This window comes from Micromonospora sp. NPDC047644, from assembly GCF_040704315.1.
Taxonomy (GTDB): domain Bacteria; phylum Actinomycetota; class Actinomycetes; order Mycobacteriales; family Micromonosporaceae; genus Micromonospora.
The window spans coordinates 223,948-270,704 of the sequence record NZ_JBEYSY010000013.1; the positions used below are offsets into that span (position 1 = coordinate 223,948).

Below are 46,757 nucleotides of genomic sequence, written 5' to 3' on the forward strand. Positions count from 1 at the left end.
CATCGCGGCGATCGGCGGGATCCGCGACGCCCGCAGCGCCGGCAGCAGCGCCGCCACCACCGTGATGACCAGCCCGACAGCGAACGACCCGATCACCGCCGCCGCCGGCACGCCGATCCCGGCGAGGGTGAGCCCACCGGCCAGATTGCCGAACAGGTACGCCAGCAACGCGCCCACGCCGATGCCGGCCGCCAGGCCGAGCACCGAGGCGATCAACCCGACCGCGATGGCCTCCAGCACCACCGACCCGATGATCTGCCGGCCGCTGGCCCCGATGGCGCGCATCAATGCCAACTCACGGGTGCGCTGGGCCACGATGATCGAGAAGGTGTTGAGGATCAGGAAGGTGCCGACCAGCAGGGCAACCGCGGCGAATCCGAGCAGGATCTTGTTGAAGAACGACAGGCCCTCCTTGAGGCTGGCCGCCGCGTCCGCGGCGACCTGCTCGCCCGTCTTCACCTCGAAGTCCGCGCCGAGGGTGCGGGCCACGTCGTCGCGAAGCTTCTCGTCGGAGACCCCGTCGGCGGCGGTCACGGTGATGCTGCTGAACACGTCCGGCTCGCCCAGCATCAGCCGCTGCGCCACCGGCGTGGTGAAGAAGACCTCGTTGACCCCGCCGATCGAGTCCCGGTCACCGCTGTAACCGAAGACGCCGACCAGGGTGAAATCCCGCTTCTTCGACTCGAACGCGGTCAGCACACCGACCTTCTGGCCGACCTGAAGCTTCGCCGCGGTGGCCAGACCCTTGTTGATGACGATCTCGTCCTCGGCCTGCGGCGCGCGCCCCTCACGCAGTTGCAGCAGGTCGCTCTCGCCGATCCAGTTCTCGCCCAACTGCGGCGGGCCGAACGAGGTGACGACCTTGCCGTTGCTGCCGATCACTCGGGCGCCGTCGGCGTTGACCACACCGGTCGCCGAGGCCGCCCCCGGCACCTGCTTCACCCGGTCCACCAGGGCGGCCGGCAGCGGAGCGGCGGTCTGCTCGCCCTCCAGCTCGCTGAGCTCGACCTTCGGCTTCGCCGCGACGTTCACGTCGATCTCGGAGAAACCGTCGGCGAAGACCGAGTCGAAGGAGCGGCCCAGCGTGTCGGTGAGCACGAACGCGCCGGAGACGAACATCACCCCGAGCACCACCGCCAGGCCGGACAGGATCAGCCGGACCTTCCGGGCCAGCAGACTCTTCAGCGTCGCGCGGAACATCAGTTGCCCACCTCGGCCGGAGTGTCCAGCTTCTTCATGGTGTCCAGCACCGTCTCGGCGGTCGGCTCGATCAGCTCCGAGACGATCTCACCGTCGGCGAGGAAGACCACCCGATCGGCGTACGCGGCGGCCGTCGGGTCGTGGGTGACCATCACGATGGTCTGACCGTGCTCCCGGACCGAGCTCCGCAGGAAGTTGAGCACCTCCGCGCCGGAGCGCGAGTCCAGGTTGCCCGTCGGCTCGTCCGCGAAGATCACCTCAGGACGGGAGACCAGCGCCCGCGCGCACGCCACCCGCTGCTGCTGCCCACCGGAGAGCTGCGCCGGCCGGTGGTCCAGCCGGTTCTTCAGGCCCACCGTGTCGATCACCGTGTCGTACCAGGCCGGGTCCGGCTTGCGCCCGGCGATCGACAGCGGCAGCAGGATGTTCTCCTTGGCGGTCAGCGTCGGCAGCAGGTTGAACTGCTGGAAGATGAAGCCCACCTTGTCGCGCCGCAGCTTCGTCAGCCCCGCGTCGCCCAGCCCGGTGACGGTCGTCTCACCGATCGACACCGTCCCCCGGGTCACCGAGTCCAGACCGGCGAGGCAGTGCATCAGCGTCGACTTACCGGAACCCGACGGGCCCATGATCGCGGTGAAGCGGCCACGTTCGAACTCCGCGCTGACCCCCCGCAGCGCGATGACCTGAGCCTCGCCGCTGCCGTACACCTTCCACACGTCGTTCGCCCGGGCCGCGGCCTGCGCCTGCTGGCCTACCGTCGCGGTCACGTCATCTACCTCTTCCGTCTGTCCGAAAATGCACGCCGCCCCCCGATGGTCCGGCGCGACTGTTCCATCATCGGTGCCGAATACGCCCGCCCCGTCCGACCCTGGGGGGACCCAGGGCGGATTTCCCGCTGCGGGTGCACCCCCATATCGCATCAGGGTTGCCCCTGAGTCGACGGCCGGTCGACCGTTTTTTCACACAGCGGCGGCAGCACCGACACCTGCACCTGACGCCACAGCAAGGTCAACCGAACCGAGCCGTCTCCGGTCACGGTAGGTGAGGACCGCAACGCCAGCCGTCCCCCCAAGGAGGGATCTTCGAGTACGCCGGGTGAGGTACCTCAGCCGACGCGACTACGCCCGGGGACGGACCAGCCCCGACTCGTACGCCAGCACCACCGCCTGCACCCGGTCGCGCAGCCGCAGCTTGGTCAGCACATGCCCGACGTGCGTCTTGATGGTGGTCTCGCTCACCGACAGGACCGTCGCGATCTCGCCGTTGGACAACCCTCGGGCGACCTGCACGAGCACCTCGCGCTCCCGGTCGGTGAGCGCGTTGAGCGCCGCCGCAGGCGTCGCCGCCGGGTCGGGCAGCAGTTCGGCGAAGCGGTCCAGCAGCCGCCGCAGGATCCGCGGTGACACCACCGCGTCCCCGCCGGCGACAGTGCGGATCGCCGCGATCAGATCCTCGGCCGGCACGTCCTTGGCCAGGAACCCGCTGGCGCCGGCCCGCAACGCGCCCACCACGTACTCGTCCAGGTCGAAGGTGGTGAGCACCAGCACCCGCACCGGCAGCCGGGCGTCGACGATGGCCCGGGTCGCCGCCACCCCGTCCATCCGGGGCATCCGGATGTCCATCAGCACGACGTCGGGCAGCAGCCGGCGGGACAACTCCACCGCCTCCACGCCGTCACCGGCCTCGGCCACCACGTCCAGGTCGCTCTCGGCGCCCAGCACCATCCGGAACCCGGTCCGCAGCAGCGGCTGGTCGTCGGCGAGCAGGATCCGCACCGGCCGCGCCGAGGGCGCCTGATCGCTCATCTGCTGCTCTCCCGTCCCGCCGACGTCGTGGCGCGCACCGGTCATCCTCGCGCACCGGAGCCGGTGCGTCGCGGATCACCGTAGAAGCCAGCCGGTCGTCCTGTCCCGACCGCGGCGGCACCGCCGCGGTCGGGTCTCCGGCGTGCGGCGGGCGATCCCGGCGGCCCGAATCGCCGCGCCGGGCGTACGCGTCGCTCAGGAGGCCGTCACTCGTCGGCGCCCGGCGCCACCGGAGCGGCCGCCCGGGAGTCGCGCAGCGGGTCGGCGCCCGCCGCGGCGAGCGGGAACGGCGGTGGGGTGCCGCCGAAGCTGGGGCAGAGCGCCTGGTGGCTGCACCAGTCGCAGAGCCGGCTCGGCCGGGGCCGGAAGTCCTGCCGGGCGGTGGCCTGCTCGATCGCCCGCCACAGCGCCACCACGGTGCGCTCGAAGCGGACCAGCTCGTCGGCGTCCGGGGTGTAGTCCAACACCTCGGCGTCGCGCAGGTAGAGCAACCGCAGCACCCGGGGCACCACCCCCCGGGTGCGCCACAGCACCAGGGCGTAGAACTTCAGCTGGAACAGCGCCCGCGCCTCGAACGCCTCCCGCGGGGCACCCCCGGTCTTGTAGTCGACCACCCGCAGCGCTCCGTCCGGAGCGACGTCGAGCCGGTCGAGGTAGCCGCGGATCAGCAGCTCCTCGTCGACGACCGCGGAGATCAGGCTCTCGCGTTCGGCCGGCTCCAGCCGGGTCGGGTCCTCCACCGCGAAGTAGCCCTGCAACAGCCCGGCGGCGGAGCGGAGGAACTCCACCGGGCCTGCCGGCTCCGCGCCGTCGAAGATCCCGGCCAGCTCCGGCTGCTCGGTGACCAGCCGGTCCCACTGAGGGGCCACCAGGTCATCGGCCGCCTCCGGTGTGCGGCCGGTGGCCGGCAGGTCGAACAGGCGCTCCAGCACCGCGTGCACCAGGGTGCCCCGGGCCTGCTCGATCGTGGTGCGCTCGGGGAGCCGGTCGATGCTGCGGAACCGGTAGAGCAGCGGGCAGGTCTTGAAATCCGCCGCCCGCGACGGGGACAGCGACGCCCGCACCGTCGGCGGCGCCTGCGCCGCGGGGGAGGGGTGGGGGGTGGTGACCGATTCCGCCGTCATGTCGGCAAAGGTTAGGGCACCGGTGTGACACCGACCGCCGCCCGCCCCGCACAACAACGGTCCGTAGCATCGTGGCGATGGAGCAGACAACCAGGCCGCCGCGCCGACCGGACCGACGTTCCGGCCTGAACGTCGGCACGGTGTTCGGGGTGCCGCTGTACCTCAACGGCTCCATGGTCCTGCTGGCGGTGCTCATCGCGGTGCTGTACGGCGAGTTCGCCCGTCGGCAACTGGACCTGCCGCAGCTCAGCGGCTATCTGATCGGCTTCGGGTTCGTCGTGTCGCTGCTCGGCTCGGTGCTGCTGCACGAACTGGGCCACGCCCTCACCGCCCGGCGGTACGGCATCGGTGTGCGCGGGATCACCCTGGAGCTGCTCGGCGGTTACACCGAGATGGACCGCGACGCGCCGTCGCCCCGCGTCGACCTGCTGGTCTCGTTGGCCGGCCCGGCGGTCTCCGCCGTGCTCGGCGTCCTGGCGGTCGCCGCCACGCTCGCCCTGCCCGAGGGGACGGTGGCGCACCAGCTCGCGTTCCAGCTCGCGGTCAGCAACGTCATCGTGGCCCTGTTCAACAGCCTGCCCGGGCTTCCGCTCGACGGCGGCCGGGCGCTGCGCGCCGCGGTGTGGGGGCTGACCCGCGACCGGCACCTCGGCACCGAGGTCGCCGGGTGGGCCGGGCGGGTCGTCGCCGTCGGCACCGCGGCCCTGGTTGTGCTGCTCACCGTCGAGCGGCGGCTGGCGCCGCTGGCGCTGCCGCTGATGCTCCTGGTCGCCGTCACCCTCTGGCGTGGCGCCGGGCAGTCGATCCGGGCCGCCCGGGTCAGCCGCCGGTTCCCGCTGATCGACCTCGCCCGGCTGGCCCGCCCGGTCTGGCCGGTGTCCACCGGTACGCCACTGGCCGAGGCCCAGCGCCGCCGCGCCGAGAGCGGTCAGCCCGGCGCCGCGCTGGTGGTCACCGACACCACCGGGCGACCCGTGGCGCTGGTCGACCCGGCCGCCGCCGACGCGGTGCCGGTCGAGCGCCGACCGTGGCTGGCGGTCGACGCCGTCGCCCGGTCGCTGGGCACTCTCCCCACCGTGTCACTCGGGTGGGACGGCGAGCGGGTGATGGAGGCCGTACAGACCTACCCGGGCGCACAGTACGTGGTGACGTCAGGCGAAGATGTCGTCGGCATCCTGCACATCGCGGACCTGGCACAGCTCCTCGAACCCAACCGGAAGATGACACCGTGACCGCAACTCCCTCCACCGTCGCCGCCGACCCCGCCAACCCGGCGCTGACACCCGTGCACCGTGGGCCGTTCCGGCCCGGCGACCGGGTCCAGCTGACCGACCCCAAGGGGCGGATGCACACCGTGACGCTGGAGCCCGGCAAGGAGTTCCACACCCACCGCGGCATCCTGGCCCACGACGCGCTGATCGGGCTCCCCGACGGCAGCGTGGTGACCACCTCCGGTGGGGGCACCGCCTTCCTGGCCCTGCGGCCGCTCCTGTCGGACTACGTGCTGTCCATGCCGCGCGGCGCCCAGGTGATCTATCCCAAGGACTCGGCGCAGATCGTGGCGATGGGTGACATCTTCCCCGGCGCGAAGGTCCTCGAGGCCGGCGCCGGCTCCGGCGCGCTGAGCTGCTCCCTGCTGCGAGCCGTCGGCACGGAGGGGGAGCTGCACTCGTTCGAGCTGCGCGACGACTTCGCCCAGATCGCCAAGCGCAACGTCGAGGCGTTCTTCAACGGGCCGCACCCCTCGTGGAACCTGCACGTCGGCGACGTCGCGCAGTGCCGGGAGACCGGCTTCGACCGGATCATCCTGGACATGCTGACCCCCTGGGAGACCCTCGACATGGTCGAGCGGGCGCTGGTGCCCGGTGGGGTGTTCATCGGCTACGTCGCCACCACACCCCAGCTGTCCGAGCTGGTGGAGGCGCTGCGCGAGCGCGGCGGCTGGACCGAGCCGCGGGCCTGGGAGTCCCTGGTGCGCGACTGGCACGCCGAGGGCCTCGCCGTCCGTCCGGACCACCGGATGATCGCGCACACCGCCTTCCTGGTGTCCGCCCGCAAGCTGGCGCCGGGGGTCACCGCGCCGCCGCGCCGCCGCAAGCCCAGCAAGGGCACCGAGGCGTACGCGCAGCGCCGTCAGGACCTGCGTGAGGCCGAGGCGGCCCGACAGGCCGCCGCCGCGCAGGCGGCCGGCGCGCAGTCCAACGGTGCGGGGGAGATGGACAGGCCGTGACCATCGAGCGGGGTGTCGGCAGCGCCGAGCAGGGGGAGACGCTGGCATGAGCCGACCGGGCTACGGCGGTGGAGAGCTCCCCGCGGTCTTTCCCGACTGGTCGCCCTACCAGGACCTGGAGTCGGCGGCGAGGGCCTATCTGCGCGACCCGGACGTCGCCCTGGAGGCGCTCGGCGGCGTGCTGCGCGGTGCGTCGGTGCTCGGCTTCACCCTGGAACGCTTCGTCAACGAGGTCAACGGGGTGTGGCAGGAGGTCGTGGTCTGCGACGGCAGCCGGCTCATCCTCTGGCACGGCGAGGACGTACCGCCGGAGGAGGGCCCCCCGGGCTCGATGACCTCGTCGCTGCGGGTGGTGCCGGTCTCCACCGTCACCGAGGTGGGCTGCCGGCGGCGACTCAACCGGGCCGAGAGCGGCGAGATCCGGGTCGACAGCATCGACGTCTACCTGCTGCTCACCTCGCTGGACGAGGCGCCGCCGAGTGAGGAGATGCCCGGCACGCCCCGGCACGACGCGTTGCGCTTCGGCAAGACCCTCGACGACGGCGGGGCCGGGCAGATCGCCCGGTTGGAGGAGTTCGCGCGGCTGGTCGCCTCGGTGGTCGGCCGTCCGATGCTCTGAGGCGTACCCCGTCTCATGACCGGCCGGGCCGCGCGGCCCGGCCGGTGGGTCAGTCTTCCTCGGCGTCCGGGCCGGCGACCTCGACGCCGTCGCCGCGCACCACGTGGATGCAGTCGCCCGGGCACTCCTTCGCGGAGTCGATCACCTCGAGCCGCAGGTGCGCGGGAACGTCGACCCGGCTGCCCGGGGCCATCCGCAGCTCACCGTCGACGCCCTTGACGTAGGCCAGGCCGTCGATGTCGAACTCGAACACCTCCGGCGCGTACTGCACGCAGAGCCCGTCGCCCGTGCAGAGATCCTGGTCGACCCAGACCTGCAGTTCGTCGGTCGCGACCTCGGCCACCGGTGCACCCCCCATGTTCTCCCGTGCCACGCTCCGACGGTACCCGAACGCCGGTAACGGCCCGTCAGGCCACCCTTGGCGATCAAGGTTCGGTGACGAGGGTGTTGCATGGGACCGAATCGGCCTCATAGCGGCTAGTGTTAGGGCAGAACGTTCAAGCCCCCCGGGGAGGTGGGACGTGGCAGCACGTAGCGACGACGCGGACTCGCGCGCCGCACGGTGGGAGAAGGAAGCCCACGATCTCTCCACGCAGGTCGCGTTCCTGCAAGAGGAACTCGCCCTGGTGCGGCGCAAGTTGACCGAAAGCCCCCGACACGTCCGGCAGCTCGAAGAGCGGCTGGCGGCCACCCAGGCACAGTTGGCGCGGCTGACCGAGAACAACGACCGGCTGGTGAGCACCCTCAAGGAGGCTCGCACGCAGATCGTGACGCTCAAGGAGGAGATCGACCGGCTCGCGCAACCGCCGAGCGGTTACGGAGTCTTCCTGGCCAAGCACGAGGACGGCTCGGTGGACGTCTTCACCGGTGGCCGCAAACTACGGGTCGCGGTCTCACCCTCGCTCGATGTGGGTGACCTGCGGCGCGGCCAGGAGGTCCTGCTCAACGACGCGCTCAACATCGTCGACGCGTTCGGTTACGAGCGGGTTGGCGAAGTGGTGATGCTCAAGGAGATCCTGGAGGGGCCGAACGGCGGGCCGGGCGACCGGGCGCTGGTGGTCTCCCACTCCGACGAGGAGCGCATCGTGCACCTCGCCGAGACGCTCATCGGCTCGGCGATCCGGGCCGGCGACTCGCTCATGATCGAGCCCCGTTCGGCGTACGCGTACGAGCGGATCCCGAAGAGCGAGGTCGAGGAACTGGTCCTGGAGGAGGTGCCCGACGTCGGCTACGGCGACATCGGTGGCCTCCAGTCGCAGATCGAGCAGATCCGCGACGCGGTGGAGTTGCCGTTCCTGCACGCGGACCTGTTCCGTGAGCACCAGCTCCGCCCACCCAAGGGCATCCTGCTCTACGGCCCGCCCGGCTGTGGCAAGACGCTCATCGCCAAGGCGGTGGCCAACTCGCTGGCCAAGAAGATCGCCGAGCGGCAGGGCAAGGAGAAGCACACCAGCTTCTTCCTCAACATCAAGGGCCCGGAGCTGCTCAACAAGTACGTCGGTGAGACCGAGCGGCACATCCGGCTGATCTTCCAACGCGCCCGGGAGAAGGCCGGCGAGGGCACGCCGGTGATCGTGTTCTTCGACGAGATGGACTCGATCTTCCGAACCCGCGGCTCCGGTGTCTCCTCCGACGTGGAGAACACCATCGTCCCGCAGCTGCTCAGCGAGATCGACGGCGTGGAGGGGCTGGAGAACGTCATCGTCATCGGCGCCTCCAACCGGGAAGACATGATCGACCCGGCGATCCTGCGCCCCGGTCGTCTCGACGTGAAGATCAAGATCGAGCGACCGGACGCCGAGGCGGCCAAGGACATCTTCTCCAAGTACATCCTCTCCGGGCTGCCTCTGCACCCGGACGACCTGGCCGAACACGGCACCGACCCCCAGGCCACCGTCGCGGCGATGATCGACGCCGTGGTGCTGCGGATGTACTCGGAGACCGAGGACAACCGATTCCTCGAGGTCACCTACGCCAACGGTGACAAGGAAGTCCTCTACTTCAAGGACTTCAACTCCGGCGCGATGATCCAGAACATCGTCGACCGGAGCAAGAAGATGGCCATCAAGGAGTTCCTCACCTCGGGTCGCAAGGGGCTGCGCCTTCAGCACCTGCTCGACGCCTGCGTCGACGAGTTCCGCGAGAACGAGGACCTCCCCAACACCACCAACCCCGACGACTGGGCGCGCATCTCCGGTAAGAAGGGCGAGCGGATCGTCTACATCCGCACGCTCGTCTCCGGCGGCAAGGGCGCCGAGGCCGGCCGGTCCATCGAGACCGCCAGCAACACCGGCCAGTACCTCTGACCCCAGCAGCGAGGGTGCCCACCAACCGGTGGGCACCCTCGCTACGGGTGTGTCAGGGCGTCGGTCAGGCAGCGAAGATCCACCGCTTCGACACCACGTAGTTCGCCGCCGACAGCGACGCCGTCACCAACAGCTTCGCCAGCAGGTACGGCGTGCCCGCCCAGGTCAACGCGGACACCAGCACCACGTTGGCGGTCAGGTTCGCCAGGACCAGCGCGAAGTAGCGCCCCACCTGCGGCACCATCTGGGCGGACGAGCCGAACGACCACGCCCGGTTCAGCCCGAAGTTGACCCAGAACGAGGTCAGGAACGACATCCCGGCCGCAACCGGCAGGACGATCCGGAGAACTCCGTGGTACACGAAGAGTGATCCCGTGTCCACGGCGACGCTCAGACCCCCGACGACCAGGAACCGCACAGCGCTGTGTCGGGACAGGTGGCGGACGGACTCGGCAACAGGTGACAGCAAAGAGTTCTCCAAGGGGGGACCCGGAGCGGTGAGGACGACGAGGGAGTCTATCGTCTGTCCATCCACCCAGCGGGGCCTGCCCGCGCGAGCCGCGAGGTTGACGTGCCTGATCCCGCAAGAGCGACGTTGCCGGCCACCAGCGCAAGCCCGGCGGCCACCATCAGCACAGGTCGACGACATTGGGCCCTCGCCTTCGCCGCCTTCTTCCTGATCATCTTCGCCTGGTCGATGGCCGCGCCCTACGATGGCACCCCGGACGAGCGGGAGCACATCGTCCGAGCGGCCGGCGTCGCCGCCGGGCAGATCGCGCCCCCGCCCGCCGACGCGAAGAAGGGCACCGGCGCCTTCCAGACCGTTCCCGGCGGTCTCGTCCGCGAGCAGTGCTGGCAGTTCAAGAAGGAAGTCTCGGCGGCCTGCGCCCAGCCCCCCGGCAGCGACGACACACCGACCCGCGCCGGCACCGGGGCCGGTCGTTACTTCCCCGCCTACTACGCCCTCGTCGGCGCACCCACGGTGCTCTGGCCCGGCTGGTCCGGCGTCCTGCTCGCCCGCATGATCAGCGCCCTGTGCTGCGCCGCGCTGCTCGCCTGCGCGTACGTCGTGATCCGCAACCGGTCCCGCCGCGGCCTCATGATGGGCGCCCTGCTCGTCGTCACCACCCCGATGGCCGTGCACATGGCCAGCGCGGTCAACCCGAACGGCCTGGAGATCGCCGCCGGCATCGCCTTCTTCAGCGCGGTCATCCCGTTGCTCCTCGGCCCACCCGGCCCGCGGCGCGGCCTCATCGCCCTCGTCGGGATCAGCGCGCTACTCCTCGCGGTCCTGCGCCAGACCGGTCCGCTCTGGCTGGCGACCGCCTTCATCGCGTTCGCCTTCCCGCTGCGCCGCGGCAACCTCCTCGGCCTCCTGCGCGACCGGGCCGCGCAGCTCTGGGCAGGGGGCATCGTCCTGTCCACCCTCGCCGTGCTCGCCTGGTCCGTCCGCCAGCAGACCTCCGACCTCGGCAACTACTCCGCCGACCGGCTCACCTACGGGCAGGCAGCCCTGCGCGAGGCCGACCGGTGGCGGGGCTACCTCGACCAGATCGTCGGCGTCACCTCCTGGCTGGACACCCGGATGCCCGCCCCGCCATACCTGATCTGGCAGCTCGTCGCCGGAGCGCTGCTGCTCATCGGACTCGTCTGGGGCAGCACCCTCGACCGGTGGCGCCTGCTCGTGCTGCTCGGCGGCGGTGTGGCCGTCCCCTCCCTCATGCAGATCGCCCTGGTCAACGAGAGCGGCTTCGTCACCCAGGGCCGCTACATGCTGCCCATGCTGGTCGGTGTGCTGCTCTACGCCGCGTGGATCGCCGAACAACGCGGCTTCGAGGCCGCCCGGGCCCGCTCGTTCACCCGACTCGCCGTGCTGCTCCTCCTGCCGATCCAGCTGTTCTGCCTGGCGTACACGATGGTCCGCTGGCAGAACGGCCTGCCCGCCAACATCGGGCTGAGCAGCCTCAACCCCCTCGCCGGCGACTGGCACCCGGTGGTCGGCTCGGTGGTCCCGCTGCTCAGCGCCAGCGTCGGCCTGGTGCTGTTCGGGTGGCTCGTCTGGACCACCCGCCCCGCCGCGACCGACGACCCGACGCCGCCGGCTGAGCATTCCGACACCGAATCCACCGAACTGTCGCGGCCCGCCGGCACTCACCTACAGAGTGCAGGCGCTCAGGGCGGACTACGCTCGACCTGACGGTGGAGCGGGTCGGGCGAGCGAAGCGGGTAGGTCGATGAGCGTAAGACGGATCATGGGCACCGAGGTCGAGTACGGCATCTCCGTGCCCGGACAAGCCGGAGCCAACCCGATGGTCACCTCATCGCAGGTGGTCAACGCCTACGGGGCACGCCCGGAACTCAACCGGGGTGGCCGGGCCCGGTGGGACTACGAGGAAGAATCGCCGCTGCGTGACGCCCGCGGCTTCACCTACTCCGGCGCAGCGTACGACCCCGCCGAGGCCCTCGCGGACGAAGACCTCGGCCTGGCCAACGTGATACTCACCAACGGCGCGCGGCTCTACGTCGACCACGCGCACCCCGAATACTCCACCCCCGAGGTCACCACCCCCCGGGACATCGTGCGGTGGGACAAGGCCGGCGAGCGGGTGATGGCCGAGGCGTCCCGCCGGGCCGCCACCATCCCGGGCACCCAGCCGATCCACCTCTACAAGAACAACACCGACAACAAGGGCGCCAGCTACGGCGCCCACGAGAACTACCTGATGCGCCGACAGACGCCGTTCGCCGACATCGTGGCGTACCTGACGCCGTTCTTCGTCACCCGACAGATCGTCTGCGGCGCCGGCCGGGTCGGCATCGGCCAGGACGGCGGCCAGAGCGGCTTCCAGATCTCCCAGCGTGCCGACTTCTTCGAGGTCGAGGTCGGCCTGGAAACGACCCTCAAGCGGCCGATCATCAACACCCGCGACGAGCCGCACGCCGACGCCGACAAGTACCGCCGGCTGCACGTCATCATCGGCGACGCCAACCTCTCCGAGATCTCCACCTACCTGAAGGTCGGCACCACCGCGCTGATCCTCACCATGATCGAAGAGAAGGCCCTCGGCGCCGACCTCGGCATCGCCGACCCGGTCAGCGAACTGCGCGCCGTCAGCCACGACCCCACCCTGGCGCACCGCATGCGACTGCGCGACGGCCGCCGGCTCACCGCCCTCGACCTGCAATGGGCGTACCTGGAGCGGGTCCGGTCCTTTGTCGACGACCGGTACGGCACCGACGCCGACGAGCAGACCATCGACGTGCTCGACCGCTGGGAGAGCGTCCTGGACCGGCTCGGCCGCGATCCGATGCTCTGCGCCGACGAGCTGGACTGGGTGGCCAAGCTGCGACTGCTGGAGGGCTACCGGGAACGGGAGAAGCTCGGCTGGGGCTCGCACAAGCTCCAGCTCGTCGACCTTCAATACTCCGACGTCCGGCCGGAGAAGGGCCTCTACCACCGCCTGGTCAGTCGGGGATCGATGAAGACGCTGCTCACCGACGACGAGACGCGTAGCGCGATGACCGAACCACCGGAGGACACCCGGGCCTACTTCCGCGGTCGCTGCCTCGCCCAGTACGCCTCCGAGGTGGTCGCCGCGAGCTGGGACTCGGTGATCTTCGACGTCGGTCGGGAGTCGTTGGTCCGGGTGCCGATGATGGAGCCCGAGCGGGGCACCCGCGCGCACGTGGGGGCGTTGTTCGATCGCTGCGCCAGCGCCAAGGACCTGTTGGAGACGTTGACCGGCGGCTGAGATCCGGTGCCTCCGCCGGGGATCACTCTGTGGCATGCTAGGCCGTCCCCCGATCCGTCGACCCACACGGTGATGCGATGCTCCCCTCTGCGCGGCAGGCTGGCCTGCGTGCGATGACCGTTGTACCGCTGTCGAACGCGTACGCCGGGCGTGCCAACAGCTTCGGCTTCCTGCGGCTCTGCTTTGCCGTCGCGGTCGTCCTCGCGCACACCGCGGTGATCGGGTACGCCCGACCGTTGACCGAAATCGTCGACGTGGCCGGTCTGGGAGTGGCCGGCTTCTTCGGCATCTCCGGCTTCCTCATCACCCGCAGCGCCCGGCGGGCCAGCCTGCCCCGCTACCTGTGGCACCGCGCCCTGCGGATCTGGCCGGGCCTCTGGGTGTGTCTGCTGTTCATCGGCTTCGTGGTGGCCCCGATCGTCTGGTACGCCGATCGCGGCAACCTGGACGGCCTGTGGCGACACCCGGCCGGCGTGGTGAACTTCCTGCAGGCCAACTGGTGGGGTGGCTACCGCCAACAGGGGATCATGGACGTCTTCCGGGACACGCCGTACGGCGACCTGGTGCGTAAGAGCGTCCTCGACGGCTCACTCTGGACGCTCAGTTACGAGATCTTCTGCTACCTGATCGTGGCCTCGCTGGCCGTGGTGGCGGTGCTGCGCCGGGCCCGCTGGCTGGTGCTCACGGCCGCCGTACTCGTCTTCGGTCTGCTGCTGTGGAACCAGTACGAGGCGTTGCGCTTCGGCGGATCGACGTACTTCACCAGCGGCTCCGTCGGCACGTTGCCGCTGCTCGGCGCACTCAGCAAGATCTGGTTCCTGCGGTTCGGCTTCATGTTCCTGGTGGGCGCCGTGGCGGACCTCTACAGCGACAAGCTGCCCATCAGCGACGTCCTCGGCGTGCTCGCCATCGTGGTGACCGGCTGGCAGACCCTGGAGGGCCACCTGTTCGGCCCGGCGTTGCTCGCCTACGAGTACGCCATCCTCTACCTCGCGGTCCGGTTGCCACGGCTGCTGCACCGTGTGGGCCAGAAGAACGACTACTCGTACGGCATCTACATCTACTCCTTCGTCGTGCAGCAGATGCTGGCCTGGCTGGGGGCGGCCGCCTGGGGGTTCGTCGGCTACTTCGCGGTGGTCATGGTCTTCACCGTCGTCCTGGCGTTCCTGTCCTGGCATCTGGTGGAGAAGCAGGCGTTGCGGTTCAAGGACTGGACACCCCGCCTGCGGCGCGGGGCACCTGCGGCGGAGGCGTCGGCCCCGGAGCGGCGCGAGCCGGAGCGGGTCCCGGTGCCGGTGTCGGGCCCGGCGCCGGCAGACGCCCCGGCTCCTCGGAGCTGACCGCCGCACGGCCGTCGAACGCCCCCCGACGCGAACACGGCGGACGTGAGGGCTTTCTGTCGTCTGCACGGGGTAGATTTCATCCCAGACGATCGTGGAGGAGACAGCCATGGCCACTCATGACAGCGGCGGCCAGTCGCAGTCCGGCAAGTCCCGTCAGGGCGAGGAAATCGAGGACGTCACCACCGAGGCCAACCCCGAGGTGGCCGAGCGGCACGCCGAGATCACCGAGGACGTCGACGACCTCCTCGACGAGATCGACTCCGTCCTCGAAGAGAACGCAGAGGAGTTCGTGAGGGGATATGTCCAGAAAGGGGGCCAATAGAGGCTTATGTTCGATTTGCCGGACCGCCCGGACAAGATGTGTCCGCAGTGCAAGAGAACGCTCGCCGGTACAGAATTCCACCGTGACCGCCGGCGGGTAGATGGCCTCGCCTTCTACTGCAAAGCCTGTGCTGCCGTCCGGTCCGAGGCGAGCCGGCGTAAGCGCGGCATCGCCCCACAGCGACGGTCGCCCACGCCCGTCGCTGAAGGTCTCAAGTGGTGTCCGGACTGCGAACAGATCAAGGCTCTGGACGATTTTCCCACCACCACTACCAAGGCCAGCGGCCGGCACAGCTACTGCAAACCCTGCCATAATGCCCGTGGCAAGGAGACCGCGCAGCGGCTCTACGGCGGGACGCGCGAGTACCACCTGCGGCGCCGATACGGCGTGGGTGAGAAGGAGTTTCAGGAACTCCTGGCCGAGCAGGGCGGGGTCTGCGCGATCTGTTGCGGCGCCGACCCGCAACATCTGGACCACGATCATCGCACCGGATGGGTGCGCGGGATACTCTGCTTCAACTGCAACGGTGGTCTTGGCCAGTTCCGTGACAGTCCCATGAGGCTGGCCAGGGCGATCACGTACCTGAGAGGAACCACGTGGCAGCGGGCTTTGATCCATCCGGGCGTCTTCCAGATGTGTTCACCAACGCGGGGACGTCCTCCTTCACGACGTTTCTGAGTCGGGTGGCCCCCGAGATGTTGCCCGGTCGGCGACCGTTGCCGCCGGGCATGGCCGCCGACCTGGCGCCGCACGCGACCACCATCGTGGCCATCGCGGCGGCCGAGGGTGTGGTGATGGCGGGCGACCGACGGGCCACCATGGGCAACCTGATCGCCCAGCGCGACATCGAGAAGGTGCACCCCGCCGACGCGTACTCGCTGGTCGGCATCGCGGGCACCGCCGGTATCGGCATCGAGCTGATGCGACTGTTCCAGGTGGAGCTGGAGCACTACGAGAAGATCGAGGGCGCGATGCTCTCATTGGACGGTAAGGCGAACCGGCTGGCCTCGATGATCCGGGGCAATCTGGGGGCGGCAATGCAGGGGTTGGCCGTGGTGCCGCTCTTCGCCGGGTTCGACCTGGCTGCCGCCGACCCGGCGCGAGCCGGTCGGATCTTCAGCTTCGACGTGACCGGTGGCCCGTACGAGGAGACCGGCTACGACGCGATCGGGTCCGGGTCGCTGTTCGCGAAGTCCGCGTTGAAGAAGCGGTTCCGGGCCGGGTTGTCGGTCGAGGACGCGACGCGGCTGGCGGTCGAGGCGCTCTACGACGCCGCGGACGACGACACCGCGACCGGTGGGCCGGATCTGACCCGCCGGATCTACCCCGTGGTGATGACCGCGACCGCCGAGGGCACCCGCCGGTTGACCGACCCCGAGACGGCGGCGATCGCCGAGGGCGTGGTCGCCGGTCGGATGGAGAACCCGGGCGGTTGAGACCCGCACCTGATCAGTCAGCAGTCGTCAGCACAGCGCCGTAAGGAGAACCGCCGACGTGGCCATGCAGTTCTACGCCTCCCCCGAACAGATCATGCGCGACCGCTCCGAGTTGGCCCGCAAGGGCATCGCTCGGGGTCGCAGCGCGGTGGTCCTGAGCTACTCCGGCGGGGTCCTCTTCGTCGCGGAGAACCTCTCCAGCGCGCTGCACAAGGTCAGCGAGATCTACGACAGGATCGGGTTCGCCGCGGTCGGCCGGTACAACGAGTTCGAGAACCTGCGCCGCGCCGGAGTGCGGATGGCCGACCTGAACGGCCTCAGCTACGACCGGCGTGACGTCACTGGTCGGGCCCTGGCCAACGCGTTCGCGCAGACCCTGGGGGCCATCTTCACCGAGCAGTCGAAGCCGTTCGAGGTGGAGATCTGCGTGGCGGAGGTCGGTGCCACCCCGGAGGCGGACGAGTTGTACCGGCTGACCTATGACGGTTCGGTGAACGACGAGCCGGGGCGGATGGCCATGGGTGGTCAGGCCGAGGCGATCACCGGTGTGTTGAAGTCGCAGCATCGGGCGGACATGTCCCTGGCCGAGGCGGTCCGGGTGGCGGTGCAGGCGTTGAGCAGCGCCGGTGGTGAGGGTGGTGCCGCCCGGACGATCGCCGCGAACCAGCTCGAGGTGGCGGTCCTGGACCGTCAGCGGATCGGACGGACGTTCCGGCGGATCACCGGTGCCGCGCTGACGGCTCTGTTGGACGGGGACGCGGCGGCCGAGGGGCAGGCGGCGGACGCGGCGGGCGGTCCCGCTGAGCCGGTCGTGCCGACCACGGAGGGGCACAAGCCGACGTCGTCGGCCGGTTCCGCGGACCTGGAGGACCGGCCCGCGGAGGGCGGCGAGCGCTAGGGTTCTGCCTGCTGGTGCCGGGCCCCGTGTTCCGGGGCCCGGCACCAGAGGTCATTCTCGGCGCAGCAGGGGCCGGGCCAGGGCCCAGTAACCGCCGGCGATGGCGTTGAACGCTCCCAGGCCGGGTGTGGTGGGCACACCGGAGGGCGTGACCCGACCGGTCATCAGCGTCGCGATGGCCCCGTCCGGCACCCGGCGTTCAGCCTGTAGCTGCCGTCGGCGGCCGCGAACCCAGTCGCGGTTGCGCCACAACCAGCCCCATCCCCGCAGCTTCTGCCGGGACCAGCCGCCGGCGATCGAGGCGGTGAGCATGGCGGCCTCGGTGAGCAGCAGCGCCGGGGCCAGCACCACGAGTGTCCGCGCCTCGTAGGCGGTCAGCAGGGTGACCAGTCGGTTCCGCTCGACCAGGTAGAGCTTCAGGGTGTTGCGGGAGAACTCGTAGTGGTGGCGCACGACGGCGTCCGGCACGTACTCCAGTCGTAGTCCGCGCTGCCACAGTCGCAGGCTGAGTTCGGTGTCCTCGTGGTAGGCGAAGTATTCGGCGGCGAAGCCGTCGAGTTCGCGCCAGAGCTGTCGGCTGATCACGAAGCAGCAGCCGCTGAGGGAGGGTACGGCCCGCCGTACGGCGTGGTTGCCGGCCGGTTCGCCGTTGCCGCCGGCCCAGGAGAGGCCGGTGAAGTGCAGCGGGTTGCCGCTGGTGTTGATCAGTTCGGGGGTGTCGGCCAGCCGGATGGATGCCATGGCCGCGCCTACGCCCGCTTCGGCGGCTACGGCGGTGGTCTTGATCAGGGCGTCGGGTGCGACGACGGCATCGGAGTTGACGAACGCGAGCCAGTCACCGGTGGCTTCGGCGGCGCCGACGCGGCAGCCGCCGGAGTAGCCGGTGTTCTCCTCGGGTCGGATCACCCGTACCCCGGGGAGGCCCTTGACGATGTCGATGCCGTCGCCGGTGCAGCCGTTGTCGACGACGATGAGGTCGATCTCGACGTCGGTGCTGGCCAGCACCGCCTGGGCGGCGTCGACGAGGTAGGGCTCCGGGCCGTAGGCGAGCATGACGGCGCTCACCCGGGGTCGGGTCATCGGATGCCTCCGGATGCGGCAGGGGCGACGGCCTCGGCGAGCGGCCGGGCGGGGGTGGTGGGTCGGCTGAAGCCGCCGCGCAGCAGCATCGCCATGGTGGCGGCCACGATGACGGAGCCGACGGTGTACGCCAGTTCGACTCGCAGGGTGACCGGGGCCGGGATCAGCGTCACGGCGATCAGGGCGGCGACGCCGGCGGTCCAGGCGAGGGCCTGGGCGCGGTGCCGGTCGAGGGCGAGCAGGGCCTGACCGAGCACCATCGCCCACAGGTAGGCGAGCGTGGCGGCCCCCAGCCAGGCGAAGTCGCCGTGGCCGAGAACACCGGGTGCGTCGAAGAGGGTGCCGACCAACCATGGGCCGAGCAGTACGGCGCCGAGGGCGCCGGTGAGGCCGAGCGCGGTGACGATGCCGAGCGCGCGTCGCAGCAGGCTGTGGAAGCCGGCCTGGTCGCCGGTGGTGGCGGTGGTGGCCAGGCCGGGCAGCAGTGACGCCTGGAGGGAGCCGAAGACGAACAGGGGGATGCGGACCAGCACGAGGGCGGAGAGCAGTGCGCCGGCGGCTGCCGCGTCAGAGGGGGAGAGCAGCTGAACGTTGATCACGCCGATGTTCACCACGACCTGGGAGAGCAGGCTGGAGGCGGTGAGCAGGCCGAGGCCGCGGAGCAGCGTGGCCCAGGCCACCGGCGGGCCTGCGCCGATGGCGCGCAGCACCGGTGGCAGGGTGAGCAGGACGCTGACCAGTGGGGCGGCGACGAGCACGAGCCCGTACCAGACGGGCGACGTCACTCCGGCGAGCCCGAGCAGGGCCACCATGATGATCCGCAGGCCGCCGTCGATCCCGAGTTGAGCGCCGTACCAGGGGAACAGTTGCAGGCCGGAGAGGACGCCACGGGTGGCGTAGGCGACGGCCATCGCGGCGAGCGCGCCGATCAGTACGGTGACCAGGTTGCCGTCACCGGCGAAGAGCTTGTCGGCGAGCGGCTGACGGCCGATGGTGACGGCCGACACCAGCACCGCGAGCATCACGGCGGCGACGGTGACGCCGCGGGCCAGCACCGGCCCGGGCGGCAGCCCCTGGCTGTGTCGGGCGGCGACGACCCGGGCGACCTCCTGCTCGATCGGCATGAACACGCCGATGCCGAGGGTGAACACGATCGACCAGAGCACCGACAGGGACGAATAGTCGGCCTGGCTGAGGCTGTGGCCGGCGACGGCGAGGTGAACGTAGGAGGCGAGCCCGAGAAGGGCCAGCCCGGCACCGACAGCGACGGTGCCGGGCGGGACCAGGCTCAGTAGCCGTCGGATCACCGGCGGATGAGCGCCAGCGTGAGAACGGCGAACGCGCGGCCGAGGTAGACCATCGCCTTGGCGGGGGAGTGGCTGGGCGTGCCGGCCATCCGCTTGCGCATGGCGACCGGCACCTGGCGGATGCGGAAGCCGCGGCGGGCGGTGTGCACCAGGGTCTCCACGGTGTCGCCGAGGTACTCGGCCGGGTACCAGCCGGCGAACATCTCGATGACCCGCCGGTTGGCGGCCCGGAAGCCGGAGGTGGTGTCGGTCAGCTTGGTGCGGGCGACCCGGGACAGCACGCCGGAGAGCATGACCATCGCCCAGCGGCGGGGGCCGCGGACGTTGTAGTCGCCCTCACCGGCGAAGCGGGCGCCGATGACGAGGTCGTTGTCGTCGAGCAGGTCGACGAGCTTCGGCACGTACCGGGGGTCGTGCTGGCCGTCGGCGTCGATCTGGATGGCGACGTCGTAGTCGTGGTCACGGGCGTAGCGGTAGCCGAGGCGCATGGCCCCACCGACGCCGAGGTTGTACGGCAGTTTGGCGACCAGGGCACCGGCGGCGGCGGCGACGGCGGCGGTGCGATCGGTGGAGCCGTCGTCGACGACGAGCACGTCGACGCCGGGCAGTTCGCCGCGGACCTCACCGACGACGTCGGCGATCGAGCCCGACTCGTTGAGAGCCGGAATGATGATCAATGTGCGCTTGCCGTTAACCATCGGTCGACACCAGTTCGTCTCGGGCTGCCCGGTCCGCGTCGATCTCAGCGCGGAGCAGGGCGAAGTCTTCGGCCAGGGTGCGGGTCTCTTCTTCCAGGGCGCTGACCTCCCAGCTCAGGTGCACGCACACCAGCAGCAGGAAGACGATGCCGAGGAAGAGCACCAGGCTGACACCGGAGGCGACGCCGAGGAGTTCGGCGACGTTGTCGAGCAGCCGGGGAAAAAGGGACAGCGGAATCACGATGATCAGTACGGCGAGCCAGAGCATGCCGTACTTCTCGCGCAGCTGACGGCGGCGCAGCAGCTCGACGATGGTGCCGAGGAGCAGCAGGCCGGTCAGGCCGGTGACGAGGGTGAGCTTCATGCGACCTTCCACGGGGCGGGTGGAGCGGGGGAGTGGAACGCGTCAACCAGGGCGCTGTGCCAGTCTGGAAGCGGGGGTAGACCCACGGCTGCCCAACGGCTGTGCCCTAGCACACTGTACGCAGGCCGTGGGGCGGAACGCGGATACCGGTCGCTGGTGGTGGGTCGGATCCGGTCCGGGTCCAGTCCGGCCAGCGTGAACGCGGCGCGCGCCAACCCGTACCAGGTGGTCTGCCCGGCGCAGGTGCCGTGGTAGACGCCGGGCGGGGCGTGGCCGGCCAGCGCCGCGTCGGCGAGCGCGACGAGCCGCTCGGCGAGCGCGTACGACCAGGTGGGTTGGCCGTGTTGGTCGTCGACCACGTCGAGGTGTTCGTGCTGGGTGGCGAGTCGGAGCATGGTGGCCACGAAGTTCGGGCCGTGCGCGCCGTAGAGCCAGGCGGTGCGCACGACGTACCCGGTGTCGGGCAGCAGCCGCGCGACGGCCTCTTCGCCGACCAGCTTGCTGCGGCCGTAGGCGTTGACCGGGGCGGTGGGTGCGTCCTCCGGGTAGGGGGTGTCGGCATTGCCGGCGAGCACGTAGTCGGTGGAGACCGTGATCAGCGGGGTGTCGTCGGTGGCGCAGGCCGCGGCCAGGTTGGCCACGGCGTCGCCGTTGACGGCGGTCGCCGCGGCCTCGTCGGCCTCGGCGGCGTCGACGTTGGTCCACGCGGCCGCGTTGATCACCAGGTCGTGCCCGGCGACGGCGGTGCGGACCGCAGCGGGGTCGGTGATGTCCAGGTCGGCGCGGGTGGCGGCGGTCACCTTGAGGTCGGGTCGCGCACCCAGCACGGTGACCAGGTCCCGGCCGAGCATCCCGCCCGCGCCGGTGACGAGGAGTCGGGTCATGCGGTCGGCGCGGACTTGAGGGGCTCCCACCATGTGCGGTTGTCCCGGTACCAGCGGACGGTGTCGGCGAGGCCCTGGTCGAGGGTGATGCTGGGGCGGTAGCCGAGCTCCTCGCTGATCTTGCTGATGTCGAGGGAGTACCGGCGGTCGTGTCCCTTGCGGTCGGTGACCGGGACGACCCGGTCCCACCCGGCGCCGCAGGCGTCCAGGAGCAGGCCGGTGAGTTCCTTGTTGGTCAACTCGGTGCCGCCGCCGATGTTGTAGACCTCGCCGGCGCGGCCCTTCTGCTGCGCGAGGGCGATGCCCCGGCAGTGGTCGTGCACGTGCAGCCAGTCACGGATGTTGCCGCCGTCGCCGTAGAGGGGGACGGTGCCACCGTCGAGCAGGTTGGTGACGAACAGCGGGATGACCTTCTCGGGGAACTGGTACGGGCCGTAGTTGTTGGAGCAGCGGGTGACGACCACGTCCATGCCGTGGGTGCGGTGGTACGACAGCGCGAGCAGGTCGGAGCCGGCCTTGGACGCCGAGTACGGCGAGTTGGGGGCGAGGGGCCAGGTTTCGGTCCAGGAGCCCTCGTCGATCGAGCCGTAGACCTCGTCGGTGGAGACGTGCACGAATCGTCTGGTGCCGTGGCGCAGCGCCGCGTCGAGCAGCGTCTGGGTGCCCAGCACGTTGGTGGTGACGAAGGGCGCGGCGCCGGCGATGGAACGGTCGACGTGTGACTCGGCGGCGAAGTGCACGATCACGTCGTGCTCGGCCACCGTCTCGTCGACGACCACCGGGTCGCAGATGTCGCCCTGTACGAAGCGCAGTCGCGGGTCGTCGCGGACTGGCTCGAGGTTGGCCAGGTTGCCCGAGTAGGTCAGCTTGTCCAGCACGGTCACGACGGCCGGCTCGAGCGTCGGCACGCCTTCCGCGCTGCCGAGGGGCTTGCCCAGCAGCAGGCGAACGTACTCCGACCCGATGAATCCGGCTCCGCCGGTGACGAGGATCCTCACGGGTCCGGAAGTATACGCGACGGGCGGGGCGACTCCCGGTGTGTGACCCCCGCAGGACGGGTCGGGGTGCGGCTAGGCTTCCCCGATGCGCGGAATCCTACTTGCCGGCGGCACCGGGTCCCGGCTCTGGCCGATCACCCGGGCGGTCTCGAAGCAGCTGATGCCGGTCTTCGACAAGCCGATGATCTATTACCCGCTCTCCACCCTGGTGATGGCCGGGGTCCGGGAGATCCTGGTGATCACGACTCCGGAGGACCAGGACCAGTTCCGTCGGCTGCTCGGCGACGGCAGCCAGTTCGGGCTGCGGCTGGAGTACGTCAGCCAGGAGCGCCCGGAGGGCATCGCGCAGGCGTTCATCCTCGGTGCGGACTTCATCGGCGCCGAGTCGGTGGCGTTGGTCCTCGGCGACAACATCTTCCACGGCGTGGGTCTGGGCGGGCAGCTCGCCGATCACAGTGACCTGGTCGGCGGGCGGGTCTTCGCCTATCAGGTGGCCAACCCGCAGGAGTACGGCGTGGTCGACTTTGACGCCGACGGTCGCGTGCTCTCGATCGAGGAGAAGCCGGCCCGGCCGAAGTCCCGCTACGCGGTTCCCGGCCTCTACTTCTACGACAACCGGGTGGTGGACATCGCCCGCAAGCTCACCCCGAGCGCCCGTGGCGAACTGGAGATCACGGCGGTCAACGAGGTGTACCGGGAGACCGGGGAGCTGGCGGTGACGGTGCTGGATCGGGGCACCGCGTGGCTGGACACCGGCACGTTCAGCTCGATGATGCAGGCCGCCGAGTTCGTCCGGGTGGTCGAGGAGCGGCAGGGTCTCAAGATCGGTTGCATCGAGGAGGTCGTCTGGCGGGCCGGCCTGATCGACGACGCGCAGCTGCGCGCGCTCGCCGAGCCGTTGACCAAGAGCGGCTACGGCACCTACCTGCTCGGTCTGCTCAGCGACCAGGCCGGCAACGACGGGGGCGCCTGGTGAAGATCCGGGAGCTGAGCATCGAGGGCGCCTGGGAGATCACCCCCCAGCAGCACGGTGACCCGCGCGGCATGTTCATGGAGTGGTACCGCTTCGACAAGCTCGCCGAGGTGGTGGGGCATCCGCTGCGGCTGGCCCAGGCCAACCTGTCGGTCTCCGCGCGTGGCGTGGTCCGTGGCGTCCACTTCGCCGACGTCCCGCCCGGGCAGGCCAAGTACGTCTCGTGTGTGCGCGGCGCCGTCCTCGACGTGGTCGTGGACCTGCGGGTCGGTTCGCCGACCTTCGGTCGGTGGGAGGGCGTCCGGCTGGACGACACCGACCGTCGGGCGGTCTACCTGAGCGAGGGGCTGGGGCACGGGTTCTGCGCGTTGACCGACGACGCCACGTTGAGCTACCTCTGCTCGACCACCTACAACCCGACCGGCGAGCACGGTGTGCACCCGCTGGACGAGGAGTTGGGCATCGAGTGGCCCGCCGACGTTCCGCTGCTGTCCGCGCGCGACGACGCGGCGCCGACTCTGGCGCAGGTCCGCGAGCGCGGTCTGCTTCCGGAGTACGACAGGTGCCGGCAGTTCGTGGCGAGCCTCGGAGCGGACGGAATGTCGCACTCAACCGGTATGTGACCGCGCTCGGGGCACGACCTGTGGTCTGACAGTGACGAACCGGGCCTCCGGGCGGCTAATGTCACACCATGGAGCGGCGAATCTTCGGCCTCGAGACCGAGTACGGCGTCACCTGCACCTATCGCGGGCAGCGGCGGCTGTCCCCGGACGAGGTCGCGCGGTATCTGTTCCGTCGCGTGGTGTCCTGGGGCCGATCGAGCAATGTCTTCCTACGCAACGGGGCCCGGCTCTACCTGGACGTCGGGTCGCATCCGGAGTACGCGACACCGGAGTGCGACTCGGTGACCGATCTCGTCGCCCATGACCGGGCCGGCGAGCGGATCCTGGAGGGCCTGCTCGTCGACGCGGAGAAGCGGCTGCACGACGAGGGCATCGCGGGTGAGATCTACCTGTTCAAGAACAACACCGACTCGGCCGGCAACTCGTACGGCTGCCACGAGAACTACCTGGTCTCCCGACACGGCGAGTTCGGCCGGCTCGCCGACGTGCTCATCCCGTTCCTGGTCACCCGGCAGTTGATCTGTGGGGCCGGCAAGGTCCTGCAAACCCCGCGGGGGGCGGTCTACTGCCTCTCACAGCGGGCCGAGCACATCTGGGAGGGCGTCTCCTCGGCGACCACCCGCAGCCGTCCGATCATCAACACGCGCGACGAGCCGCACGCCGACGCCGAGCGCTACCGGCGGCTGCACGTGATCGTCGGCGACTCCAACATGAACGAGGTCACCACGCTGCTCAAGGTCGGCACCGCCGACATCGTGCTGCGGATGATCGAGGCCGGGGTGGTGATGCGCGACCTGTCCCTGGAGAACCCGATCCGGGCCATCCGGGAGGTGTCGCACGACATCACCGGTCGGCGCAAGGTGCGGTTGGCCAACGGCAAGGAGGTCAGCGCCCTGGACATCCAGCAGGAATACCTGGCCAAGGCCACCGAGTTCGTCGAGCGACGCGGCGGCGACCAGGCCGCCAAGCGGGTCGTCGAGCTGTGGGGCCGGGTGCTCAACGCGGTGGAGACCGGCGACCTGGAGCCGGTCTCCCGGGAGATCGACTGGGTCAGCAAGCTGCGGCTGATCGAGCGCTACCAGCGCAAGCACGACCTGCCGCTGTCGCATCCGCGGGTGGCGCAGATGGATCTGGCCTACCACGACGTGCGCCGGGGCCGGGGCCTCTACGGGCTCCTGGAGCGCCGCGGCGACGTCGACCGGGTGGCCACCGATCCGGAGATCTTCGAGGCCAAGGAGACCCCACCGCAGACCACCCGGGCCCGGCTGCGGGGCGAGTTCATTCGGCACGCCCAGGAGAAGCGCCGGGACTTCACCGTCGACTGGGTGCACCTGAAGCTCAACGACCAGGCGCAGCGCACCGTGCTCTGCAAGGACCCGTTCCGCGCGTACGACGAGCGGGTGGAGCGGCTGATCGCCAGCATGTGACCGGTTGCCGGCCCTGTCGAGGCGCTGCGTCGACGGGGCCGGTCAGCCCGGCGCGCTGAGCGGTTAAGCTGAGCGCGCCATGACGACTTCTGGACCTTCCGACCGCTCCGAGCGCGGCACCGAGCGGCAGAACTGGATCGAACGCCGGCGGGAGAAGATCCGCGCCGAGATCGACCGTAACCGGCGCGGTGACTACACGGTGCCGACGTGGGTGCTGGCCCTGGCGTTGGCGCTCATCGTGGGCGGCTGGCTGGCCCTGATCTTCCTGGCCTGACCGGAGCGCACCCCACGCCCGCCCTCGCCTCGTTGATCATGAAGTTATTGTCGCGACTCGCCGGGGCGGCGGGCAATAACTTCATGATCAACCGGGGTCGGCCGGGGGCCGGGGGGTGGGGGTGGGGGTGGGTCAGGGGAGCAGGGTTGTCGCGTGGCGGCCGGCGGCGGCTGCGGCCAGGAAGTAGGCGTGGTCGGCGTCGAGGCCCCGACCCATCGTGGACAGCGGCACCGCGCTGGCCCGCAGCGCGGCGTCCAGACCGTCGGTGCGCACCCGGATGATCCGGTGCCGGGTCGCCAGGGGCGCCAGCGCCGCGTCCACTTCGGTGGCGAGGGCCGGGTCCAGGTCGTCGGGCACCACCAGCTCCGCCGCGGCGAGCGCCACCCGGCCGTACGCGGTGAGGCTGTGGTGTGACACGCCCCGGTGCCGGGGGCGGGGGTCGGCGTCGGAGATGCGCAGCGAGCCGACGGGCTTGCCGCCCAGCGTGGCGATCGCGTTCACCGCCTCGCCGACGGCGACGCCGGAGAAGCCCCACCGGGTTCCGGTGCCCAGGTTGCCGGGCCCCTGCGCCACGATCGCCACGTCCGCGTCGAGAACGTGCCGGGCGGCGAGCAGACCGCCGTGCAGGGTGGTGGCCTCCAGGTCGCCACCGAACGCCTGCCCGACGGTGATCGTGCCGGCCAACTCGGCCCGCAGCCCGGCGAGGGTCCGGGAGAACCAGGCGGGCAGCGCCCCACCGTCGGTGAGCAGGTACGCCACCCGCGCCTGCGGGGCGTCGGCCCGGATGCCGGCCAGGATCGCCGGAAGCGCCGAGTGCAGGTCGGCGGTGACCACCGGCAGGCCACCCAGGTCGTCCGCGTCGGCCAGCACGTCGCGGTGCGGGGAGGCCTCCTCGTCGACGCCGAGGAGGATCGGCTGCAACGGCGTGTAGCGGGCCTTGACCAGATGCCCGGCGTCGCGGGTGTCGGCGACGTCCGGCGGGTCCGGCGGCAGTCGGTCGGGCAGGGCGACCACCAGGGCGTACCCGCCGGTGCCCAGCCCCATCAGCAGCGCGCCGGCGTTGAGCAGCACCCGGTCGCCGGGCTGGGGCGTGCCGACCAGCTCCGGGTACGCGAGGGCCCGCATCCGCGTGCCGTCGGGCAGGTCGACGTCCAGCTCCACCGCCCCGGTCCACTGCCGTCGCAGCGTCGCCACCGTCCCCGTACGCCATCGCACCATGACGGGCACGCTAGCCGCGCGGGCGTGGCGGCCCGCGCCCGGGTGTGGGTCAGGTCGGCTCGGGGCCGGGTGTGTCCGGGCTCGGCCCAGCCTGGGTGTGCCGGGCGGTGCCGGTGGCGCCCGGCATCGAACGGGTCGGGTCGAGGAAGACGAAGCGGATCTCCGGGTACCGGTTGGTGAGCCGCCGCTCGGCCTCGTCGGCGCTGGCCTCGATCTGCGCGCCGGTGGCCTCGTCGCGGAAGTCGACCTTCGCGGCGACCAGGATGTCCTGCGGGCCGAGCTGCATGGTCAGCAGGGTGTCGATGCGTTCCACCTCGGGCAGCCCGGCCAGATCCTGCTCGATCTCGTGACGCAGCCGCTCTGGGACGGCCCGGCCGACCAGCAGCGACAGGTTGTTGCCGGCGAGGATCCCGGCGACGGTCAGCAGCAGGAGCCCGATCAGGATCGACGCGACGCCGTCCCACACCTCGTCGCCGGTGGCGTGCGACAGACCGACGCCGAGCCCGGCCAGCACCAGACCGATCAGGGCCGCGCTGTCCTCCAGGAAGACCGCCTTGACGGTGGTGTCGGCGGTCAACCGCAGGAACCGCCGAGGCGTGGTCCGCCAGCGCCGCGACTCGCGACGCACCTGCCGCACGGCCCGGGCCAGCGAGATCGACTCGATGACGAACGACACCACGAGCACGACGTACGAGATCAGGTAATCGCCGCTGTGCTCGTGCACCAGGATCGTGGTGACGCCGTGGGTGACGGCGAAACCGGCGCCCCCGACGAACGTGAACATGGCGGCGAAGAACGCCCAGACGTAGCTTTCCTTGCCGTACCCGAAGGGGTGTCGCTGGTCGGCCGGGCGGGCGCCGCGGCGCAGCGCCTGGAAGAGCAGCACCTCGGTGGTGGTGTCCGCGATCGAGTGCGCCGCCTCGGAGAGCATCGCGGCCGATCCGGAGATCAGCCCGGCGATCAGCTTGGCGACCGCGATGGCGAGGTTGGCGGCACCGGCGACGACGACGGTGCCGACGCTCTCGCTCTCGGGTCGGGCCTCCGCTTGCGACATGAGGATCACCCTATGACCGCGGACGGCGACGCGCCGGGGGAGGCCCGATCCGAACAAGTGTGCGGCACGCCCGCGTGGGTGCGCGCTGTGGGCGGGTCGGCTGCTAGCGTCTACCGCGTGTCGCGGACCCGCACCGAACGCCTGGTCAACCTGGTGATCTGCCTGCTGTCCACGCGACGGTTCCTGACCGCCGCGCAGATCGCCGCGACCGTGCCCGGTTACGAGCACGATCCGGACGACGCGCGCGACCATGAGGCGTTCCAACGCAAGTTCGAGCGGGACAAGGCCGAGCTGCGCGAGCTGGGTGTGCCACTGGAGACCGGCACGGCGAGCGCCTTCGACGCCGAGCCCGGCTACCGGATCGCCCACCGCGAATACGCGCTGCCCGACATCCTTCTCGAACCGGACGAGGCCGCCGCGGTCGGCATCGCCGCCCGACTGTGGCAGCACGCCGGGTTGGCCGCCGCCGCGTCGTCGGGGTTGGCCAAGCTGCGCGCCGCCGGGGTGGACGTGGACCCGCAGGCGACCCTCGGCCTGGAACCGATGGTCACTGTCGACCCGGCGTTCGCGCCGCTGACCGCCGCCGCTCGGGACCGTCGCGAGGTGGGGTTCGACTACCGGGTGCCCGATCGCGACGCGCCCAGCCGGCGACGGTTGCAACCGTGGGGCGTGGTCTGCTGGCGCGGCCGGTGGTATGTGGTCGGCCACGACCAGGACCGGGAGGCGACCCGCTGCTTCCGGCTGTCCCGGGTCGTCGGCGCGGTCCGGGTGACCGGCGCCCCCGGCGCGTACGAGCCGCCGGCCAACGTCGACCTGATCAGCCACGTGGCCCGCTCGTCGGGTCCGGCGGAACGCACCGGTCGGGCCACCGTGCTGGCCGCGCCCGGGCGGGCCGCCGGGCTGCGCCGCTGGGCGGTGCAGGTGACCGCCGGGCCGGACGGCGACTGGTTGGTCCTGCCGTACGCCGACCCGGACGGGCTGGCCGGTCATCTCGTCGGCTACGGCCCGGATGTGCGGGTCATCGACCCACCGGAGGTCCGCGAGGCGGTCATCCAACGACTCAAGGAGATCGCCGTGCGCCACGACGAGCTGGCCGTCGGCGGGGGTGCCCGGTGACCCGCCCGGCCGCCCGCAACGGCTCCCGCGCGTCCGCCGACCGGCTGGCGCGACTGCTCAACCTGGTGCCCTACCTGCTGGCCCGGCCCGGCATCGAGATCGCCGAGGCGGCCGGCGACCTGGGCGTCACCGACCGTCAGCTCCGGGAGGATCTGGAGCTGCTCTGGGTGTGCGGGCTTCCCGGGTACGGCCCCGGTGACCTGATCGACATGGCGTTCGACGGTGACCGGGTGACCATCACCTACGACGCCGGCATCGACCGGCCGTTGCGGCTGACCCCCGACGAGGCCCTGGCCCTCGTGGTGGCGCTGCGGATGTTGGCCGAGACGCCCGGGGTGGCCAACCGGGAGGCCGTCGAACGGGCCCTCGCCAAGATCGAGGCCGCGGGTGACCTGGTAGGCGCGCCGGTGGCGGTCCGGTTGCCCGGGGACGCCCCACGGGTCGAGGCGCTGCGCGCCGCCGTGGAGGGCGGCAGAGCCCTGCGGATCACCTACTACACGGCTGCCCGGGACGAGACCACCGAGCGGGTCATCGACCCGCTGCGGATGCTGATGGTCGGCGGGCGGGCGTACGTGGAGGCCTGGTGCCGCCGTGCGGAGGCCGTCCGGCTGTTCCGCGCTGACCGGATCGACGCGGTCACCGAGTTGGACGAGCCGGCGACGGTGCCGCCGCAGGCCGTCCCGCACGACCTCACCGAGGGCGTCTTCCGCCCTTCGGCCGAGCTTCCGTTGATCACCCTGCGCATCGGTCGGGGCGAACGGTGGATCACCGAGTACTACCCCTGCGAGCGGGTGCAGGCCGGCGACGGCGACCAGTGGCTCGTCTCCCTGCGGGTCACCGACCTGGGGTGGGCCCGCCGGTTCGTGCTGGGCCTCGGCCCGGAGGTGACGGTTGTCGCCCCGGCGGAGTTGGCCGAGCAGGTGCGGGCGACGGCGGCCGCCGCGCTGGACGCGTACGCCGTGCCCGCGGCCCTGCCCCGGCTGCCCGAGGTCGACGTGGAGCGCGCGCCGTCGGGTGACCCGGCGGTGGCCGGCCGCACCCAGTAGGCTGACCGCCGTGCTGATCTGGATCGTGCTCGCGGTGGTGCTGCTACCCCTCGTGGCGCTCGCGTTGGCCGTGCGCCCGGTGCTGGCCCGGCTGCCCCGACTGCGCCGCGCCGCCGTGGCGTTGCAGCGGCGTGCCGCCGAGGCCGAGGCGCTGCGGGACACCGCCGAGGCGCTGCAACAGCGTGCCGAGGACGTCCAACGTCGGCTCGACACCACGTCCCGGCGACTCGCGGTGATCAAGGCGAAGCGCGGCTGATCGGCTACGCGCCCGGCGGTGGTTGACGGATCATCGCGGGTTGGTCAAGACTTCACCCTCCCGCCCAGACCACCACCACCCAGCGGGTGGCGGGCAGCCGATCCGCACGTACGATGGGCTGCGTACCACCCCCCGGACACAGAGCGACTGGAGCTTCTCATGGGTGCCCTCAAGCCGTGGCACATCGCTGTTCTCGTGGTTGTGCTGATCCTCCTCTTCGGTGCGAAGCGGCTCCCCGACGCGGCCCGTTCGCTGGGTCGCTCGCTGCGGATCATCAAGGCCGAGACCAAGAGCCTGCAGGATGACGACCGCGACCTCGCCGAGAAGGCCGACGCGCAGGCCGGCTACCAGCCGCTGCCGCCGCACGCCGGGCAGCAGGCGCCGTACACCGGCCAGCCGCAGCAGGCCCCGTACCAGCAGGCCCCGCCGCAGCAGCCGGTTGTCGACCCGGTGCACCGCGTCCGCGACAACTGACCGAAGGGGCCCACTCCCGTGGCCTTCGCACTGCGTAAACGCGGCCCGAGCACCTTCGAACGGGCCGCCGACGGCTCGATGACGCTCATCGAGCATGTGCGCGAACTGCGCAACCGTCTGTTCCGCGCGTCCGTGGCGATCCTCGTCGGGTTCGGCTTCGGTTTCTGGATGGCCGAGCGGGTGCTGCACCTGCTCCAGAAGCCCTACTGCGACCTGCCGCAGGCCAGGTATGTCGAGGGCAAGTGTGAGTTCGTCCAGCTCGGTCCGGCCGACCTGTTCCTGCTCAACCTCAAGGTCGCGCTCTGGGTCGGGTTGATCGTGGCCGCGCCGATCTGGCTCTACCAGCTCTGGGCGTTCATCGCGCCGGGCCTGCACCGGCACGAGCGGCGCTACGCGTACTTCTTCACCGCCCTGGCGGCGCCGCTGTTCGCGGCCGGTGCGGTGCTGGCGTACTTCGTCACGGCCAAGGGTCTGGAGTTCCTGCTCAGCATCTCGGCCAGCGAGATCAGCACGACACTGGAGATCACCAAGTACATCTCCTTCGTCACCAACCTGATCCTGCTGTTCGGGGTGGCCTTCGAGTTCCCGCTGATCGTGCTGATGCTCAACTTCGTGGGCATCGCCAGCGCGAAGCGGCTGCTCAGCTGGTGGCGGGTGGCGATCTTCGTGTTCTTCGCCTTCTCCGCCGTGGTCACCCCCACCCCGGACCCGTTCGGGATGACCGCTCTGGCGCTCTGCCTCTCGGCGCTGTACTTCGGCGCGGTGGGCATCGCCTTCCTCAACGACAAGCGACGTGGGCGCGGCAAGGAGATCTACGCCGGCGTCGACGACGACGAGGTGTCGCCGTTGGAGTTCGACGCGGACCCGGTCGTGGCCGGGCAGCGGGTCGATTCGGCAGCGCCGATCGGCGAACCCGAGCCGATCGCCAAACCGGCGCCGATCGAACGCCGCTACGACGACATGACCTGACGGCTTCGCGCCGACCGGTTCGCCGACGCCGTCCCCGTGCTGCGGGGGCGGCGTCGTCGCGTCACCTCCCGCGCCGGCGGCGGAACTGGTGGTGACGGCGCCTGCCCCTGGTGAACGGCGGGTGTCCGACCGGTACGGTGCTGCCCGTGACCGCAGACGATCACCTGCCCGGCCCGGTCGCCGGCGAACCCGTCGACCGCGCCCCGCTCGCCGGTGGGCCGGTGGCCCTGCTCACGAACCCGTCCGCCGGCCGGGGACGGTACAGCGCACTGCTGCCCCGGTTGGTGGACGCGCTCACCGACGCGGGTCGACCGCTTCGACAGCTGTCGGCGTCCAACCCGGAGGAGGCGGAGGCGGTATGTCGTCAGGCGGTCGCGGAGGGCGCGGGTGCGCTGGTGGCGGTCGGTGGCGACGGCACCGTGCACCGGGCGTTGCAGGCCGTCGCCGGGACCGACGTGCCGTTCGGCCCGATCCCGGCCGGCACCGGCAACGACTTCGCCCTGGACACCGGCTTCCCGGCCGACCCCCTCGCTGCGGCGGCGGTGATCGCCGAGGCGGTGCGCGAGGGCCGCAGCCAACCGGTCGACCTGGCCCGAATGGTAGGGGTCGACGGCGTCGAGCGCTGGTACGGCGCGGTCCTCGCCGCCGGGTTCGACGCGATCGTCAACGAGCGGGCCAACCGGATGCGCTGGCCCCGCGGCCCGCGCCGATACGACCTGGCGATCCTGGTCGAGCTGGCCCGGCTGCGCCCACGCCGCTACACGCTGCGCCTCGACGGGGTGCCGCACGACCTGGACGCGGTGCTCGTGGCGGTGGGCAACTGCCCCACGTACGGCGGTGGGATGCGGATCTGCCCCGACGCGGACCCGACCGACGGGCTGCTCGACGTGGTGGTGGCGGGTCGGGTCGACCGGCGGACCCTGATCCGGGTGAAGCCGCGCATCTACCAGGGCACCCACGTCAGCCACCCGCTGGTACGAAGCTTCCGGGCCCGAACTGTGGAGGTGGCGGCCGAGGGCATCACGTCGTACGCCGACGGGGAACGCTCCCTGGAGCTGCCGGTGACGATCAGCGCGGTTCCGGGCGCCGTGCGGCTGCTGCGTTGACCCGTACCGCGCCGATGCTGGCGGCGATCACCAGCACGATGGCGACGCACTCCAGCACTGTCAGCTCCTGCCGCAGCACCAGCCAGCCGGCGAGAGTGGCGACGGCCGGGCCGAGGCTCATCAGCACGGCGAAGGTGGCCGTCGGCATCCGCCGCAGCGCCATCAGCTCCAGGGTGTAGGGCAACCCGGAGGCGAGCACGGCGAGGGCGGCGCCGAGGGCCAGCACCGGCGGGTCGAGCAGCACCGCGCCGCCGTCGACGATGCCCAGCGGCAGGGTGACCAGCGCGGCGACGGTCAGCGCCAGGGCCAGCCCGTCCGCGCCGGGGAAACGGCCGCCGACCCGGGCGCTCAGCACGATGTACGCGGCCCACATGGCGCCCGCCCCGAACGCGAAGCCCACCCCGACCGGGTCCAGCCGCTCGAAGCCCCCCTGCCCGAGCAGCGCCACCCCGCCCAGCGCGAGCCCAGCCCAGCCCCAACTGGCCAGTCGGCGGGCGGAGAACACCGACAGCGCGAGGGGGCCGAGCACCTCGAGCGTCACCGCCGGACCGAGCGGGATGCGTTCGATGGCCTGGTAGAACAGCGAGTTCATGCCGGCCAGCGCCAGCCCGAACGCGCCGGCCGCGAGCCAGGCCGACCGGTCGTGTCCGCGCAGTCGGGGCCGGCACACGACGAGCAGCAGCACCGCCGAGATGGCCAGCCGCAGGGTCACCGCGCCGGCCACCCCGGTACGCGGGAAGAGCAACGCGGCCACCGCGGAGCCGAACTGCACCGACAGGGCCCCGCCGAGCACCAGCCCCACCGCGACGACGCCCCCGCGCCGACCTGGTGGCGTTTCCGCGGGTGCCGGCGTGGGCAGCAGGATCTCGGTCACGGGCACGACGGTAGGCGCTCAGCTGCGGCTACCTCTCGGCGGTGTGCACCTGCCGAAACGAGAGCCCTGTCGTTCGGCTCGTGGCGAGAGGTCGGATCTGTCGCCCTGGGCCGAGGTTGCACCGGGCAGGGAGCGGCCGGCCACGGCGACCCGGCCGAACGCGAGATCGACCTCCGCCGCGACGCCCTGCTCGCCAACCGCCCCCATCTCTCATGATCAAGTGATGAGAAACAGGTCCCAGAGGCCCCCACACCTACTTTCCATCACTTGACCATGGGGAGAGGGGGGTCGGGTGTCGGGGGTGGCGCTCGGTGGCCCTGACCGCGCGGACCGGTCCGGCTCGTCAGCCTGGCAGGGCGAGGTCGAGCACCGCGCCCAGCCCGTTCTCCCGGCCCGGCTCGGCTGCCGGGAGCACCAGCGCCGAGCAACCGGCGGCCACCGCGCCCGCGTCCGCCGGGGTGTCGCCGACCATGAGGGTCTGCTCCGGGTCGACGCCCAACATGCCGCAGGCACGCCAGAAGATCGCCGGGTCGGGTTTGCACCGCCCCACCTCGTACGAGAGCACGAACGCGCCGACCAGGTCGGTCAGCCCCCAGGCGTCGAAGTGTGGCCGCAGGTCGAAGCCGATGTTGCTGACCACCGCCACCGGCACCCCGGCGTCGCGCAACGCGGTCAGCGTGGGGGCGGTGTCGGTGTACGGCAGCCAGCCCTCGGTGGTCAGCAGCCGCTCGTAGAGCGCGTCGGCGAAGCCGTCGATGCCGGCGTCGACGGTCTCGGCCAGCCCGGTGTACGCGCCCCGGTGGGCGTGTTGGTAGAGATCCCGGTCGGCCCACAGCTCGGCGAGTCGGGGCGGCACCCGTGCCGGTAGTGGTCCGCCGGCACGGCCGGCGGTCAGCAGTCGGTCGGCCAGCGAGGTGGCGCGGACGCGGTCCAGGGTGACGCCGCACGCCGCCGCGGCCTCCGACACCCACCGCTGGGGCTCCTCCACCTGGGCCAGGGTGCCGTGGAAGTCGAAGAGCACCGCCTTGACCGGGCGTCGGGACGCCCGGCGCTCGGTGGTGCCCGGCGGACTGGTCTGGGGCGGTTCGGCATGGTCCGGCACGCCGTGCACCCTACCGACCGCCCCCGACCGCGCCTCCGGACGGCCTTGTGGGGTGACATGACGCGGCACGCACTAATCTTGGTGCCATGTCGAGCCCCGCCGAGCGGTACGCAGCGGCGCGCCGCAAGGCCGCACAAGCCGCACAGTTTCCGGCGCTGGACGAGTTCGCCCTCGAGTTGGGGTTCGACCTCGACGACTTCCAGCGGGAGGCCTGCCAGTCGCTGGAGCGGGGCAGCGGTGTGCTGGTCTGCGCTCCCACCGGTGCCGGTAAGACGGTGGTGGGGGAGTTCGCCGTTCACCTGGCGTTGCGGGGTCGGCCCGACGACCCGGTGCCCGCCGTCGACGCGACAGCCCCACCGGCACGACGCAAGTGCTTCTACACCACCCCGATCAAGGCGCTGTCCAACCAGAAGTACCACGACCTGGTCGCCCGGTACGGTGCCGAGCAGGTCGGCCTGCTGACCGGCGACAACGCGATCAACGGCGACGCGCCGGTGGTGGTGATGACCACCGAGGTGCTGCGCAACATGCTCTACGCGGGCTCCAGCACCCTCCAGGGCCTCGCGTACGTGGTGATGGACGAGGTGCACTACCTGGCTGACCGGTTCCGCGGTGGGGTCTGGGAAGAGGTGATCATTCACCTGCCTGCCTCCGTCACCCTGGTCTCGTTGTCGGCGACCGTCTCCAACGCCGAGGAGTTCGCCGACTGGCTGGTCACCGTGCGTGGTGAGACCGCCGTGGTGGTCAGCGAGCACCGGCCGGTGCCGTTGTGGCAGCACATGCTGGTCGGCAAGCGGATGTTCGACCTGTTCCACGACGCCGACGCCGCCCGCAAGCACGACGTGCACCCGGAGTTGCTGCGTTACACCCGGGAGACCGCGCGGCGGCTGGAGTTGGGTGAGGGGCGCAGCGCCGGGCCCGGTGCCGGCCGGCGCGGCCCGCGCTGGCGTGGCCCGTTGCGCCCGGACATCGTCGACCGACTGGACCGGGAGGGTCTGCTACCGGCGATCCTGTTCATCTTCAGCCGGGCCGGTTGTGCCGCCGCGGTGCAGCAGTGCCTCGCCGCCGGGCTGCGGCTCACCTCGGCGGAGGAACGGGCTGAGATCCGCCGGGTCGTCGAGTCGCGGGTCACCGCCATCCCGGGCGAGGACCTGTCGGTGCTGGGCTACTGGGAGTGGCTCGACGGCTTGGAACGCGGCCTGGCCGCCCACCACGCCGGCATGCTGCCGGTGTTCAAGGAGGTCGTCGAGGAGCTGTTCGTCCGCGGCCTGGTCAAGGCGGTCTTCGCCACCGAGACGCTGGCGTTGGGCATCAACATGCCGGCCCGCTGCGTGGTGCTGGAACGGCTGGTCAAGTACAACGGCGAGGCGCACGTCGACCTGACCCCGGGGGAGTACACCCAGCTCACCGGGCGTGCCGGCCGCCGAGGCATCGATGTGGAGGGGCACGCCGTCGTGGTGTGGTCCCCGGAGACCGACCCACGGCACGTGGCGGGGCTCGCGTCCACCCGCACCTATCCGCTGCGCTCCAGCTTCCGGCCGTCGTACAACATGGCGGTGAACCTGGTCGGCACGGTCGGCGTGGAGCCGGCCCGGGCCCTGCTGGAGTCCTCGTTCGCGCAGTTCCAGGCGGACCGGTCGGTGGTCGGCCTGGCCCGGCAGGTGCAGCGCAACACCGAGACCATCGACGCGTACGGCGCGGAGGCCGCCTGCCACCACGGCGACTTCGACGAGTACTTCGCGCTGCGGGTGGCGATCGCCGAGCGGGAGAAGGCGATCGCCCGGCAGGGGCAGACCCAGCGCAAGGCCGCCGCGGTGGCCTCGTTGGAGCGGCTGCGGGTCGGCGACGTGATCCGGGTGCCGTCGGGTCGGCGGGCCGGGTTGGCCGTGGTGCTGGACCCGGCCACCGGTGGGTTCGGTGAGCCCCGGCCGTTGGTGCTCACCCAGGACCGTTGGGCCGGGCGGGTCAGCCTCGGCGACTTCACCACTCCGGCCGAGGTGCTGGCCCGGATCCGGGTGCCCAAACACTTCAACCACCGGTCCCCGGGCGCCCGCCGGGACCTCGCCGCCGAGGTCAGCGGCACCGGCCTGGATCGGCACGGTGGCCGACGCGGGGGCCGTTCCCGGCAGGCGACCGGCGAGGACCATCAGATCACCCAGCTCCGCAGCGAGCTGCGTCACCACCCCTGCCACGCCTGCCCGGAGCGCGAGGAGCACGCCCGCTGGGCGGAGCGGCGTCGGCGGCTGGAGCGCGACACCGATGAGTTGCGCGAGCGCGTCAGCGGTCGTACGGGCTCCCTCGCGCGAACGTTCGACCGGATCGTGGCGCTGCTGACCGAGCGTGGCTACCTCGCCCGCGACGGCGCGGTCACCGACGCCGGTCGGATGCTGGGCCGGATCTGGACCGAGGCGGACCTGCTGGTCGCCGAGTGCCTTCGCCGGGGGGTGTGGAACGGGTTGTCCCCGGCCGAGCTGGCCGCCGCGGTGTCAGTGGTGGTGTTCGAGGCGCGCCGCGATGTCGACGAGCGGGCGTCGTTGCCGCGCGGGCCGGTGGCCGACGCGGTGGACGAGACGCTGAAGCTGTGGGGGGAGATCGAGGCCGACGAGGCGGCGCGGGGGCTGACGGCGACCAGGGAGCCGGATCTCGGTTTCGCCTGGCCCGTCTACCGGTGGGCCCGGGGGGAGGCGCTGGCGAAGGTGCTCGGCAGCGGCCATGAGATCGATGGTGAGATGCCCGCCGGTGACTTCGTCCGGTGGGCCCGGCAGGTCGTCGACCTGCTCGGTCAGATTGCCGACTCGGGCGGTGCCACAACGGAGCTGCGGTCGACGGCTCGACAGGCTATAGCGGCCGTCAATCGAGGCGTTCTCGCGTACCACACGTCGGCGTGACAGTTACACTCAGTAACTTTCGTCGGGTGAATCGACGCAGCGGACGGTTACCTGAATAGCACCCCTCGAATAGCCCAAGGGGTCTATTGCGCCTGATCACAGCACCCCTGATCATTGCCGAGGCGTCTTGTTGACGCATCGGTAACGAATGGGGAGAAAGCCGCCGTGGCGGAGATTAATCACTTTGAGTACGGGTGGATCACGCCCGCGCTGAGCTACGCGCTGTCGGTGCTCGGTTCGATCCTCGGTCTGGTCTGCGCCGGGCGCATCCGTACGGCCCGAACGAACGGCCAGCGGGCGTGGTGGGGTCTGCTGTCGGCCTGGGCGCTGGGCGGCACCGCCATCTGGGCGATGCACTTCATGGCCATGCTCGGCTTCGCCGTCGAGAACACCCGGATCCGCTACGACGTGCCGCTGACCGCGGCCAGCACGGTCATCGCCGTGGTGGCGGTCGGTATCGGCCTGGCCATCGTGGGCACCGGCCGGCTGAATCCGGTACGACTGATCGCCGGCGGTGTCTTCACCGGCGTCGGCGTGGCCTCCATGCACTACACCGGCATGGCCGCCATGCGTCTCAACGGCACCCTCGGCTACGACACGGTCCGGGTCGTGCTCTCGGTGGTCATCGCCGTGGTGGCGTCCACCGTCGCGCTGTGGCTCGCGATGACCGTCCGGCGGGGGTTGGCGATCTTCGCCTCCGCGCTGGTCATGGGGATCGCCGTCAACGGGATGCACTTCACCGGCATGAGCGCCCTGTCGGTGCACCGCCACGAACGGGCGGGTGAGGTGACCGGCGCCGGGGTGGGCACCCTGCTCGTGCCGATCGTGCTGGCGGTGGTCTTCGGGGTGGTCGGTCTGCTCTACGCGCTGCTGGCCGCTCCGACCGACGAGGACCGGGCCGCCACCGCGTACCTGAGCGGGCTGCGGATCTCGGAGCCGCCGGCCGCGGCGCCCGCCACTGCTCCCGACCCGGTCGGGTTGCGCGCCCGCTCCACCCTCGGCCAGCCCGGTACTCCCTTCCCGTCCCGCCGGGACACGCCGCCGCGCTGACGCCGTTCGACCGGCCCGCGCCGCGTCGCGGCGACCTTCGGGGATCCGGCCGTCTCCGTGCGTCCGGACGGAGACGGGTCAGGCCGGTCGCCGGCTGCTGTCGATCGTGAGGGTGACCAGCAGCCCGGGGTGGTCGGTCGTCCCGTTCATGGGCACCAGGCTGCGACAGCAGAGGCTGATGTCGGCGGTCGCCGTCACGTGTTGCAGTCGACCGTCGGCGACCCGCTGATGGCCCGGCGGGATACAGGACCGCACGTCGGAGTCGGGGCCGGCGCGCAGGTTGAGGTCACCGCCGAGCACTGTCGGTTCGTCCCCGGCGTCGCGGCTGATCGTCGGCAGGATGGTACCGAGCAGGTGGTCGCACTGGGCGAGCGCGACGCGGTAGCCACCGGTGGCGGACAGGTGCGTGGTGCAGGCGAGCACGGCGCCGCCGACGTCGACGCAGAGCCAGGCGCGTTCCTCGGGGTCCGCGAGGTCCTGCGTCGGGTGGATTCCGGCGTACACGGTGTTCGGTGTGTCCGGCGTCGGCACGTGGGCCAGTACCCCGATGCCGAACCGTTGCCCGTTGCGGCAGCGGGTGTCGTCGCCGCTCGGGCGGTCGCCGGCGGCCTGGAACGCGGCCACCACCCTCTGGCCAGGGTGGACGGTTTGGAACGCCCGGCGCAGGGTCGACAGGTCGCCCGCGCAGATCTCGTTGAGAGTGACCAGGTCCGGCGCCTTGGCGGTGATCACCTCAGCGGCCTTGGCCGTCGCGTGGCCGGTGTAGCAGCCGGCGAGGCCACTGTTGCAGAGATTCATCTGCAGCATCCGCAGGACCGTGGGCTGCGCCACGTCGGTGGGCGCTGCCGACGGTGCGGCCGGCCGGTTGGCCGGCAGTGCGGCGGCGGCGAGGATGCAGCCCACCGCCAGGGTTCGACGCAGAAACCGGTACGGACGGGCGGCCAACACGGACTCCGGGGTGCAAGGCGACAGTCGTCGCCGGGGTGCCAGTGATCCTACTGGCGGCCGAGACGTCGATCGAGATTCCCGCAGCGGTGGCCCGAGGGGCACCCGCGCGGCGGGTGCCCCTCGGATCGCTCAGTGGGCGCGGACCGCGACCGCCGTGTAGGGCGTGGTGGGGGTCGGCGGTGTGGTGAACCGGGCGTTGGGCAGGTAGAGCCGGCCCAACGCCTTGGCCACGGTGGTGGGTACGTCGAAGTGCGGATCGGTGATGGTGCCGGTGAGTGCTCCGGTGGTGCCGGCGTGGTCCAGCCGGACCACCGCGATCTGGTTGAGGCGGTTCTGCACGACGTAGAGGGTGCGGCCGAGCAGGAGAAGCCCATCGCCGTTGGTGAAGGTGTGGCCCGGCACGTCCACGACGGTGCTCGCCCCGGTCGCCGGGTCGACCCGGAACAGCGTGCCGGTGGAGGACTGGACGACGATCAGCGCCCGGCCGTCGGGTGTGGTGGTGATGCCGTTGAGGTTCACCCCCGTACCGACCTGCTCGTACGCACCGGTCAGCGTGATCGTGGTGAAGGCGTCGGCGGGCGGCAGCGCGCCACCGCGACCGAGCGGCAGCCGGTAGAGCACCGGCCGGTTCGAGTCGGTGAAGTATGCCGCGTCGCGGGTCAGCACGACGTCGTTGACGAACGTGGGGGCGGTGGCGAACTGGTAGCGGGCCAGCACCTCGCCGGTGCGGGTGTCGAGTACCCGAGCGTCGCCAGCCGTGCCACCGGAGACGAAGAGCCGGCCGCGTGTGTCGACCTTGAGGCCGAGCGACGGCGTGCCGGTGGCCGCGCCGATCGTCGTGCCCCGGCCGGTGACCAGGTCGACCCGCTGGATGGCGCCGGTGGCGCGGGAGCCGAAGTAGGCGTACCGGCCGGCGGTGGCGATGCCCTCGGGCTGGAACCCGTCGGGGAGGGCGAGGACGGCCGGCGGCCGCCCCGCGGGGTGCGCCTGCGCCGGCGCGGCGGCGACGGTGGCCAGCATGACGGCGGCCAACGCGCCGCCGATCGTGGTGTGGAGGGGGCGGTTCACTGTGCTCCTTCCGGGCGGAAGCGGCACGAGCCGACACGTCCGCCACGTTCACTGGGGCCAGGACCCTCCCCACTGTACGACCGCTGGCGGGCGTCTGCCCGGCGTCACCGGCGCGGTCCTCGGGTGACCGCGCCGGTGAGCCGTCGAGCGGCGGAGGTCAGGCGTTGCGGACCAGCCTCCACCGGTTGTCCGCGCTGCCGTTGTCCGGATCCTGCACGGCCTGCGCTCCCCAGGCGGTCGACCCGTTCAGGATTCCGAGCAGCTTGTTGCTGTTGACGTTGCGGATCTTGTAGGTGCCGTCGCCGTTGTCCACCAGGATCCACCGGTGATCGGCGGTGCCGTTGTCGGCCCACTGGAGGACCCGCGCGTTGTCGGCGGTGGACATGTTCTCCACGCCCAGGACCTTGCCGCTGTTGACGTTGCGGAACCGGACGGCGTTGCCGTCGGTGATGACCACCCAGTTGTGGTCCGCCGTGCCGCTGTCGCCCCACTGCACGGCCAGACCCCCGTCGGCGGTGGACATGTTCTGGACCCCCAGGACCAGCCCGGTGCCGACGTTGACCAGTCGGTAGCTGCCGCCGGTGCCGCCGCTTCCGCTGGTGTTCCAGTAGACCGTGTAGTTGAAGCCGTGGGCGTCGTGGAAGGGGCCGAGGTTCACCGTGGACCCGTTGGCGCTCGCGGTGAACGCGAGCGAGCTGCTGCTGGTCCGGGTGATCGAGGAGACGGTGATCGCCGGTGGAGCGCTCAGGGCCGTGTTGCCGTAGTTGCCGGCCAGCACCGCCGGACCGTACGTGATCGCGCCGATGCTGGCGTTGTCGTTGGCGGCCCGGACGGCGACCTGCATCGGCAGCCGTACGGTGATGGTGTCGCCCGCGGCCCACGTGCGCGTGACAGTGGCGTAGCTGCCCGGGGTGGTGGCGACGTTCTCCACGGTGCCGTTGACGGCGATCGTCGCGCCGCTGGTCCAGGACGGGATCCGCACCCGGATGCTCCACGAGCCGCTCATCGAGCCGCTCAGGGTGAGGGTGCTGGTGTCACTGACCGGGAAGTTGGTGCTCTGGGTGACAGTGATGCCGCGTTGCGTCCAGTTCAGCACCGACGGCGCGAACAGGTTCACGCTCAGCGTGGTCCCGTTGTAGAAGTAGATGGAGTCCATCAACCTTGTGTTGATTTCCAGGCCGGTGCCCTGGCAGCACCAGAACGAGTTGTAGTCGGTGCTCCAGGTGCCGCCACCCCACGCCGGTCCCACGCCCCGACGACCACCCGGCCGCAGCGGGGTGAAGTAGGTGATGTGGCCGTGGCTGTCGGCCGGGTTCTGCCCGCCGATCAGGTGGTTGATCAGCGCCCGCTCGTAGAAGTCGAAGTAGTCCGCCCGGCTCGGGTCGAGCAGCCACAGCTCCCGGGTCAGTTTGAGCATGTTGTGGGTGTTGCACTGCTCGCAGGTGTCGTTGCTGAGGTAGCCGGCGATCGCGTTCGGTGCCCGGAAGTGCTCCGCCTGACTGTTGCCGCCGATGGCGTAGGTGTGCGCGCCGACGGTGATACGCCACGCGTTGCTGGCGATGTCCCGGTAGCGGGTGGTCCCGGTGGCCTTGTACTCCCGGGCGGCACCGATCCACTTGGGCACCTGGGTGTTGGCGTGCAGCCCGTTGAGCTGGTCCTGGTTGGCGGCCAGGGGGTTGAACACGGCGGCGTGGTCGAACCGCTGGGCGGTGGCGAGCCACCGGGAGTCGCCGGTCTGCTGGTAGATGTCGGCGAGCACGTCGTTCATGCCACCGAACTCGGTGCCCAGCATCGATTGCATCTGGCTGGAGCTCAGCCGGGCCGTCCGGGTGTCGACCCAGCCGGCGAGGGACAGCAGCACCGTACGGGCCTGCGTGTTGCCGATGTAGCGCCAGACGTCGAGGAGACCGGCGAGGGTCTTGTGGATGCAGTAGTAGGGCACGTTGCCGTTGGACAGTGTCCGGGCCTCGAGCGCGGTGAAGTCGGACTCCGGGAAGCCGGAGAGGTAACCCGCGCCGAACCCGGCGGCACCGTTGTTCGCCTGGCACTTGGCCAGCTCGGCGACCATGTAGTTCGCCTTGTCCCGGCAGGTGGTGTCGCCCAGCACCGCGTACGCGTACGCCCACGCGCTGAGGAAGTGGCCCTGCATGTGGGTCCGGAACGGGAAGTTCGGCGCGTCCCAGCCCCCGTTGGTGGCGGCGCCGTTCGTCGACAGCCGGTGGTTGGCGCGGAAGTTGTAGAGCATCCGGTCGACGTCGACGAACCGCAGGTAGTTCAGCGTCCGGTTCTGGTTGTCCATCCAACGGCCGGCGGTGAGTCGCACCTGCCCGGGGTCGAATGCGTACGCCGAGACGCCGATGTCGGACCGGGCCGGGGGCACGATGGCGGCGCTCGCGCCCGCGGGGGAGACGGCGACGCCGGTCGCGGAGACCACCACGGTGGCTCCGGCGGCCTGAAGCAGGTGGCGACGGCTGAGGGGCAGGGGTGGCATGGGAAACCTCCAGGTGGCCGGGTACGTCGGGGCCGCCATCGATGGCGGTGGGTCGTCGGCGGCAAGAGGGGGCCGACGCCGGGTGCGGTGTGGTGGGTGGGACGGGGGTCGCCGTGGACGCCGGGTGCCCACCCCTGCGCCTATCGCGGCTCATCGATGTGATCGCTAACATAGTTCGTTGTTAACATGCCCGCAACCCCCGGAGTGTCTGGTCGACCCATTTCCGCGACCACCTGGACCGGAGTCGCCCGGTCCGGTGGCGGTTGTGGTCCGAAACGGACATTGCCCGGGCTCGCGATCATCGAGGCGTTGCCGTGAGTGACCGTTGCCGGTGGCTGCCGCTCCGTTGACGCCCGTCCGGTCGCTCAGTACCGTGCATCGTAAATCTTCGATGTCAACGTTGATACCTCAATGCTGCGATGGGGTTACGACGGCCATCCCCGCGCCACACAAAAATCCAGGCCAGCTAGGGGAAGGAGGCATCGGTGAATAGCTGTTAGCGCTAACACGGCCGCCGGTCGTTCTGCCCAGCGCGGGAATCACAAGCCCGTTCGAGCGGCCGTCCCAGCGGTGGCTCCACCCGTCAAGCACCGCGCACTCTCTGTGGGAGTAAATGTGAACGTGAAGAATCGAACCACGACCCGGGCCGCTCGCCGGACCAGGCGAGCGGTCGCCTGGCTGGCCAGCATGGCCTGCCTCTTCGCACTGATACCGGGTACGGCCAGGGCCGACAACCCCATTGTTCAGAACATCTACACCGCCGACCCGGCGCCGATGGTGCACAACGGTCGGGTCTACCTCTACACCGGACACGACGAGGACGGATCCACCTACTTCACCATGCGCGAATGGCGGGTGTACTCGTCGGCCGACATGGTGAACTGGACCGATCACGGCTCGCCGATGAATCTGGCGACGTTCGCGTGGGCGGACGCCAACGCGTGGGCCGGGCAGGTCGTCGCGCGTAACGGGAAGTTCTACTGGTACGTGCCGGTGCGCCAGCGCTCCAACGGGCAGATGGTGATCGGCGTCGGCGTGGCCGACAGCCCGACCGGGCCGTTCCGCGACGCGCTCGGTCGGCCACTGGTCGGCAACAACGAAATCGACCCGCACGCGTTCATCGACGACGACGGGCAGGCGTATCTGTACTGGGGTAACCCGGGTCTGTGGTACTTCAAGTTGAACCCGGACATGATTTCGTTCTCGGGCAGCGCGACACGCATTCCCCTCACGACGGCGGGGTTCGGTACCCGTACCGGTAATGCGAGTCGGCCGACGCTGTACGAGGAGGGGCCGTGGGTGTTCAAACGCAACGGGTTGTACTACAACGTGTTCGCGGCGGAATGCTGCTCCGAATTCATCGCGTACTCCACGGCGACCGGACCGACGGGGCCCTGGACATATCGGGGAACAATCATGCCGCGGCAGGGCGCCAGTTTCACCAATCACGCGGGTGTGATCGACTTCCAGGGCGGCTCGTATTTCTTCTATCACAACGGGGCGTTGCCCGGCGGCAGCGGTTACACCCGTTCGGTAGCGGTGGAGAAGTTCACCTACACCAGCAGCGGTATGTTCCCGACGATCAACATGACGACCACGGGGGCGCCGCAGGTGGGCACCCTGAACCCGTACGTGCGGCAGGAGGCCGAGACGATCGCCTGGGGCTCGGGGATCGAGACCGAGGTGTCCAGCGAGGGCGGGATGAACGTCGGCTGGATCGAGAACGGCGACTACATCAAGCTCAAGGGTGTCGCCTTCGGCGCGGGCGCGACCTCGTTCAGCGCCCGGGTCGCGTCGGCCACCAGCGGTGGGCGCATCGAGGTACGCCTCGACAGTGCCAACGGCCCGACCGTGGGCACCTGCACCGTGGGTGGCACCGGCGGCTGGCAGATCTGGAGCACCACCACCTGCGCGATCAGCGGGGCGACCGGCACCCGTGACCTCTACCTGCGCTTCGCCGGCGGCAGTGGCAACCTGCTCAACATCAACTGGTGGCAGTTCGGCGGTAGCGGCGGCACCGCCACCAACCTGCTCACCAACGGCGACGTGGAGAACGGCACGACGGGCTGGGGAGTGCACGGCAGTGGCACGCTCTCCCGCAACACCAGCGTGGCGCACGGTGGCAGTGGGTCACTGTCGATCACCGGCCGGACCGGCGCCTGGAACGGCCCCGGTCAGGACGTGACCGCCAGGCTCACCAACGGCAGGAGCTACACCACGAACGTCTGGGTACGCGCACAGAGCGGCACCCCGTCGGCGAAGGCGACCCTGTCGCTGACCGCGAACGGCACGACGAGCTACCTCCAGCTGACGCCGGCGGTGGGCGTGAACGTCAACGGCTGGACCCTGCTCACCGGCACCACGACCGTGTCGTGGAGCGGCACCCTGACCAGCGCCACCTTCTACGTCGAGACGGCGGCGGGCACCGACAGCCTCCTGGTCGACGACGCCTCGCTCCAGTGACTGGTGCTGCCGGAGCCGTGTTCGGCGCGGCTCCGGCAGCACGGTGCCAGGCCCACCACCGCGACGGAGCGACGGTTTCCCGGTGCGGTTGGTTACGACTTGACGAACGGCATGTTATCGCTCACAGTCGATGGTTGAGGGCAGCCGCACCTGTGGTTCACCGGGCGAACCTGCTGTGGCACCTCGACCCGCGACGTCCGCCCAGGGCATGTCGGACGTCGGGTCAGGACTCCCCGCACCCGCCGCCGCGACGGCGATCGTTGCTGACATCTGCCATGTCGCCGGGGCGGATCCGGGCGTGCGTCTCCATCGCTGCACCACCACAGAGAAGGAATCCGCATGATTCACAGAAGAGCCCTGAGAGCGGCGGTGACCATCGCCGTTACCGGTGCCCTCGCTGCCGGCATGACGATGGCACTGACCACCTCGGCCAGCGCCGGCACGACCCTCGGCGCCTCGGCGGCCGAGAAGGGCCGCTACTTCGGCGCGGCCGTCGCGGTCAACAAGCTGTCGAACAGCACCTACACGACGATTCTGAACCGTGAGTTCAACGACGTCGTGGCCGAGAACGAGATGAAGTGGAGCTCGACCGAGCCGCAGCAGAACACCTTCACCTTCGCCAGTGGTGACCGTCTGGTCAGTCACGCGCAGGCGAACGGAATGCGGGTGCGGGGTCACGCGCTGTTGTGGCACCAGCAGCAGCCGGGTTGGGCGCAGGGCATGTCGGGCAGCGCGTTGCGCAGCGCGATGATCAACCACGTCACCCGGGTGGCGACGTACTACCGCGGCAAGATCCACTCGTGGGACGTGGTGAACGAGGCGTTCGCCGACGGTGGCAGCGGTGGTCGGCGTGACTCGAACCTGCAGCGCACCGGCAACGACTGGATCGAGGCGGCGTTCCGGGCGGCGAAGGCCGCGGATCCGGGCGCGAAGATGTGTTACAACGACTACAACACCGACGGGATCAACGC

The 46,757-nt window shown here is 70.8% G+C and carries 44 protein-coding genes (1 of these 44 running past the window's edge); 25 read left to right on the plus strand and 19 right to left on the minus strand.

Annotation, left to right across the window (positions count from 1 at the left end):
* The 4 genes from AB0877_RS22790 to AB0877_RS22805 all read right to left on the minus strand — a co-directional run.
* Positions 1 to 1,200 carry the 5' end (the start) of an FtsX-like permease family protein gene (locus AB0877_RS22790; protein ID WP_366611267.1) on the minus strand. The gene continues 1,356 nt to the left of window position 1, outside the view, so 1,200 of the gene's 2,556 nt are visible here — the first part of the coding sequence; the start codon lies at positions 1,198 to 1,200; its stop codon lies beyond the left edge, outside the window.
* Entirely contained in the window at positions 1,200 to 1,967 is a 768-nt protein-coding gene (locus tag AB0877_RS22795; protein WP_366611268.1) for an ABC transporter ATP-binding protein, read from the minus strand. Before AB0877_RS22795 ends, AB0877_RS22790 begins: the two co-directional genes overlap by 1 nt.
* Positions 1,968 to 2,318: 351 nt before the next feature.
* Positions 2,319 to 3,005: a response regulator transcription factor gene (locus tag AB0877_RS22800; RefSeq protein ID WP_366611269.1), complete on the minus strand. Its 687-nt coding sequence runs from the start codon at positions 3,003 to 3,005 to the stop codon at positions 2,319 to 2,321.
* Between the two features lie 206 nt (positions 3,006 to 3,211).
* Complete coding sequence (locus tag AB0877_RS22805) at positions 3,212 to 4,129, minus strand: PD-(D/E)XK nuclease family protein (protein ID WP_366611270.1); 918 nt, start codon at positions 4,127 to 4,129, stop codon at positions 3,212 to 3,214.
* Positions 4,130 to 4,206: 77 nt separating this feature from the next.
* On the opposite strand from AB0877_RS22805, the gene AB0877_RS22810 reads away from it, so the two are divergent.
* Genes AB0877_RS22810 through AB0877_RS22820 form a run of 3 tightly spaced genes read left to right on the plus strand, consistent with a single transcriptional unit; the run spans position 4,207 to position 6,978 of the window.
* Positions 4,207 to 5,361 (plus strand): site-2 protease family protein, encoded by a 1,155-nt coding sequence (locus AB0877_RS22810; RefSeq protein ID WP_366611271.1) that lies wholly within the window; start codon positions 4,207 to 4,209, stop codon positions 5,359 to 5,361.
* Between the two features lie 44 nt (positions 5,362 to 5,405).
* Positions 5,406 to 6,359 (plus strand): tRNA (adenine-N1)-methyltransferase, encoded by a 954-nt coding sequence (locus AB0877_RS22815; protein ID WP_366611331.1) that lies wholly within the window; start codon positions 5,406 to 5,408, stop codon positions 6,357 to 6,359.
* Positions 6,360 to 6,405: 46 nt separating this feature from the next.
* Positions 6,406 to 6,978 carry a hypothetical protein gene (locus AB0877_RS22820; protein ID WP_366611273.1) on the plus strand — a complete coding sequence of 191 codons (573 nt, stop codon included), beginning with the start codon at positions 6,406 to 6,408 and terminating at the stop codon, positions 6,976 to 6,978.
* A gap of 49 nt (positions 6,979 to 7,027) precedes the next feature.
* Here AB0877_RS22820 and AB0877_RS22825 read toward each other — a convergent pair whose 3' ends face one another.
* Positions 7,028 to 7,321 carry a ferredoxin gene (locus tag AB0877_RS22825; protein ID WP_091408893.1) on the minus strand — a complete coding sequence of 98 codons (294 nt, stop codon included), beginning with the start codon at positions 7,319 to 7,321 and terminating at the stop codon, positions 7,028 to 7,030.
* A 178-nt stretch (positions 7,322 to 7,499) separates the two neighbouring features.
* On the opposite strand from AB0877_RS22825, the gene arc reads away from it, so the two are divergent.
* The gene (arc, locus tag AB0877_RS22830; RefSeq protein WP_366611274.1) at positions 7,500 to 9,284 is read left to right on the plus strand and encodes a proteasome ATPase; all 1,785 of its coding nucleotides are present in this window, start codon (positions 7,500 to 7,502) and stop codon (positions 9,282 to 9,284) included.
* A 64-nt stretch (positions 9,285 to 9,348) separates the two neighbouring features.
* Here the strand turns inward: arc and AB0877_RS22835 are convergent, their stop codons facing one another.
* A complete protein-coding gene (locus AB0877_RS22835) occupies positions 9,349 to 9,753 on the minus strand; it encodes a GtrA family protein (protein ID WP_355007942.1) in 405 nt (134 codons plus the stop codon).
* A gap of 102 nt (positions 9,754 to 9,855) precedes the next feature.
* Between AB0877_RS22835 and AB0877_RS22840 the strand changes: the two genes are divergently transcribed.
* From AB0877_RS22840 to prcA, 7 genes are all read left to right on the plus strand, one after another.
* Positions 9,856 to 11,481, plus strand: coding sequence for a DUF2142 domain-containing protein (locus AB0877_RS22840; RefSeq protein ID WP_366611275.1), 1,626 nt, complete (start codon positions 9,856 to 9,858; stop codon positions 11,479 to 11,481).
* Positions 11,482 to 11,518: 37 nt separating this feature from the next.
* Positions 11,519 to 13,036 carry a depupylase/deamidase Dop gene (gene dop / locus AB0877_RS22845; protein WP_366611276.1) on the plus strand — a complete coding sequence of 506 codons (1,518 nt, stop codon included), beginning with the start codon at positions 11,519 to 11,521 and terminating at the stop codon, positions 13,034 to 13,036.
* Between the two features lie 113 nt (positions 13,037 to 13,149).
* Positions 13,150 to 14,376 (plus strand): acyltransferase, encoded by a 1,227-nt coding sequence (locus tag AB0877_RS22850; RefSeq protein ID WP_366611277.1) that lies wholly within the window; start codon positions 13,150 to 13,152, stop codon positions 14,374 to 14,376.
* 109 nt (positions 14,377 to 14,485) lie between these two features.
* The gene (locus AB0877_RS22855) at positions 14,486 to 14,701 is read left to right on the plus strand and encodes a ubiquitin-like protein Pup (RefSeq protein WP_030332902.1); all 216 of its coding nucleotides are present in this window, start codon (positions 14,486 to 14,488) and stop codon (positions 14,699 to 14,701) included.
* 6 nt (positions 14,702 to 14,707) lie between these two features.
* Positions 14,708 to 15,379, plus strand: coding sequence for an endonuclease VII domain-containing protein (locus tag AB0877_RS22860; protein WP_366611278.1), 672 nt, complete (start codon positions 14,708 to 14,710; stop codon positions 15,377 to 15,379).
* A complete protein-coding gene (gene prcB, locus AB0877_RS22865; protein WP_238660971.1) occupies positions 15,298 to 16,137 on the plus strand; it encodes a proteasome subunit beta in 840 nt (279 codons plus the stop codon). Before AB0877_RS22860 ends, prcB begins: the two co-directional genes overlap by 82 nt.
* 58 nt (positions 16,138 to 16,195) lie before the next feature.
* Entirely contained in the window at positions 16,196 to 17,035 is an 840-nt protein-coding gene (gene prcA / locus AB0877_RS22870; RefSeq protein WP_366611280.1) for a proteasome subunit alpha, read from the plus strand.
* Between the two features lie 51 nt (positions 17,036 to 17,086).
* Here prcA and AB0877_RS22875 read toward each other — a convergent pair whose 3' ends face one another.
* The 6 genes from AB0877_RS22875 to rfbB are packed head-to-tail and all read right to left on the minus strand — an operon-like array spanning position 17,087 to position 22,366.
* The gene (locus AB0877_RS22875) at positions 17,087 to 18,115 is read right to left on the minus strand and encodes a glycosyltransferase family 2 protein (RefSeq protein ID WP_366611281.1); all 1,029 of its coding nucleotides are present in this window, start codon (positions 18,113 to 18,115) and stop codon (positions 17,087 to 17,089) included.
* The gene (locus AB0877_RS22880) at positions 18,112 to 19,422 is read right to left on the minus strand and encodes a polysaccharide biosynthesis protein (protein ID WP_366611283.1); all 1,311 of its coding nucleotides are present in this window, start codon (positions 19,420 to 19,422) and stop codon (positions 18,112 to 18,114) included. Before AB0877_RS22880 ends, AB0877_RS22875 begins: the two co-directional genes overlap by 4 nt.
* On the minus strand, positions 19,419 to 20,120 hold the full coding sequence (locus AB0877_RS22885) for a glycosyltransferase family 2 protein (RefSeq protein ID WP_366611284.1): 702 nt from the start codon (positions 20,118 to 20,120) through the stop codon (positions 19,419 to 19,421). The genes AB0877_RS22880 and AB0877_RS22885 overlap by 4 nt, the downstream gene beginning before the upstream one ends.
* Entirely contained in the window at positions 20,113 to 20,484 is a 372-nt protein-coding gene (locus AB0877_RS22890; RefSeq protein WP_112587313.1) for a DUF2304 domain-containing protein, read from the minus strand. Before AB0877_RS22890 ends, AB0877_RS22885 begins: the two co-directional genes overlap by 8 nt.
* On the minus strand, positions 20,481 to 21,368 hold the full coding sequence (gene rfbD / locus AB0877_RS22895; protein WP_366611286.1) for a dTDP-4-dehydrorhamnose reductase: 888 nt from the start codon (positions 21,366 to 21,368) through the stop codon (positions 20,481 to 20,483). Before rfbD ends, AB0877_RS22890 begins: the two co-directional genes overlap by 4 nt.
* A complete protein-coding gene (gene rfbB / locus AB0877_RS22900) occupies positions 21,365 to 22,366 on the minus strand; it encodes a dTDP-glucose 4,6-dehydratase (RefSeq protein WP_366611288.1) in 1,002 nt (333 codons plus the stop codon). The genes rfbD and rfbB overlap by 4 nt, the downstream gene beginning before the upstream one ends.
* A gap of 85 nt (positions 22,367 to 22,451) precedes the next feature.
* Here rfbB and rfbA point away from each other — a divergent pair, with 85 nt between their 5' ends.
* From rfbA to AB0877_RS22920, 4 genes are all read left to right on the plus strand, one after another.
* Positions 22,452 to 23,342, plus strand: a complete 891-nt coding sequence (gene rfbA, locus AB0877_RS22905) for a glucose-1-phosphate thymidylyltransferase RfbA (protein ID WP_366611289.1) — start codon at positions 22,452 to 22,454, stop codon at positions 23,340 to 23,342.
* Entirely contained in the window at positions 23,339 to 23,962 is a 624-nt protein-coding gene (rfbC, locus tag AB0877_RS22910) for a dTDP-4-dehydrorhamnose 3,5-epimerase (protein WP_366611290.1), read from the plus strand. The genes rfbA and rfbC overlap by 4 nt, the downstream gene beginning before the upstream one ends.
* A gap of 68 nt (positions 23,963 to 24,030) precedes the next feature.
* Positions 24,031 to 25,389: a Pup--protein ligase gene (gene pafA, locus AB0877_RS22915; RefSeq protein WP_030332925.1), complete on the plus strand. Its 1,359-nt coding sequence runs from the start codon at positions 24,031 to 24,033 to the stop codon at positions 25,387 to 25,389.
* A 79-nt stretch (positions 25,390 to 25,468) separates the two neighbouring features.
* Positions 25,469 to 25,663 (plus strand): hypothetical protein, encoded by a 195-nt coding sequence (locus AB0877_RS22920; RefSeq protein ID WP_357186548.1) that lies wholly within the window; start codon positions 25,469 to 25,471, stop codon positions 25,661 to 25,663.
* A 132-nt stretch (positions 25,664 to 25,795) separates the two neighbouring features.
* On the opposite strand, the gene AB0877_RS22925 is transcribed toward AB0877_RS22920, so the two are convergent.
* Both AB0877_RS22925 and AB0877_RS22930 read right to left on the minus strand, forming a co-directional pair.
* Positions 25,796 to 26,881, minus strand: coding sequence for a DUF3866 family protein (locus tag AB0877_RS22925; RefSeq protein ID WP_366611292.1), 1,086 nt, complete (start codon positions 26,879 to 26,881; stop codon positions 25,796 to 25,798).
* 49 nt (positions 26,882 to 26,930) lie between these two features.
* Positions 26,931 to 27,935 (minus strand): cation diffusion facilitator family transporter, encoded by a 1,005-nt coding sequence (locus AB0877_RS22930; RefSeq protein ID WP_366611293.1) that lies wholly within the window; start codon positions 27,933 to 27,935, stop codon positions 26,931 to 26,933.
* 117 nt (positions 27,936 to 28,052) lie between these two features.
* Between AB0877_RS22930 and AB0877_RS22935 the strand changes: the two genes are divergently transcribed.
* The 6 genes from AB0877_RS22935 (at position 28,053) to AB0877_RS22960 (ending at position 32,902) form a co-directional block, all read left to right on the plus strand.
* Complete coding sequence (locus tag AB0877_RS22935) at positions 28,053 to 29,051, plus strand: WYL domain-containing protein (RefSeq protein ID WP_366611294.1); 999 nt, start codon at positions 28,053 to 28,055, stop codon at positions 29,049 to 29,051.
* The gene (locus AB0877_RS22940) at positions 29,048 to 30,097 is read left to right on the plus strand and encodes a YafY family protein (RefSeq protein WP_366611296.1); all 1,050 of its coding nucleotides are present in this window, start codon (positions 29,048 to 29,050) and stop codon (positions 30,095 to 30,097) included. The genes AB0877_RS22935 and AB0877_RS22940 overlap by 4 nt, the downstream gene beginning before the upstream one ends.
* Before the next feature lie 10 nt (positions 30,098 to 30,107).
* The gene (locus tag AB0877_RS22945) at positions 30,108 to 30,353 is read left to right on the plus strand and encodes a hypothetical protein (RefSeq protein WP_366611297.1); all 246 of its coding nucleotides are present in this window, start codon (positions 30,108 to 30,110) and stop codon (positions 30,351 to 30,353) included.
* Between the two features lie 159 nt (positions 30,354 to 30,512).
* Positions 30,513 to 30,827, plus strand: a complete 315-nt coding sequence (tatA, locus tag AB0877_RS22950) for a Sec-independent protein translocase subunit TatA (protein ID WP_124776013.1) — start codon at positions 30,513 to 30,515, stop codon at positions 30,825 to 30,827.
* Between the two features lie 18 nt (positions 30,828 to 30,845).
* Complete coding sequence (tatC, locus tag AB0877_RS22955; protein WP_366611299.1) at positions 30,846 to 31,796, plus strand: twin-arginine translocase subunit TatC; 951 nt, start codon at positions 30,846 to 30,848, stop codon at positions 31,794 to 31,796.
* 164 nt (positions 31,797 to 31,960) lie between these two features.
* Positions 31,961 to 32,902, plus strand: a complete 942-nt coding sequence (locus AB0877_RS22960) for a diacylglycerol kinase (RefSeq protein ID WP_366611333.1) — start codon at positions 31,961 to 31,963, stop codon at positions 32,900 to 32,902.
* Here AB0877_RS22960 and AB0877_RS22965 read toward each other — a convergent pair.
* Both AB0877_RS22965 and AB0877_RS22970 read right to left on the minus strand, forming a co-directional pair.
* The gene (locus tag AB0877_RS22965; RefSeq protein WP_366611300.1) at positions 32,865 to 33,782 is read right to left on the minus strand and encodes an EamA family transporter; all 918 of its coding nucleotides are present in this window, start codon (positions 33,780 to 33,782) and stop codon (positions 32,865 to 32,867) included. The two genes, AB0877_RS22960 and AB0877_RS22965, sit on opposite strands and share 38 nt — an antisense overlap.
* A 337-nt stretch (positions 33,783 to 34,119) precedes the next feature.
* Entirely contained in the window at positions 34,120 to 34,878 is a 759-nt protein-coding gene (locus AB0877_RS22970; protein WP_366611301.1) for an HAD-IA family hydrolase, read from the minus strand.
* Between the two features lie 86 nt (positions 34,879 to 34,964).
* Here AB0877_RS22970 and AB0877_RS22975 point away from each other — a divergent pair, with 86 nt between their 5' ends.
* Both AB0877_RS22975 and AB0877_RS22980 read left to right on the plus strand, forming a co-directional pair.
* Positions 34,965 to 37,766: a DEAD/DEAH box helicase gene (locus tag AB0877_RS22975; protein ID WP_366611302.1), complete on the plus strand. Its 2,802-nt coding sequence runs from the start codon at positions 34,965 to 34,967 to the stop codon at positions 37,764 to 37,766.
* Positions 37,767 to 37,931: 165 nt separating this feature from the next.
* Entirely contained in the window at positions 37,932 to 38,816 is an 885-nt protein-coding gene (locus AB0877_RS22980; protein WP_366611304.1) for an MHYT domain-containing protein, read from the plus strand.
* A 78-nt stretch (positions 38,817 to 38,894) separates the two neighbouring features.
* Here AB0877_RS22980 and AB0877_RS22985 read toward each other — a convergent pair whose 3' ends face one another.
* The 3 genes from AB0877_RS22985 to AB0877_RS22995 form a co-directional block, all read right to left on the minus strand.
* Positions 38,895 to 39,764 carry an endonuclease/exonuclease/phosphatase family protein gene (locus AB0877_RS22985; protein ID WP_366611306.1) on the minus strand — a complete coding sequence of 290 codons (870 nt, stop codon included), beginning with the start codon at positions 39,762 to 39,764 and terminating at the stop codon, positions 38,895 to 38,897.
* Between the two features lie 129 nt (positions 39,765 to 39,893).
* Positions 39,894 to 40,832, minus strand: coding sequence for a superoxide dismutase (locus AB0877_RS22990; RefSeq protein ID WP_366611307.1), 939 nt, complete (start codon positions 40,830 to 40,832; stop codon positions 39,894 to 39,896).
* A 157-nt stretch (positions 40,833 to 40,989) separates the two neighbouring features.
* Complete coding sequence (locus tag AB0877_RS22995) at positions 40,990 to 43,323, minus strand: beta-L-arabinofuranosidase domain-containing protein (protein WP_366611309.1); 2,334 nt, start codon at positions 43,321 to 43,323, stop codon at positions 40,990 to 40,992.
* 687 nt (positions 43,324 to 44,010) lie between these two features.
* Here AB0877_RS22995 and AB0877_RS23000 point away from each other — a divergent pair.
* Entirely contained in the window at positions 44,011 to 45,786 is a 1,776-nt protein-coding gene (locus AB0877_RS23000) for a family 43 glycosylhydrolase (RefSeq protein ID WP_366611335.1), read from the plus strand.
* 339 nt (positions 45,787 to 46,125) lie between these two features.
* Positions 46,126 to 46,757 (plus strand): endo-1,4-beta-xylanase (locus AB0877_RS23005; RefSeq protein ID WP_366611311.1); only part of this gene is annotated, 632 nt, incomplete at its 3' end.

What these genes read in the sequence shown, in the direction of transcription:
- AB0877_RS22800 (WP_366611269.1), bottom strand. Translation starts at nt 3,005, where the DNA reads ATGAGCGATCAGGCGCCCTCGGCGCGGCCGGTGCGGATCCTGCTCGCC.
- AB0877_RS22805 (WP_366611270.1), bottom strand. Translation starts at nt 4,129, where the DNA reads ATGACGGCGGAATCGGTCACCACCCCCCACCCCTCCCCCGCGGCGCAG.
- AB0877_RS22810 (WP_366611271.1), top strand. Translation starts at nt 4,207, where the DNA reads ATGGAGCAGACAACCAGGCCGCCGCGCCGACCGGACCGACGTTCCGGC.
- AB0877_RS22820 (WP_366611273.1), top strand. Translation starts at nt 6,406, where the DNA reads ATGAGCCGACCGGGCTACGGCGGTGGAGAGCTCCCCGCGGTCTTTCCC.
- dop (WP_366611276.1), top strand. Translation starts at nt 11,519, where the DNA reads ATGAGCGTAAGACGGATCATGGGCACCGAGGTCGAGTACGGCATCTCC.
- AB0877_RS22850 (WP_366611277.1), top strand. Translation starts at nt 13,150, where the DNA reads ATGACCGTTGTACCGCTGTCGAACGCGTACGCCGGGCGTGCCAACAGC.
- AB0877_RS22855 (WP_030332902.1), top strand. Translation starts at nt 14,486, where the DNA reads ATGGCCACTCATGACAGCGGCGGCCAGTCGCAGTCCGGCAAGTCCCGT.
- AB0877_RS22860 (WP_366611278.1), top strand. Translation starts at nt 14,708, where the DNA reads ATGTTCGATTTGCCGGACCGCCCGGACAAGATGTGTCCGCAGTGCAAG.
- AB0877_RS22875 (WP_366611281.1), bottom strand. Translation starts at nt 18,115, where the DNA reads ATGACCCGACCCCGGGTGAGCGCCGTCATGCTCGCCTACGGCCCGGAG.
- AB0877_RS22885 (WP_366611284.1), bottom strand. Translation starts at nt 20,120, where the DNA reads ATGGTTAACGGCAAGCGCACATTGATCATCATTCCGGCTCTCAACGAG.
- AB0877_RS22890 (WP_112587313.1), bottom strand. Translation starts at nt 20,484, where the DNA reads ATGAAGCTCACCCTCGTCACCGGCCTGACCGGCCTGCTGCTCCTCGGC.
- rfbD (WP_366611286.1), bottom strand. Translation starts at nt 21,368, where the DNA reads ATGACCCGACTCCTCGTCACCGGCGCGGGCGGGATGCTCGGCCGGGAC.
- rfbA (WP_366611289.1), top strand. Translation starts at nt 22,452, where the DNA reads ATGCGCGGAATCCTACTTGCCGGCGGCACCGGGTCCCGGCTCTGGCCG.
- pafA (WP_030332925.1), top strand. Translation starts at nt 24,031, where the DNA reads ATGGAGCGGCGAATCTTCGGCCTCGAGACCGAGTACGGCGTCACCTGC.
- AB0877_RS22920 (WP_357186548.1), top strand. Translation starts at nt 25,469, where the DNA reads ATGACGACTTCTGGACCTTCCGACCGCTCCGAGCGCGGCACCGAGCGG.
- AB0877_RS22925 (WP_366611292.1), bottom strand. Translation starts at nt 26,881, where the DNA reads ATGGTGCGATGGCGTACGGGGACGGTGGCGACGCTGCGACGGCAGTGG.
- AB0877_RS22930 (WP_366611293.1), bottom strand. Translation starts at nt 27,935, where the DNA reads ATGTCGCAAGCGGAGGCCCGACCCGAGAGCGAGAGCGTCGGCACCGTC.
- tatA (WP_124776013.1), top strand. Translation starts at nt 30,513, where the DNA reads ATGGGTGCCCTCAAGCCGTGGCACATCGCTGTTCTCGTGGTTGTGCTG.
- AB0877_RS22975 (WP_366611302.1), top strand. Translation starts at nt 34,965, where the DNA reads ATGTCGAGCCCCGCCGAGCGGTACGCAGCGGCGCGCCGCAAGGCCGCA.
- AB0877_RS22995 (WP_366611309.1), bottom strand. Translation starts at nt 43,323, where the DNA reads ATGCCACCCCTGCCCCTCAGCCGTCGCCACCTGCTTCAGGCCGCCGGA.
- AB0877_RS23000 (WP_366611335.1), top strand. Translation starts at nt 44,011, where the DNA reads ATGGCCTGCCTCTTCGCACTGATACCGGGTACGGCCAGGGCCGACAAC.